This window comes from Pseudomonas sp. FW305-7 (assembly GCF_058786735.1).
The window spans coordinates 100,947-158,617 of sequence record NZ_JBYSZA010000005.1; the positions used below are offsets into that span (position 1 = coordinate 100,947).

Sequence of the window (57,671 nt, forward strand, 5' to 3'; positions counted from 1 at the left end):
GAATTTGTGCACACCACTGAAACCTGTGGGAGCTGGCTTGCCAGCGATGGCGTCAGGTCAGTCGATATCTTTGCTGCCTGCCCCCCGCTATCGCGAGCAGGCTCGCTCCTACAGAGATCTCGGTTGTACCCGGAATTTGTGTACACCACCGAAACCTGTGGGAGCTGGCTTGCCAGCGATGGCATCAGGTCAGTCGATATCTTTGCTGCCTGCCCCACCGCTATCGCGAGCAGGCTCACTCCTACAATGATCTCGGTTGTACCCGGAATTTGTGCACACCACTGAAACCTGTGGGAGCTGGCTTGCCAGCGATGGCGTCAGGTCAGTCGATATCTTTGCTGCCTGACCCACCGCTATCGCGAGCAGGCTCGCTCCCACAGGGGACTCTCGGTGCGGCATAGATCCAGTGTGGGAGCGAGCCTGCTCGCGATAGCGGGGCGACGCGGTATCAGCGCAATTGAAACCAAGTGGTTTTCAGTTGGGTGTATTTGTCGAATGAATGCAGCGACAAATCTCGGCCAAAACCCGATTGCTTGCCGCCGCCAAATGGCACCGTCACGTCCAGCGCATCCACCGTATTGACCGACACCGTACCGGCCCGCAACTGCCGCGCCACTCGGTGTGCGCGGTTGAGGTCATCTGTCCAGAGCGACGCCGCCAACCCATACACGCTGTCATTCGCCAGACGCACGGCCTCCTCTTCACTGTCGAACGGCACAACCGCCAGCACCGGGCCGAACACCTCTTCACGAAACAACGCCATATCGGCTTTCACGCCAGTGAAAATCGTCGGCTCGATGAAGTTGTCCGAGCCGTTGAAACGCCGTTGCTGACCGCCACACACCAGTGTCGCGCCCTGCTCTTGTGCCTGGCGAATGGCGCGCATGATGCTCGCCGTCTGCTGCTGATCGACGATGGCACCCGCGCGGCTTTGCGGATCCAGCGGATCGCCCGGCAACCAACGCTCGGCCTGCGCTTGCAGACGCTCGACAAACTCATCATGAATCGAACGTTCCACCAGCAATCGCGAGTTGGCCGAGCAGACTTCGCCCTGATTGAAGAAGATCCCGAACGCAGCTTTCTCCGCCGCCAGCTCCAGATCCCGGCAATCGGCGAAGACCAGATTGGCGCTCTTGCCGCCGCACTCCAGCCACACCTGCTTGAGGTTTGATTGCGCAGCGTACTGCATGAAATATTTGCCAACCTGCGTCGAACCGGTAAACACCAGACAATCGACATCCGCGTGCAAACCCAAGGCCTTGCCGGCCTGCTCGCCAAGCCCCGGCAGCACATTCAGCACACCCGGCGGCAGGCCCGCCTCCAGCGCAAGCTCGGCCAGACGCAAGGCCGAAAACGGGGACTGCTCGGCCGGTTTGAGAATCACCGAATTGCCCGCCGCCAGCGCTGGCGCGAGTTTCCACGCGGCCATGTCCAAAGGAAAATTCCACGGCACCACAGCGGCAACCACGCCCAGTGCTTCACGGGTGATGGTCGCCAGCACGTTGGTCGCGCTCGGCGCAACCTGGTCGTAGAGTTTGTCGATGCTTTCGGCGTACCAGCGGAACACGCCAGCGGCGCCCGGCACGTCGATGTTGTAGGCGTCCATCACCGGTTTGCCCATGTTCAGCGAGTCGAGCAGCGCCAGCTCTTCGCGATGGCTCATCAGCAAATCGGCCAGACGCAACAACACTTGCTTGCGCTCGGCCGGCGAACGTCGCGACCACACGCCCGCCTCAAATACCTGTCGGGCATTGCCCACCGCTGCGTCGACATCGGCCCCGCCGCACGTGGCAACGTTGGCCAGTAACTGGCCGGTAGCCGGGTTGATCGCGGCGAAGGTCTGCCCCGATTGCGCCGCGTAATGTTTGCCGTCGATCACGGCTTGATCGGGAAACTTCAATGCAACGGCGCGGCGCTGCCACTCTGCAAGCTCGAACACGGCGGATGCTCCTAGGGCTTTATTGTGCCGTCGATGGTCGCTCAGGCCCGCACGGGCTAAAAATAGTAAAAATGTCTTCGCAGGCAATAAAAACACTGGGCAGTGACTTCCCCCAAACGCCGCACAGGTGGCTATGGTTGAGGGATAAGAACAACGTCGCGCAGCGGACGCGGCGGCGCACAAATTGCTTGGAAGTCGAGTCCGCTCGTCCTGAGGTTTGCCGTGGCCGCCTACAATTTGCGTCAGTTGAAATACTTCATCACCACCGTCGAGTGCGGCAGCGTTGCCGAGGCTTCACGCAAGCTGTACATCGCTCAACCGGCGATCTCCACGGCGATCAAGGCGCTGGAAGACAGCTTCGCCGTGCAACTGCTGATCCGCCATCACGCGCAAGGAGTTTCTCTTACACCGAGCGGCGCGCGTTTCCTGCGCAAGGCCCAGGAACTGCTGCGCATGGCCAAGGAGTTCGAGCAGAACGCCCTCGCCGATAACGATGTGGTGGCCGGGCAGATCGACATCGGCTGTTTCGAAACCGTTGCGCCGTTGTACCTGCCGCAATTGATCGCCGGGTTTTCCGCCCTGTACCCGGGCGTGAAGATCCGCATCCGCGACGGCGAACAACAGGAACTGGTACAAGGCCTGACCTCAGGCGCGTTTGACCTGGTGATCCTCTATGAACACGAACTCGACGCGACGATTCAGACCGAACCGCTGATGCCGGCGCAACGACCCTATGCGCTACTGCCGGCCGATCATCGCTTTGCCGAGTACAAGCAAGTGTCGCTGCGCGATCTGTGCCTGGAACCGATGATTCTGCTGGATGTGCAACCGAGCCGGACCTACTTCGTCAGCCTGTTCGAAGAGCTGGGCCTGACGCCGCGCATCGAGTTCAGCTCACCGTCCATCGAGATGGTGCGCGGGATGGTCGGTCAGGGTTTCGGCTTTTCGATCCTGGTTACGCGGCCGCATTCGGAATGCACTTACGACGGCAAGAAGGTTGTGTGCGTGGACATCGTCGAGGACGTCACCGGCTCAGGATTGGTGGCGGCGTGGCTCAAGCGTGGGCAACTGACCAAACCGGCGCAGTTGTTCGCGGATTATTGCCGCGAACAATTGACCGCCAAGACCGCTTAGAACCCTGGCGGAATGTAACCGGGGACATACCTTACGTTGGTGCACTTGCCATGCAGGATCCGTCCATCTTCAATCAGAAACTGCGCGATCTTCTTTTGTTGGTTGATCTTCGCCTGCAACTTGCAATCGGAACTGTGCCCGACTTGTTGATAATGCTCGGTGTACACCATGCCGTTGCCGGTATGGGTCATCGAGGTCCCGGCCGCTTCGGTGGTTGACCAGCTCGACGACTTGTACCAGGTCAGCACCGCGTAGGGCTGGCCGTCCGGACCGGTTTCCTTTTGCATCGAATCGGGTTTGCCGAACAGGTCCAGCGCTTCCTGGGCATCGCGACCTTCCCAACGGTTCTGTGCGATGGTCGAACAACCATTCAAGAGCAACACCGCCAGAATTGTCGCCAGCGGTAAACGTGTTTTCGTCCACTGTTTCATCGTGAGTCCCCTGACAGATCGCTTATTTTTCCAGCTCGAGCATGGTGTCCATGTCGTCCATCATCTGGCTCTTTTCCTGAACCGGCGCGAGCTTGAAGAACATCTGCTGCAGGGTCTGGATCATCTGCATGTATTCCATCTTGCCCAACGTGACCATCTCGTTCTTATTACGACTGCCAGGCGTACAGGCAAACTTCAACGCTTGCTGGATCCAGAATTCTTTCGGAGCCTGCCATGTATCCGAGACTTTCAAATGGCGCATCGTATAGGCCAGACGCTCGATCGACTGGCCGTTGATAAAACGCACCTTGCCGGCGGAGCACTGAGCTTCAAGGTTGTAGACATCGATCATCGGTTTTCCCGGCTCTTCGTAAACCAGAGTCACCGCAACCATCGTCGCGCCTTTGGTTTTTTGCGATGGCACCACTGACGTGGCATCGGCGACATACATGATGTTTTTATGCGCAACACCGTTGCCGTAGATGATCCACCAGTCGCCAACAGGATTGGATTGTTCGGCGCTGACCGAAGTGGAGGCGGCCAGCAGCGCAGCCGACAAGAAGAACAACTTCTTGAACTTGAAGAGTGGTGACATGGGGCGATTCCGTTCCTTGGCGGCAGCTTGCAAGTTAGCAGGCCTGCTTATTGTTCAAGCCGCGACTTTAGGAGGGCAAACAAACAAGGGCAATTAGGGCGGATGTGCTAGTGGCGCACCGCCATGAGCTCTAAATCGCCAGGATCGCAAGTTGCGATCCTGCGCGCCTCAGGTGCCGCGTGGTTTCGCCCGTGCGGTCGCCTCGGCCACCAACGGATCATCCGGCCAGTAGTGCTTCGGATAGCGCCCTTTCAAATCCTTCTTCACCTCGGCATAGGTGCTGCGCCAGAAGTTGGCCAGATCCTGCGTCACCTGTACCGGACGCCGCGCAGGCGATAACAGGTGCAGCTTGACCACTTGCCGGCCGCCAGCGATTCGCGGGGTCTCGGCCAGGCCGAACAACTCCTGCAATCGCACCGCCAGAATCGGTGGAAACTCGCTGTAGTCCAGACGAATCGACGACCCCGACGGCACGCTCAGATGATGCGGCGCCAGCTCGTCCAGGCGTTGCGGCAGTGGCCACGGCAGCAGGTTGCGCACGATGCTCGACAGATCGAGGTTGGCAAAATGACTGAGTCGAGAGACCTTGCCCAGATACGGCATCAGCCAGTCTTCAAGGGTTTTCAGCAGCGTTGCGTCGCTGACATCCGGCCATTGGCTGTCATCCTGATTCGTCAGATCGAGCTGGCGCAACAACGCCACCCGCGCCTGCCACTGACGCAGTTCCGGTGTCCATGGCAGCAGCTCCAGACCTTTGCGCCGCACCAGATTGACCAGCGCCTGACTGCGTGCGGCTTCATCGAGACCGGTCAATGGTTCGCGACTCAAGATCAGCTCGCCGACCTTGCGCTGACGCTCGGCGCGCAGCACGCCTTCGCGCTCGTCCCAGTCCAGTTGATCGACGTTACGCACCTGCTCGGCGAGCACGGAATCGAACAGCGCCGGATCGAAATCCGCCGCCAGATAAATCCGTTCCTCGCGCTGGCCCTGACGGCTGCCGAGGTCGGCAATGACGATCCACGGCTCTTTCATCAGGCTGTCGGCCTCGGCGAACAGCGCGGCGCGACCGTTGGCCAATCGATATTCGGCACCACCGGCACGCCGCTGTTGCGCGACGCGATCCGGGTAAGCCAGCGCCAGCAACGCGCCGAGCCAGCGCGGATGATCGGGATCGCTGACCGGCTCGCTCGCCTTGCCGCGCAGGTAACCGCGATATTGCCGCGCCAGTTGCCGGGCGCGCTGCACACCACCCTGCGCGCCACGGGCAGCGCGCTCCTCGCCAGACAGCAGCACCAGGCGACTGTGCAAATCCGCCCCGGCACCGCGCAAGATATCGCGCTCGCCGAGCAATGCAGCAACGTCGCACGCCATGTTGGCCAGGCCCAACGCCTGACCGCGCAGCAACAAATGGCCGATGCGCGGGTGCGCCGGCAATTCAGCCATGGCCTGACCATGAGTTGTCAGCGCTTCGCCTTCCAGCGCGCCGAGCCGCTGCAGCAAATCCTGCGCCTGTGCATAAGCCGCTGCTGGCGGCACATCCAGCCAGACCAGTTCGCCCGGCGTCACGCCCCAGCGCCCGAGTTGCAGCGCCAGGCTGGCCAGATCCGCCGAAAGAATTTCCGCGCTGCCATACGCCGCCAGTTGTTCGTGCTGATCCTGCGACCACAGGCGATAGCAAACGCCCGGTTCCAGTCGCCCTGCCCGACCGGAACGCTGGGTGGCGCTGGCCTTGGAAATCCGCTGGGTATCCAGACGCGTCATGCCGCTGCCGGGATCGAAACGCGGGACCCGCGCCAACCCGGCATCGATGACCACGCGCACACCGTTGATGGTCAAACTGGTCTCGGCGATGTTGGTCGCCAGCACCACTTTGCGCTGACCTGCCGGTGCCGGATCGATCGCTGCGCGCTGGGCGTTGAGGTCGAGTTCACCGTGCAACGGGCAGAGCAAGACGTCTTTGCGCTCACCGATGGCGTCGGCCAGTTGTTGATGGACACGACGGATTTCCGCCTGCCCCGGCAGAAACACCAAGAGGCTGCCGGTCTCGTCGTGCAGGGCTTCGAGTACGGTTTGTGTCACGCGCTGATCGATGTATTCGCCGGGCTGGAACGGACGGCCCCAGCGCATCGTCACCGGATACATGCGCCCCTCGCTGCGCAGGATTGGCGCGTCATCAAGCAACCCGGCCAGGCGTTCGCCCTCGAGGGTGGCGGACATCAGCAAAATCTTCAGCGGCTGTTCAGCTCGAAACAGCTCGCGACCGTTCAGACTCAGGGCCAGCGCCAGATCGGCGTCGAGACTGCGTTCGTGAAATTCGTCGAAGATCAGCAGACCCACGCCTTCCAGCGCCGGATCATCCTGCAAGCGCCGGGTGAGAATGCCTTCGGTGACCACTTCGATGCGGGTGTTGGGGCCGACCTTGCTGTCGAGGCGGATGCGATAACCGACGGTTTCACCGACCTTCTCGCCGAGTTCACTGGCCAGTCGTTCCGCAGCAGCACGCGCAGCGAGACGGCGCGGTTCGAGCATCAGAATGGTCTGCCCGTTGAGCCACGCTTCATTGAGCAAAGCCAACGGCACGCGGGTGGTTTTACCGGCGCCGGGCGGTGCTTCGAGCACGGCTTCGTGGCGTGTCGCGAGGGCTTCACGCAGGGCGGGTAAAACTTCATCGATCGGCAGCGAATTCATACTGGCTCCAAAACAGAGCCGCGAGTATAACGGCGAACTGCTTGGCGTTCGTCAGGGTCTTAACTTCACTCGACGACGCTTCGTTATCAGATGACTCAGGAGATTTTCCATGCGCTTACCTTTTCGCCTGATCGGCGGTGTACTGGTCGCCACGCTGCTCACGCAAATCACTGCGTGCGGTTCGATTTTCTATCCGGACCGTCGTGGTCAGATCGACGGCAAGATCGACCCGGCGATTGCCGTGCTCGATGCCGTGGGCCTGCTGTTCTACGTTATCCCCGGCCTGATCGCGTTTGCCGTCGACTTCGCCACGGGGGCGATCTATTTCGAACCGGGCCACACCGCGCAGATCGATCCGGCCAAGCTCAAGCAAGCCATCGGCCCGGATGGTCAGGTCGATAACATGAAGTTGCAGGCTATTCTCGAATCTGAACTGGGCCGCAATCTGCCGCTGGATGATCCGCGCCTGATCCAGCACAAAGGCAGCACTCAACAACTGGCGATGTTCGGCCTGCAACCTGCCGCATAAGGAATCAAAAACTTCATGACCTCCAGCCCCGAACACGCCCGCCTGCTGCGGTTGGCGACACGCGCCTCGGTGGCGGTGGCCTGTACGCTGATCATCGCCAAAGCCATCGCCTGGTGGCTGAGCGGTTCGGTGAGCATGCTCGCCGGCCTCACCGACTCGGCGCTCGATGGCATTGCTTCGTTGCTCAATCTGCTGGCGGTGCATTACGCACTGCGCCCGGCGGATGACGATCACCGATACGGCCACGGCAAGGCGGAATCCCTGGCCGGCATGGCGCAGGCATTGTTCATCGGCGGCAGTGCGGTGCTGATTGCCTTGCAGGCCTATGAGCGGATCAAGCAACCTGAACCGCTCGGTGCGCCGTGGATCAGCATTGGTGTGATCATTTTCTCCCTGCTGCTGACAGTGGCTTTGCTGATCTTGCAGCACCGGGTAGTCAAGCAGACCGGCTCCAACGCTGTGCGTGCCGACTCGTTGCATTACCGATCAGACTTGCTGCTTAACGGCAGCATTCTGGTGGCGCTGGTGCTGGCCGGGTTCGGCTGGCAACAACTGGACGCGTGGTTCGGCCTGGGGATTGCCGCGTACATTTTGTGGAGCGCGGTCCAGATCGCCCGGGAGAGCTTTTCGGTGCTGATGGATGAAGAGCTGCCACCGGACGTCAGTCAGCACATGCTCGAACTGGCGTGCAGTGTGCCGGGAGTGTTGGGCGCGCACGACTTGCGCACGCGGATTTCCGGCAACCACTGGTTCGTGCAGTTGCATCTGGAGCTGCCGGGGGAATTGACCCTGTCAGTCGCGCACGGCATCAGCGATCAGGCGGCCGATGCCATTCACAAAGCCTACCCACGGGCCGAAGTGCTGGTGCACGCCGACCCGCAGGAAGTGGTCAAGGCTGAACGGACGCAAACCCGGCTTCAGTAACTGACCTGATAACCGCGACTGCTCAGGCAATTGCCCTGCGCCTGACGGTACGCTTGCACCACTTCGGGCGCCGGTTGATAAGTCGCGCTGCGCGGATCGAAACCGCTTTGCTGCACGGCGTACTGATAGCACTGATAACCGTCCTGCTGCACCTGCTCCGGCGACTGACCGTTGGCCGGGTAAGCCTCGACGTCATAGCCCTGTGATTGCGGCTGCGGCTGTTGCTGAACCGGCGGCTCGACCACCACGTAATCCTGCGTCGCTTCTTGATAGGCGTAGTAGGAACCGGCCGCTAGAAACAGCAGCGAACCACCGATCCACACTTCACGGGCGTAGTCCGGCAAGTACTGAGTGCGGATACCCCGTGGCGGCTGCACGACGATGTAACGCGGGCCTTGCGGACGGTACCAGTAACCACCGGAATAGAAGTAATCCTGGCCACGATACGGCACGCGATAGTCGCGATCCGGGAAACGGTCGATCACATGCCCCGGCCGATATTGCGGGCCTGGGCCCCAACCGTTGCCATGCCCGTCCGGACGCCCCGGCCAGCGATTGTCGTTGGGCCGGTTGTTGGTTTGCCAATGCTGGTTGTTGTAACCGTTCTGCGGACGTTCGTCGCGGTAGTAACCCTGACGTGGCTCCTGAGTCTGGCGCACGGCATCGGGTCGTGGCTGGATCGGCAGGCTATTGGCCGGCAATTGCGGCGGCGGTGGCGGCTGACGTACCGGATTCGGGTTGTAGGCCGGACGGTTCTGACCGTGGTTCTGCCATTGGCCGTTATTGTTGTGCTGCTGGCCGTTGTGCTCGAACTGACGACTGTTGTCGCCACGAATGATCTCGTTGTTCTGCGGACGAGGCTGATTTTGCGGCGGCGGATTATTCTGCGGGCGCGGCTGATTGTTGCCGCCATGACCCTGATTGTTGCCCTGATGGTCCTGACCGTGGCCACCGCCCTCCGGTCCACGACTTTGTGGATCATCGGCAAGTGCTTGCACACTGACACTCACACACAGCAAACCAACACTGGCCAGATGCCAGATGCGCGACTTCATGAAATTCCTCACTGTGGCTGGCGGCCTGTCATCAAGAGGGGCCTGTAGCTAAGACCGGGAATGTACAGGCCCGGTTCTGCAACAGGTTATCAGTCACGAAACTTATTTATTGAGGACGTCGGCGCATTGCGGCAAAAATCGCAGGCAAGAAAAAAGGGAGACCCGTCGGCCTCCCTTCTAGAGAACTTCGTCCTGGCTCGACGCTTTTGACGTCGGCTCACCTCACGCCGTCTTCTGGACAGTGTGCAGCTCGGGGGCCGGCACAACCCCGGTGGGGGTGGCGGCCGCGGCGGGCCTGATAGGCGGGCCGCAGTGGACTGTGTTACCGAGCAGTGATTCTGGTGATAAGAATAGGCCCGGGGCCACGACAGATGATTGCGAAGATTGCTGAAATAAACACCACTTGCGCAATTTTTAACCCTGGATAGATAATCCGCCGCAATAGTTACAACCAAGGATTGATTGATGAGCAAACTCGACCGTTACGACTTGAGCATTTTGGCGGAATTGCAGCGCGATGCCCGCATCTCCAACCAGGAGCTGGCCGAGCGCATCGGTCTGTCGCCGTCGCCATGCTCGCGCCGGGTCAAGCAACTGGAGGATGACGGCTATATCTCGCGTCAGGTGGCCTTGCTCGATCGCAAGATGCTCGGCCTGAGCCTGACCGCGTATGTGCTGATCGGCATGGACCGGCACACGCCGGAGCGCTTCGAGAATTTCGAGGCGGCTATCCGTACGTTGCCGCAGGTGCTGGAGTGCAGCCTGGTAACGGGCGTGGATGCTGACTATCAGTTGAAGGTGGTGGTGCCGGACATGGATCACTATCAGAAGCTGTTGCTGGGGCATTTGACCAGGATTGAGGGCGTGACCAGTGTGCGTTCGAGTTTTGTGCTGAATCAGGTGTTGAACAGCACTGAACTGCCCTTGACCCACCTGCGTAGCTGAAATCGTCTTCGCGAGCAGGCTCGCTCCCACAGGGGAATGCATTCCAAATGTGGGAGCGAGCCTGCTCGCGAAGAGGCCGGTACAGGCACCTTATAACTGCGGCACACCGACGCAGGTCAATGCGGCTATGCCACCCTCGGCGTATAATCCCCGCCGCCCTTCCTGCCCCGCCTACGCCGGAGATGACCGATGGATCCAGCAGTATTTGAAGAATGGATGATGACTGGCCTGGTCAGCATCCTGATCATTTTCATGGGTTTCATCGTCTGGGATCTGGCGAAGAAGTCCAAGGCCGGGCGCTTTGGCTCGTTCATTCTGTTTTTCGTGCTGGGCCTGGGCGTGGCCGCGTTCATCATTAAAAGCGTGGTGATCGGCCTGATCGAATCCGGCGCTCTATAAACGCGCCGGCACTTCTTTCCACTGGCCCTGATCGAGCCCTTCGATCGTCCAGTCCCCAATCCTGACCCGCACCAGTCGCAAGGTCGGCAGCCCGACCGCCGCTGTCATCCGGCGAACCTGACGGTTGCGCCCCTCGCGAATCACCAATTCCAGCCATGAGGTCGGCACGGTCATGCGAAAACGTACCGGCGGGTTGCGTGGCCACAACTCGGGTTCGTCCAATTGCCGCGCTTCAGCGGGCAAGGTCATGCCGTCATTCAGTTCGACACCGTCGCGCAGACGCTGCAACTGCTCGACCGTCGGCACGCCTTCAACCTGCACCCAATAGGTCTTGGCCAGTTTGTGTTTGGGGTCGGCAATCCGCGCCTGCAACTGCCCGTCATTGGTCAGCAGCAGCAAACCTTCGCTGTCGCGATCAAGGCGTCCGGCCGGATAGATGCCGGGCACATCAATGTAATCCTTGAGCGTCGCCCGCCCTTCACCGTCGCTGAATTGCGTCAGCACATCGAACGGTTTGTTGAACAGGATCAGCTTCGGCTCGGCCGGTGGCGCTTTGGCGACACGGCGCGGGGAAGAAGACTGAGGCTTCGCGCCAGGGCGGCGGGAAAGTGGACGCGGGGGACGGGACATGGCGAATAGAACATCTAACGATCGGGGCTGACAATGCTAGTGCCCCGACCGCCAAATGACCACGACTAACCGTTAACGGAACGGCGGCTCGTCGAAGCTGCGCAGTTTGCGCGAGTGCAGCGAGTTGAGTTCGGTACGCAGCAGGTCCACCGCCTCGATGCCGATCTTCAAGTGCTGACTGACCGCGCGCTCATAGAAGGCGTTGGCCGAACCCGGCAGCTTGATTTCACTGTGCAGCGGTTTATCCGAAACACACAGCAACGTGCCGTACGGCACCCGCAAGCGATAACCCTGGGCGGCAATGGTGCCGCTTTCCATGTCCACCGCGACAGCGCGCGACAGGTTGATCAGCGGACGTTCCTGCGCCCAGCGCAGTTCCCAGTTACGGTCGTCGTAAGTCAGCACGGTGCCGGTGCGCAGGCGTTTTTTCAGGTCATCGCCCTTCTCGCCGGTGATATTGGCTGCGGCTTGTTGCAGCGCCATCTGCACCTCGGCCAGCGCCGGGATCGGAATGTTCGGCGGCACCACCCGATCGAGAATCCCGTCGCGACGCATGTAGGCGTGCGCCAGCACGTAGTCGCCGATGGTTTGCGACTGACGCAGGCCGCCGCAGTGACCGATCATCAGCCAGCAATGCGGACGCAGTACCGCCAAATGGTCGGTGATGTTCTTGGCGTTGGACGGGCCGACACCGATGTTCACCAGGGTCACGCCGTGGCCATCGCTGGCGATCAGGTGATAGGCCGGCATCTGATAACGGTGCCAGACCACACCGGCGGCAATCGCCGAGGCCTCGCCGTGATCCATGCCCTTCTCGATGATCACGTTGCCCGGCAACACCATGCGCACGAAACGCGGGTCGTTGCGCAGTTGTTCCAGGCCATGGACGATGAACTGGTCGACGTAGCGGTGATAGTTGGTCAGCAGAATCCACGGCTGCACATGACGCCAGTCGCTGCCGGTGTAGTGCACCAGTCGGCGCAACGAGAAATCGACGCGCGCCGCATCGAACAGCGCTAGCGGCAGCGGATCGGTGTTTTCCCAGTCGTAGAGGCCGTCGGCGATGCCATCGGTGGCCGCCGACAGGTCGGTACTCGGGAACACCCGCGCCAGCACCGCAGCGGTGACGCCGGAGCCGGCCAGCTCATCGCCCTGCTCGACCACATACGGATACGGAATGTTTTGCTGACTGACGCCGACTTCCACGGTCACGGTGAAGTCGTGCATCAACGGCACCAGCTGTTCCAGCAGGTATTTGCGGAACGCTTTCGGGTGGGTGACGGTGACGCTGTAAGTGCCCGGCAATTGCACTTTGGCGTAGGCGCGAGTGGTCTGCGGGACTTCGCCCTGGCAATGGTAGGTCAGACGCAATTCGGGATAACGGAACAGAGCACGCTGCTCGGCGTCGGGCTCGACGCGATCCTTGAGGTAACGCTTGAGTGCGGAATTCAGTGCGGTGGTGGCCTGCTCATGCAGCTCGGCCAGACGATCCACGGCTTGTTCGGCGGTTTGAACGACAATAAACGCTTCGGTCACGATCAGCTTCCTGTGTTCTGACTTGCAGAGCTTCATCTTGCCTGCATCGTGGCGTCACGGGAACAGTGGCGTAATGGGTGTACCCAAATCTTTCAGGCAACTCGAATACCTGTGGGAGCTGGCTTGCCAGCGATGAGGCCGTCACATTCATTATCAATGTTGATTGACAGGCCGCCATCGCTGGCAAGCCAGCTCCCACAGGGTTTTGTGGTGTTGGGGGGATTGAGGTCAGAAGCCTTGCGGGGTCGAGCGGGCGACGATGGCTTCGACGTCAAGGCCGCGCGGCAAGGTGCCGTAGACGCGACCGCTGCCGTTCAGGCGACTGGCAATAAAGGCATCACTCACCGCCGAATTCCCCGCCTCCAGCAACAATTTGGCTTGAAGGCCCAGCGCAATGTCCTCGGTCAACTGCCGCGCCCGATACTGAATGTCGCTGGTGTCCTTGAAGGCCGCCTGCAACTGCTGGATATGCGCGGCAAGCCGTTTGTCGCCATGCCCGTCACCGAGTTCGCTGAACAGTACATCCAGCACGCCCGGTTCTTTCGACAGTGCGCGCAACACGTCCAGGCACTGCACGTTACCCGAACCTTCCCACGTCGAGTTGACCGGCGCCTCGCGGTACAGCCGCGGCAGGATGCTCTCTTCAACATACCCCGCGCCGCCCATGCATTCGGCCGCTTCGTTGATCATTCCCGGCGCACGTTTGCAGATCCAGTATTTGCCCACCGCCGTTACCAGCCGGGCGAATTGTGCTTCGTGGCGATCATCCAGATGATCCAGCGCCTTGCCCATACGCAGGCTCAGCGCCAGCGCCGCTTCACTTTCCAGCGCCAGATCGGCCAGCACGTTTTGCATCAGCGGCTGCTCGCTGAGCAGTTTGCCGCCAACCTTGCGGTGTGCGCAGTGATGGCTGGCCTGGGTCAGCGCCTGGCGCATCAACGAACTGGAGCCGACCATGCAATCGAAACGGGTCATCGCGACCATTTCGATAATCGTCGGTACGCCGCGCCCTTCTTCGCCGACCATCCACGCCAGCGCGCCACGGAATTCCACTTCGCTGGACGCGTTGGACTGGTTGCCGAGTTTGTTTTTCAGGCGTTGGATGTAGAACTGATTGCGCGTGTCATCGGGACGATGGCGTGGCAGCAGGAAACAGGTCAGGCCCTTGTCGGTCTGCGCCAGCGTCAGGAACGCATCGCACATCGGCGCCGAGCAGAACCACTTGTGCCCGACCAGTTCATAGGCCTGACCCGGACCGCTGGCGCCCACCGGATAAGCCTTGGTGGTATTGGCGCGCACGTCGGTGCCGCCCTGTTTCTCGGTCATCGCCATGCCGATAGTGACGCCAGCCTTGTGCGCCATGCCGACATTACGCGGGTCGTATTCGCTGGCGAGGACTTTCGGCAGCCACTGCTCGGCCAGATCCGCCTGCAAACGCAGGGCCGGGACACTGGCGAAGGTCATGGTCAACGGGCAACCGCTGCCAGCCTCAGCCTGACTGTGCAGATAACTCATGGACGCGCGGGCGACATGCGCGCCGTCCTGCGGATGGGTCCAGGGCAATGAGGTCAGGCCATGCTCGATCGCCGTGCGCATCAACTCGTGGTAGGCAGGATGAAACTCCACCAGATCGATGCGATGGCCAAAACGATCGTGGCTGGCGAACACCGGTTTGTTCTGATTGGCGAGGAACCCGGCGTCCATCAGCGGCCCGCCGGCCAGCGCGCCGTAAGCATCGATCCGCGACTCGGCCCAACCGGCGCCAAACCTGCGCGACCACTCCTGCAAGGGCAGGTCGATGCGATAGAGGTTGGTGCCGTCCAGCGACGGCGGCTGGTTGGTGACTTCGTGGGTTTCGGCGAACTGATGCAGGTTCATGACGGGTTCCTTCTTCAGCGAGAAGGCCAGTTAAGCACCGCCCTCACACTGAACAAAGTGTCATATCCGCCGAATTTGCGGCGCTTTTACCCTATCAACCGCACAAAACCCGCCGCTCCAGCGCGGACTGCAAATCCTCGAATTTCACCGGTTTGTTCAGGTAATCGATCACCGTGCCTGTGGCGCAGACTTCGCGATCCGCGCCCAGTGCGAGCATGAACACCGGGAGGTGAGCGCAGCCCGGCAAAGCGTGAATCTGGCAGCACAACGACGCGCCGTCGGGGGCCGGCAACTGACAATCGATCAGTACCGCATCAACGATTTCGCGTTGCAGGCAATCGAGCGCCGCCGCGCCGTTGTCAGCGGTGCGCACGCGGAAACCGAGCTTGAGCAACATGCCGCGCATCACCAGTTGGTTGACGCTGCTGTCATCCACCAGCAACACCGTGCAGTCCTGCGGGGCGCGCAGGCAATCACGCGAAGGCGCGGGTATTGGTGCGGGTTCGACCACCGGCAGGTCGAACTCGACGTCCAGCTGGAAGCGACTGCCACGCCCCGGCTCGGAGCGGTGAGTCAGTTTGCCGCCAAGCAGTTCGACCAATTGTCGGCAGATCGCCAGACCGACACCCAGGCCGCCGTACTCGCGAGTCATCGAACCGTCGAGCTGGAAGAAACGCTGGTACATGGTTGCCTCGCCGAGATCGGTAAAACCAATGCCGGTGTCGATCACCGCAAACGACAGCGCCAGACGATTATCCGTCGACGGCTTGCCCGTCACTCGCAGCGCCAGACCACCGACGCGGGTGAATTTGATCGCGTTGTCGAGCAGGCACTCCAGGCATTGCGCGAGTTTCGCGCTGTCGCCGTGCAAACGGTCCGGGAGGGTCGGCAACACGTCGACCTTGAAGTCCAGCGACTTGCTGCTGGCGTTGCCATCGAACTGCACGCGCAAGGCTTCGACCACACCGCGCAAACTGAAACTGCCCGGCGATGCCTTGAGCTTGCCAGCCTGCAATTCGGTGAGGGTGAGGATGCCGTTGACCATGCGCATCATGTCGCGAGCGGAACCTGCGGCGGTCTGTTGATATTGCTCAAGCTCGGGATCCAGTTCGACGGTCTGCATCAGTTCCAGCGAACCGATCACACCGTTCATCGGCGTACGCAGTTCGTGGGTCAGGGTCGCGAGGAATTCGTCCTTGAGCTTGTTGCTGTGGGCCAGTTGCTGGTTGAGCACTTCAAGTTTCTGCCCGGCGTCGTACAGCGTCTGCGCCTGCTGTTCGCGCATGGCGTTAATGCGGTCGGCCAGTGCCAGCGACAGCAGCGCCACTTCGATGGCCGAGCCGATCTGGCTGGCGTACATGGTCAGGAACACGTTCGGCAGCAACCCGAGCACCATCAGCGTATTGATCACACCACCGAGCAGGAACGCCGACCAGGCGATGATGAAATAGCGCGCCACGCGCAGGCCGCGCCACCAGGCGAGAATCCCGGCGGCGAAGATCACCACGGTGAAGGCCAACGCCAATGTCGTCGCCAGGCGCAGGGCCAGGGCGTAACTGGTCATCAGCGACAGGCCAATGACCAGAGCGCCAAATGCAATCAGGCCGATCAGTAAACGGTCGAGCCAGGGGCTGTGGGTCTTGGTCTGCAAAAAGCTGCGGGCGAACTGGCTGCCGAACAGGCCGGCGCAACCGATGAAGAATGGCGTTGCGGCGTTGGCCCACCAGGGGTTGTTCGGCCAGAAATACTCGACCGCCGCACCGTTTACCGACAATTGATAGAGGCCGAACGAGGCGATATAGAAGATGTAATAGAGGTAACTGGTGTCGCGCACACTCAGATAGATGAAGAGGTTGTAGACCAGCATCCCCAGCAGCACACCATAAATGATGCCCAGCACGTACAGGCGCACCGGCTGGTCTTCGAGATAGGCGATGCTGGACCACAACGTTACCGGCGCCTGGATCGAGCCTTCACTTGCCAGTCGCAGGTAGACGGTCTGTTTTTGATCGGGTTCGAAGGCCAGGTCGAACAGGTAATTGTTCTGGCTGATCTCGCGACTGGCGAACGGCAAGGCGTCACCGGTTTGCCGAATCAGACGATAGTCGCCATTGGCATCGGGCAGATACAGATCGAGGTGATCGAGCGGTGGATAAGCCAGTTCCAGCAGCCAGCTGCGCTGGGCGGCCGGGTTGCTCGGGCGGTAATGCAGGTCGATTTTCAGCCAGAACGCCGAACGCGAGTACCCGGCATTGAGCGTGGCTTTATCGTGGGCTTTGAAATTGCCGGCAGCAGCCTGCGCACGGACATCGGCAATGCTCGCCTGACCGCTCGGGTCTTCGAACACTTGCAGCGACCGGCCCAGAGGGAGGCTCTGGGTGAATTCGTCGAATTCGACGGCGCTCGCCATGAGGGGCAAGCAGAACAACAACATCAGCAAATAGCGCATTGAAGCCCCAGCGTGGCTCGTCCGGTTGTGTCAGGAAGCCCCCCATTCCCTTTGAGTAGACGTAAAACCGGTATTACCTGTTATTGGTTTGGATCCAGACTAGCATAGCCGTTGATGGCCATTGAGCACCATCGAAATTTTTCCTACAAAGGCTCTAGAACGGGCGTTTCAGAGCAAAGCAGCGGGCTAGAGCTGTTGAGTTGGTCAACTCACTACAACGGCGGATGTTGTGAATACCTTTGTGGTGAGGGGATTTATCCCCGATGGGTCGCAAAGCGGCCCCAAACCATGCAACCAGATTCTTTCAGACACGCTTCCTGGAATGGATTTGCGACTGCTTCGCAGCGCATCGGGGATAAATGCCCTCGCCACAATTGCTACCCGACTAATGGCCGCAATGTGTCAGACAATCTCTAGCCAAACGCTTTCAGGACTGAACCCGAAAATCAGCTTTGGTGGTAAGCTCGCGCACCATGAATATCTACAGCTCCCGCCCCGTTGTCCTCTGTCTCTCCGGCCACGACCCCAGTGGTGGCGCCGGCTTGCAGGCAGATATCGAAGCCCTGCTCGCGCAGGGTTGTCATGCGGCTCCGGCCGTCACCGCCCTGACCGTGCAAGACACCGTCAACGTCACTGACTTTCGCGTCCTCGACCGTGAGTGGGTGTTGGCCCAGGCCAATGCCGTGCTCAACGACTCCGAAGTCGCGGCGGTCAAACTGGGCATGCTCGGTTCCCTGGAAATGGTCGACACCGTTGTCGAACTGCTCTCGGCGCACCCGCACCTGCCGGTGGTCTGTGACCCGGTGCTGCGCGCCGGCGGCGGCGGACGCCTGGGCAAGGACGAAGTCGGTTATGCGATGCGCGAGCGTCTGCTGCCACTGTCGATCATTGCCACCCCTAACCTTCCCGAAGCCCGCATCCTCGCCGAACTGCCCGAAGGCACCGCAGACGAGTGCGCTGAAAAACTCCTGCCGTTCGTCAAAAATCTGCTGATCACTGGCGGCCACGGCGACGAAACTGAAATCCACAACCGTCTGTACAGCCGCGATGGCTTGCGTGAAACCTTCTATTGCCAGCGTTTGCCGGGCAGCTACCACGGTTCCGGCTGCACGTTGGCCAGCGCTTTGGCTGGTCGTCTGGCACAAGGTGAGAATCTCGCCAGCGCCGTCCGCAGTGCGCTGGATTACACCTGGCGCACCTTGCGCGATGCCGAACAACTGGGCAAAGGCCAGTTCGTACCGCGTCGCCTGCCGCTGGATTTCTGCTCGTAACGCCGTGAGGTCTGCCCGATGAAGCTACGTGGCCTGTATGCCATTACCGACAGCCAATTGCTGGCCGGCAAGTTTCTGTCTTATGTGGAGGCGGCGCTGGAAGGCGGCGTCACCCTGCTGCAATACCGCGACAAGAGCAGCGATGAGGCCCGGCGTTTGCGTGAGGCTGAAGCGTTGCGCGATCTGTGCGAGCGCTACAAGACCCAGTTGATCATCAACGATGACGCTGAGCTGGCCGCACGCCTCAACGTCGGCGTGCATCTGGGCCAGACTGACGGCCCGCTGTCGCCGACCCGCGCCCTCCTCGGTTCGAAAGCAATTATCGGTTCGACCTGTCACGCGCAAATCGCGCTGGCCGAACAAGCGGCCAAAGAAGGTGCGAGTTACGTCGCTTTCGGCCGCTTCTTCAATTCCAACACCAAGCCCGGCGCGCCGACCTGCAGCCTCGATCTGCTCGACGAAGCCAAGCGCTCGCTGCACCTGCCGATCTGCGCGATCGGCGGCATCACCCTCGACAACGCAGCGCCATTAGTCGCGCACGGCGTTGATCTGCTGGCCGTCGTCCATGGCCTGTTCGGCGCTGAAAGCACCGCCGAAGTGACCCGCCGCGCCCGCGCATTCAACGAATTACTGAAAGTCTGATTTGAGAGCCCGATCATGTCTCGTTCCGAAACCCTGTTTGCCAATGCCCAGAAACACATTCCCGGTGGCGTGAACTCGCCGGTCCGCGCGTTCAAGAGCGTTGGCGGCACGCCGCTGTTCTTCAAACACGCCGAAGGCGCCTACGTCACTGACGAAGACGACAAGCGTTATGTCGATTACGTTGGCTCGTGGGGCCCGATGATCCTCGGCCACAGCCACCCGGACGTGCTGGACGCCGTGCGCAATCAGCTGCAACACGGTTTGTCCTACGGCGCGCCGACCGCGATGGAAACCGAGATGGCCGATCTGGTCTGCTCGCTGGTGCCGTCGATGGACATGGTGCGCATGGTCAGCTCCGGTACCGAAGCGACCATGAGCGCGATCCGCCTGGCCCGTGGCTACACCGGCCGCGACAGCATCATCAAGTTCGAAGGCTGCTACCACGGTCATTCCGACAGCCTGCTGGTCAAGGCCGGCTCCGGCGCACTGACCCAAGGCGTGCCAAGTTCGGCCGGCGTGCCGGCGGCATTCGCCAAGCACACCCTGACCCTGCCGTTCAACGACATCGACGCCGTTGAAAAAATGCTCGCGGAAGTTGGCCAGGATGTGGCGTGCATCATCGTCGAGCCAGTGGCCGGCAACATGAACTGCGTGCCGCCGGCGCCGGGCTTCCTCGAAGGCCTGCGCTCGCTGTGCGACAAGCACGGCGTGGTGTTGATTTTCGACGAAGTGATGACCGGTTTCCGCGTCGCCCTCGGCGGCGCCCAGGCTTACTACGGCGTGAATCCTGACCTGACCACCTTCGGCAAGATCATCGGCGGCGGCATGCCGGTCGGCTGCTTCGGCGGCAAACGCGAAATCATGGAGCGCATCGCACCGCTGGGCCCGGTTTATCAAGCCGGCACCCTGTCCGGTAACCCGTTGGCCATGGCAGCCGGTTTGACCACTCTGCGCCTTATCAGCCGTCCGGGTTTCCACGACGAACTGACCGACTACACCACACGCCTGCTCGACGGCCTGCAACAACGTGCTGATGCTGCGGGTATCCCGTTCGTGACCACTCAGGCGGGCGGTATGTTCGGTCTGTACTTCAGCGGTGCCGACGATATCGTCACTTTTGAAGACGTGATGGCCAGCGACGCCGCGCTGTTCGGGCGTTTCTTCCACCTGATGCTGGAAGGCGGCGTGTACCTGGCGCCAAGTGCATTCGAAGCCGGTTTCACCTCGATCGCTCACGGCGATACCGAGTTGAAAATCACGCTGGATGCGGCCGAGCGCGCCTTCGCTGCCCTGAAGTAATCGCTGCAACGCTGACGTTGGCCATTGCCAGCGTCAGCTTTCACCTACATCGACAGCCGTTTTCCGATGCCCCTGCTAAAAATCCCCCATAAAGTGGGCGATATATTCCCCGCGCAGCAGAAAAACGAGTAAAGACTTTGTAAGGTTGGCCCTGCTTATTTCATAATGCGCGCTTATTGGATCCCTCGACGGGTCCGCGTGCCCTTCAGAGGTAAGTCGATTCCCATGAACCGCACCGGCCGCACCCTTGCCTTGGGCTGCCTGTTGCTCCTTCAGCCCCTGCTCGCGCATGCACAAGCAGGCGGCAACTCGTTGTTGATCCCGGCGATGGGTCGTTGCACCCTCAATACTCAGCCGCAAGACGTCACGCAGGCACTGGCCGCCTGCCAGAAAGCGGCGGACGAAGGGGATGCGCAAGCGCAATACGAGTTGGGTGAGTTCTACTACGACGGCAAAAATGCGCCGCGCGACCTCAATCAAGCCCTGAGCTATTTCGAAAAAGCCTCGCTGCAAGGCCACGCTCAGGCGCAATTCAAGCTCGGCACCATGTTCTTCCACGGCGAAGGCGTGCAGGCCAACAATATTCAGGCGTACATCGTGCTGAAGATGGCCGCGGTCAACGGCGCCGAAGATGCGCTGGACACCGCCGACGAAGTCTCCGAAAAAATGTCCCGCGAAGACCTCGAAACCGCTACCCAGGTGCTTGGGCAAATTTTCCGTAAATACCTGATGGAATTGCAGAGCGCCGATGGGCGTACGCCGTTTTCGCCTCTTCCCTGAATGTAAGCGGAATGAGTTCTGTGGTGATTGCTCATTGTGGCCAGGGGATTTATCCCCGATCGGCTGCGCAGCAGTCGCAAATCCATTCAGCGCGGTAATTCAAGAAGATCAAAGTTGCAGGTTTTGGGGCCGCTGTGCAGCCCATCGGGGATAAATCCCCTCGCCACAAGAGCCCCTCACTCAATTCAGGTTTTACTTCTCAGGCATCGGCACCGGAAACGGCATAACGTTGCCGACCGCGCCGCGGGCTTCGCTGATTTTCGGGGTACCCAGACGTTCCACCTCGTCGATACGCACAATCGAATGCATCGGTACAAAGCTGCGCACCACGCCTTCAAACTGCGCCTTGAGCTTTTCTTCGCTCGGATCGACGACCACTTGCGTGCGCTCGCCAAAGACGAATTCTTCCACTTCCAGAAAACCCCACAGATCACTTTGATAGATCTGCTTGGCGTACATTTCGAACACCTGGCCCTGGTTGAGGAAAATCACCTTATAGATTGGAGCTTCGCGTTTGGTCATGGCGGGGGATAACATCGGGGATAAAAATGAGGGCGCAAACTATAGCATAGCCACCGGACGCACAGCGGTAGGAACCTGCGGGCTTGTTCCCTATAATGCGCGGTTCTTTGAATCACGTGATGACCCTAATCCATGGCCAAGAAGCTTTACATCGAAACCCACGGTTGCCAGATGAACGAGTACGACAGCTCGCGCATGGTCGATCTGCTGGGTGAACATCAGGCCCTGGAAGTCACCGCTCGCGCGGAAGACGCCGACGTGATTCTGCTCAACACTTGCTCGATCCGCGAGCGCGCCCAGGATCGGGTGTACTCGCAGCTCGGCCGCTGGCGCGAACTGAAACTGGCCAATCCTGAAATGGTGATTGCCGTCGGCGGTTGCGTGGCCAGCCAGGAAGGCGCGGCCATCCGCGACCGCGCTCCGTACGTCGATGTGGTATTCGGCCCGCAGACCCTGCACCGCCTGCCGGAAATGATCGACGCTGCGCGCAGCACCAAACTGCCGCAAGTCGACGTATCGTTCCCGGAAATCGAAAAATTCGACCATTTGCCCGAGCCTCGTATCGACGGCCCGAGCGCCTACGTGTCGGTGATGGAAGGCTGCAGCAAGTACTGTACGTTCTGCGTGGTGCCTTACACCCGTGGCGAAGAAGTCAGCCGGCCGTTCGACGACGTGATCGCCGAGATCATTCACCTCGCCGAAAACGGCGTGCGTGAAGTGACCCTGCTCGGGCAGAACGTCAACGGCTACCGTGGTACCACCCATGACGGGCGCCTGGCCGATCTCGCCGAGCTGATCCGCGTGGTCGCCGCCATCGATGGCATCGACCGCATCCGCTACACCACGTCGCACCCGCTGGAGTTCTCCGACAGCCTCATCCAGGCCCACGCCGACGTGCCGGAACTGGTGAAGCACCTGCACTTGCCGGTGCAGTCGGGTTCAGACCGGATTCTGGCGGCGATGAAGCGCAACCACACCGCGCTGGAGTACAAATCCAAGTTACGCAAACTGCGCGCGGCGGTGCCGGGCATCTGCATCAGTTCGGACTTCATCGTCGGTTTCCCCGGCGAGACCGAGAAAGATTTCGAACAGACCATGAAGCTGATTGCCGACGTCGGTTTCGACTTTTCCTACTCGTTCGTTTACAGCCAGCGCCCGGGCACCCCGGCTGCCGATCTGGCGGACGACACCCCGGAAGAACTGAAGAAAGAACGCCTCAACGCGCTGCAACATCGCTTGAATCAGCAAGGTTTCGAGATCAGCCGACAAATGGTCGGTTCGATCCAGCGCATTCTGGTGACCGATTACTCGAAGAAAGACCCGGGCGAGTTGCAAGGGCGCACCGAGAATAATCGAATCGTCAACTTCCGCTGCGACAATCCAACCCTGATCGGCCAGTTCGCCGACGTGCACATCGACGCGGCGCAACCGCACTCGCTGCGCGGCTCGCTGGTCCAGTAACAAATATCAGAAGCACAGAGAAACCTGTGGGAGCTGGCTTGCCAGCGATAAGGCCATCAGCCCCGACAAATATGTCGCCTGCTGCACCGCTATCGCTGGCAAGCCAGCTCCCACAGTGGACAGCATTGTTCTTCAGAATGTACTCATCCATTTAAGAGCTTTCGCACCCAAGCCTCTGGCGTTATCCTTGATTTCATCTCAATTGCCCCAGGGCGGCTAAATACGACCTTGAACGCACCCATAGAACCACATCGTTTTATCCTCGAGCCCTTTGAGGCTCGCCGCTTCGCCAATCTGTGCGGGCAATTCGACGAGCATTTGCGCTTGATCGAACAGCGCCTGACCATCGAGATCCGCAACCGCGGAAACCAGTTCGAGCTGATCGGCGACCCCAAGCACACCACGTCTGCGGAAAATCTGATTCGTCGCCTGTACCGGGAAACCAAAGGTTCAGAGCTGTCGCCAGATACGGTTCACCTGTTCCTGCAGGAATCGGCCGTGGTCGAGCTGGACAACCACGCCCCCGCCGAAGCTTCCGTCGCCCTGCGTACCAAGAAAGGCATGATTCGCCCACGCGGCTTGAATCAATTGCGCTACGTGAAGGAAATCCTCGGCAACGATATCAACTTCGGCATCGGCCCGGCCGGTACCGGCAAGACCTATCTGGCCGTGGCTTGCGCTGTCGATGCACTGGAGCGCGAGCAGATCCGCCGCATCCTGCTGGTGCGTCCGGCGGTTGAAGCGGGTGAAAAGCTCGGCTTCCTGCCCGGCGACCTGTCGCAGAAAATCGACCCGTACCTGCGCCCGCTCTACGACGCACTCTATGAAATGCTCGGCTTCGAATACGTGGCCAAGCTGATCGAACGTCAGGTGATCGAAGTTGCGCCGCTGGCCTACATGCGCGGTCGCACGCTGAACAACAGTTTCATCATTCTCGACGAAAGTCAGAACACCACCGTCGAACAAATGAAGATGTTCCTGACCCGGATCGGCTTTGGCTCTACGGCGGTCATCACCGGTGACATCACCCAGGTCGACCTGCCCAAAGGCACCAAATCGGGTCTGCACCATGTGATCGAAGTGCTCAAGGACGTGCCGGGCATCAGCTTCACGCACTTCCAGCCCAAAGACGTAGTGCGTCACCCGCTGGTGCAGCGCATTGTCGAAGCCTACGAGCGTTTCGAGAACCGTGACGATGCGCCCAAGGACACTTCGCGAAATGCTTGAGCTAGACCTGCAAATCGCTACCGAAGCGAGCGCCCCGAGTGAAGCCGACTTCCGCCAATGGTGCGAACTGGCCCTGCGCCAACGCACCGCCGACTCGGAAATGACCATTCGTCTGGTCGACGAGGAAGAAGGCCGCGAACTCAATCACACCTGGCGTCACAAGGATTACGCGACCAACGTCCTGTCGTTCCCGGCCGAAGTACCCGACGAGTTTCTCGATATCCCGCTGCTGGGCGATCTGGTGATCTGCGTGGCGGTGGTCGAGCGCGAAGCCGCCGAACAAGGCAAGGAACTAAAGGCCCACTGGGCACATCTGGTCATTCACGGCTGCTTGCATCTGCTTGGTTACGACCATATAGATGACGAGGAAGCCGAAGAAATGGAAGCACTGGAACGCGAGTTGCTTGCTGAACTTGGGTATCCCGATCCGTACGCGGACGACGAACCCGAACCATCCCCTATCGTTACAACAAAGGATTCAGAGTAATCGCTATGAGCGAAGATCGATCGAGCAACGGGCAGAAGTCATGGCTGGGTAAATTGACCCAGGCTTTTGCCCACGAGCCGAAGAACCGTCAGGAGCTGCTTGAGCTGCTGCGCGATGCACATCAGAACAAACTGCTGGACAGCGAAGCGCTGGCCATCGTCGAAGGCGCCATTCAGGTGGCTGACCTGCAAGTACGCGACATCATGGTGCCGCGTTCGCAGATGATCAGCATCAAGGCGACCCAGACTCCCCGTGAATTCCTCCCCGCTGTGGTCGATTCGGCCCACTCGCGCTACCCGGTCATCGGCGAAAGCCACGATGACGTGATGGGCGTGCTGCTGGCCAAGGATCTGCTGCCGCTGATCCTCAAGGAGAACGGCGACAGCTTCAACATCAAGGACCTGCTGCGCCCGGCCACTTTCGTGCCGGAGTCCAAGCGTCTGAACGTGTTGCTGCGTGAATTCCGCGCCAACCACAACCACATGGCCATCGTCATCGACGAATACGGCGGCGTGGCCGGTCTGGTGACCATCGAAGACGTGCTCGAACAGATCGTCGGCGACATCGAAGACGAGCACGACGTCGAAGAAGACAGCTACATCAAGCCGCTGCCAAGTGGTGACTTCCTGATCAAGGCCCTGACGCCGATCGAGAACTTCAACGAGTTCTTCGACAGCGAGTTTTCCGACGATGAGTTCGACACCGTCGGCGGCCTGGTGATGAGTGCGTTCGGGCACTTGCCAAAACGCAATGAAATCACTGAAATCGGCGCCTATCGTTTCCGCATCCTGAACGCCGACAGCCGTCGGATTCACTTGCTGCGACTGACGCCAATCGCTCGTTAATTCTAAGGATTGGGGTATGTCATCAGCTATTTCCTGCATCGCGTTGCGCCTGAAAGCGGGCCAGGCAAGGCGTAGTCCGCAGGGAATGGCATTCCCTTTCCAAGGACTGCAACGCAGCATGGCCCGCTTTCAGGCGTAACCCGGAGGGCCGGGCCTGCTGTTACGCAGGGCTGCGTTACTCGTCGTTCATTTGAAAAACCAAACTTCACTCCTCGCGCCTTGCCCTGCGTAACAGCAGACCCGGCGCGATACAGGAAATAGCTGATGACATACCCCCTGCGCTGGACAACCCGCCCCGGCTGGCCCGGTAACCTGCTGGCCGTGGCGGCCGGTGCAATCACCACCTTCGCTCTGGCACCGTTCGATATCTGGCCGCTGGCTTTGCTGGCGGTCGGTTTGTTCTATGCCGGTTTGCGCGAGCTGAGCCCGCGCCAGGCGCTGGGCCGTGGCTGGTGCTTCGGTTTCGGCCTGTTTGGCGCCGGGACCAGCTGGATCTACTACAGCATCCACCACTTCGGCGGCGCTTCGGTGCTGCTGGCCGGGTTTCTGATGCTGCTGTTTACCGCAGCGATTGCATTTTTCTTCGCCCTGCCCGCCTGGCTCTGGGCACGCTGGTTGCGTCGCAACGAGGCGCCACTGGCCGACGCTTTGGCGTTTGCTGCTTTGTGGGTCGGCCAGGAAGCGTTTCGCGGCTGGTTTCTCACCGGTTTCCCGTGGCTATATTCCGGTTACAGTCAGCTCGACGGCCCGCTGTCCGGCCTCGCACCAGTCGGCGGCATGTGGCTGGTGTCGTTCGTTCTGGCACTGACCGCTGCACTGATCTACAACACGCCACGCCTGCTGCAAACCGGCCGCAAAGCGTTTGTTGCCGTTGGTCTATTGTTGCTGGCCGGGCCGTGGGTGGCAGGCATTGCCCTCAAGAACCACGCTTGGACCAGCCCGTCCGGCGCACCATTAACGGTCGCGGCGATCCAGGGCAATGTCGAACAAAGCATGAAGTGGGACCCGGCGCAGCTCAACGCGCAACTGGCGCTGTACCGCGACCTGAGCTTCCGCTCGAAACCGGTGGACCTGCTGATCTGGCCGGAAACTGCGGTGCCGGTGCTCAAGGAGTCCGCCGAGGGCTACCTGAGCATGATGGGCAACTTCGCCGCCGAGCGTAAATCGGCGCTGATCACTGGCGTGCCGATTCGCGAAACGGTGCGTCACGAAAAACGCTTCTTCAACGGCATCACTGTCGTGGGCGAAGGCGATGGTACTTATCTGAAACAAAAATTGGTGCCGTTCGGCGAATATGTGCCGTTGCAGGACATCTTGCGCGGGCTGATCGCGTTCTTCGACCTGCCGATGTCCGACTTTGCCCGTGGCCCGGCCGATCAGGCGCTGTTGCAAGCCAAGGGTTATCAGATTGCACCGTTCATCTGTTACGAAGTGGTGTACCCGGAGTTCGCCGCCAGCCTGTCGGCGCGCAGCGATCTGTTGCTGACGATCAGTAACGACACCTGGTTCGGCACCTCGATCGGTCCGCTGCAACATTTGCAAATGGCACAGATGCGCGCACTCGAGGCCGGACGCTGGATGATCCGCGCCACCAACAACGGCGTGACCGGACTGATCAATCCGTTCGGGCAGATCACCGAACAGATTCCGCAATTCGAGCAGGGTATTTTGTACGGCGAAGTGGTGCCGATGCATAACCTGACGCCGTATCTGCAATGGCGTTCGTGGCCGCTGATCATTGTGTGCTTGCTGCTGTTTGGCTGGGCGCTGATGGCGAGCCGGATGTCGAAAACCCTTTAAAGCCGCCCGACAATGATCGTTCCCACGCTCCGCGTGGGAACGCCGCCGGGGACGCTCCGCGTTCCGCTTCGAATGTGGCGCAGAGCGCCACGGGATGCATTCCGTGGGAACGATCAATCACCGCGGTAGAACAACGAATACCCCACCTGCCCCACCGCTTCATTCAGCAACTGCCCGCTCTGCCAGATCGACTTGAACTCCGGCAGCCAGCCACCAAACGGTCTTGCGTTATCGGTGCCTAAAAATCCGACCGGCGCGGGCACCACTTCGAATCCTGCCTGCTCGAAACACCACACCGCTCGGGGCATGTGCCAAGCCTGCGTCACCACGACCACACGCTTGATCCCCTGAGGCAACAGCATGTCGGCGCTGAACTTCGCGTTTTCCCATGTGGTGCGGCTTTCGCCTTCCTGCCAACGCACGGTCACGCCGAAATCATCCAGCAACGAATCCGCCATCAACTTCGCTTCGGTCGGCGGCGTACCATAATGCAGGCCGCCACTGGTCAGAATCGGCAATCCTGAGGCCTTGGCCAACCGCGCCGCGTAGCGCTGACGCTCAAGCCCCACGCCGGTCGGCTGATCCTCGCCCCAGGCCAGATCACCCCGCTCGCGCCCGGACCCCAGCACCACAATGGCATCGGCCTTTTGTGCCAGCAGCGCCCACTCTTCACGGGCCAGCGGCGGCTCGCGCTCCAGCGCTTTTGCGCCCCACTGCACCACCACCGGCAGGCTCATCAGCCAGAACCCGCCCAAACCGATTGCAAAACACAGTCCAGCCAGTCGCGGCCGCGAGCGTCGCAGCCACCAGGCAAGCAGCAACAGCAGTAAAAGAATGCCGGGCGGCAATAGAAGTTGTTTGATGAAATAACGAAAAGGCATCGGGCATCTCCAAAGATGCCCGAAGCCTAAGTGGGTTAATACAACGCGACAACCGATAGGGTGGGATCCTGTTGAAAAAGATCCGTTTCTTGACCTGCCATGCGCTTACTTGGCCTGCAAAGCCCGCACCTTGACGGTGTCTTTGCGGGGCGCCTTGTCCTTGAGCCAGATGACCTTGGCCGAATGTGCTGCATCGAGCTGCTTCACTGCTTGCGACAAGCATCCATGCGTTTCACGTTCACTACGATCCAGATAGGCCTTGACCAGTTTGAACTCGGCGGGGCTCAAGCCACGCAATTCCAGTTCCAGGGGGCGCTCATCGCGCAGCCGGTCAGCGGTTTTTGCAGCATCCAGGGCCATGCCCAGACGGTTCATCAACCGTTCGTACAACTCAGGTTTCGTGACGTTTTTCTGCTGTTGCTCCACCATCCCTCACCTCATTGAAGATAATACTCACTCCCCAGTTAGAGCTTAGCTTCGCTGCACAAACCGGCTGCACGCCGCGACCAACGGCCCTCGCCACGGATTGACCGGGCCAAACAGCTGTAATCAGGGTTTCCCTAGGCCAAGCGCGGTCATGTATGCTACGGCGCTTCCTGTAATTCCACTTCCAGCTCGTCCGGGCCATCCCGGAACCTGCGTTGAAGAGGATTAGGCCACCCCTATCCAGTACAAAAGTAGCCATGCACGAACAATATCAGCCCCGTGAAATCGAAGCCGCCGCCCAGTCATTCTGGGACGAGCAAAAGTCCTTTGAAGTCAGTGAACAGCCAGGCAAGGAGACTTACTACTGCCTGTCGATGTTCCCTTACCCCAGCGGCAAGCTACACATGGGGCACGTGCGCAACTACACCATCGGCGACGTGATCTCCCGCTACCAGCGCATGCAAGGCAAGAACGTTCTGCAACCGATGGGTTGGGACGCCTTCGGCATGCCGGCGGAAAACGCCGCGATGAAGAACAACGTCGCACCGGCCAAGTGGACCTACGAAAACATCGCCTACATGAAAACCCAGCTGCGTAGCCTGGGTCTGGCGGTCGACTGGTCGCGTGAAGTCACCACCTGCAAACCGGATTACTACCGCTGGGAACAATGGCTGTTCACTCGCCTGTTCGAAAAAGGCGTGATCTACCGTAAAAACGGCACCGTGAACTGGGACCCGATCGATCAGACCGTTCTGGCCAACGAACAGGTGATCGACGGTCGCGGCTGGCGTTCCGGCGCGCTGATCGAAAAGCGCGAAATCCCGATGTACTACTTCAAGATCACCGCCTACGCGGATGAGCTGCTGGAAAGCCTCGACGATCTGCCGGGCTGGCCTGAACAGGTCAAGACCATGCAGCGCAACTGGATAGGCAAATCCCGTGGCATGGAAGTGCAGTTCCCGTACAACGTCGATTCCATCGGCGAAGCCGGCACCCTGAAAGTCTTCACCACCCGTCCGGACACCCTGATGGGCGCAACTTATGTTGCCGTTGCTGCCGAGCACCCGCTGGCCACACAAGCCGCGCAAAACAATCCTGAGCTGCAAGCGTTCATCGCTGAATGCAAGGGCGGCAGCGTTGCCGAAGCCGACGTCGCCACGCAAGAAAAGAAAGGCCTGCCAACCGGCCTCTTCGTCGAGCACCCGCTGACCGGTGAAAAACTGCCTGTCTGGGTCGCCAACTACGTACTGATGCACTACGGCGACGGCGCTGTCATGGCGGTCCCGGCTCACGACGAGCGCGATTTCGAATTCGCCCACAAGTACAACCTGCCGGTGAAATCGGTGGTGCGTACCAGCTCCGGCGAGACCAACCCGGCCCCGTGGCAAGACGCCTACGGCGAGCATGGCACGCTGATCAACTCCGGTGAGTTCGACGGTCTGGACTTCGCTGGCGCGTTCGACGCCATGGAAGTCGCCCTGATCAAAAAACAACTGGGCGCCTCGCGCACCCAGTTCCGCCTGCGCGACTGGGGCATCAGCCGTCAGCGCTACTGGGGCTGCCCGATCCCGATCATCCACTGCGATGCCTGCGGTGACGTGCCGGTGCCGGAAGACCAACTGCCAGTCGTGCTGCCGGAAGACGTCGTGCCTGACGGCGCCGGTTCGCCACTGGCGCGCATGCCTGAGTTTTACGAGTGCAACTGCCCGAAATGCGGTCAGCCTGCCAAGCGTGAAACCGACACCATGGACACCTTCGTAGAGTCGTCGTGGTACTACGCCCGTTACGCCTCGCCGCACTTTGAAGGTGGTCTGGTCGAGAAATCCGCAGCCGACCACTGGTTGCCGGTGGATCAGTACATCGGCGGTATCGAACACGCCATTCTGCACCTGCTCTACGCGCGCTTCTTCCACAAGCTGATGCGCGACGAAGGCCTGGTGAGCTCCAACGAACCGTTCAAAAACCTGCTGACCCAAGGCATGGTGATCGCCGAAACGTACTATCGCCGCGAAGCCAACGGTGCCTACACCTGGTTCAATCCGGCAGACGTAGAACTTGAGCGTGATAGCAAAGCCAAAGTCATCAGTGCCAAGCTGAAGTCTGACGGCTTGCCGGTAGAAATCGGCGGCACCGAGAAGATGGCCAAGTCGAAGAACAACGGTGTCGACCCTCAGTCGATGATCGACCAGTTCGGCGCCGACACCTGCCGCCTGTTCATGATGTTCGCATCGCCACCGGACATGAGCGCCGAATGGTCCGACTCCGGCGTTGAAGGTTCGCACCGTTTCCTCAAACGCGTCTGGCGACTGGCGCAAGCCCACGTCACTCAGGGCCTGCCGGGCAAGCTCGACATCGCCGGCCTGAACGACGAGCAGAAAGCCGTTCGCCGTGCGATCCACCTGGCCATCAAACAGGCCAGCCATGACGTCGGTCAGAACCACAAATTCAACACCGCCATCGCTCAGGTGATGACGCTGATGAACGTGCTGGAAAAAGCGCCGCAAGGCACCGAGCAGGATCGCGCGCTGATTCACGAAGGTCTGGAAGCCGTGACATTGCTGCTGGCTCCAATCACGCCGCACATCAGCCACGAGCTGTGGAATCAACTGGGCCATGCTGACGCGGTCATCGATGCCGACTGGCCTGCTGTAGACGAAAGCGCGCTGGTACAAGACAGCCTGACGCTGGTTATTCAAGTGAATGGCAAACTGCGCGGCCAGATCGAAATGCCGGCCAGCGCGACCCGTGAAGAAGTCGAAGCCGCCGCGCGTACCAACGAAAACGTGCTGCGCTTCGTCGATGGCCTGACTATTCGTAAAGTGATTGTAGTGCCCGGGAAACTGGTCAATATCGTCGCCAGCTAATTGGATCGGGCGCCGGGTTTGCCCGGCGCCAAGTAAAACCTTTCGGGCCGCATGAACGGCCCACATGGTTTCAAGGGGAGCAACACAATGATCAAACGCAATCTGCTGGTGATGGGCCTCGCTGTGCTGCTGAGCGCCTGCGGTTTCCAGCTGCGTGGTACCGGTACCAATGAACTGTCGATCAAGGAACTGGATCTGAGCGCACGTAACGCCTATGGCGAGACCGTCACTCAACTGCGTCAGGTACTGGAATCCAGCGGCGTCAAGGTTTACAGCGGCGCGCCGTACAAGCTGTTCCTGGCTGACGAACAGGAAAGCCAGCGCATTCTCAGCTACGCCGGTGCCGGCCGTACGGGCGAATATCAGGTCAGCACTGTTCTGAGCTATGACATTCGTGGCGACAAGAACCTTTCCCTGCTGAGCGACAAGCTTGAAGTGCAGAAAGTGTTTATCCACGACGGCAACAACCTCGTCGGCTCTGACCAGGAAGCCAACGACGCCCGTCGCGATATTCGTCGCGAGCTGGTTCAGCGCATGATGCTGCGCCTGCAACAGCTGACCCCGGGTCAACTGGAGCAACTGCAGCAAGCCGCCAACAACCGCGCCAAGGCTGAAGCCGACGCGCTCGAGGCGGCGCAAAAGGCTGAAGCGGAAACCCCGCGTCAGTCGCCGCTTGAAATTCCGCAGCAGTAAGACGTTCGGGGCGCTCAGGCGCCCCGTTCGATTGTTCTTATGAAGCTCGCTCCCGCTCAACTCGGCAAACACCTGCAAGGCACCCTCGCGCCGGTCTACATCATCAGTGGCGATGACCCGCTGCTGTGCCAGGAAGCCGCCGACGCCATCCGCAGTGCTGCGCGCCAGCAAGGTTTCGACGAACGTCAGGTCTTCGCCGCCGACGCCAATTTCGATTGGGGTACGTTGCTGCAGGCCGGCGCGAGCATGTCGTTGTTCGCCGAGAAACGCCTTCTTGAGCTGCGTCTGCCTTCGGGCAAACCTGGTGACAAGGGCGCTGCCGCCTTCATCGAGTACTGCTCGCGCCCTGCGGAAGACACTGTGCTGCTGATCAGCCTGCCCAAGCTCGATGGCAGTGCGCAGAAGACCAAGTGGGGCAAGGCGCTGGTCGAAGGTCAGCAGACCCAGTTCATCCAGATCTGGCCGGTGGATGCCAATCAGCTGCCAAGCTGGATTCGTCAGCGTTTGTCGCAGGCCGGCTTGTCGGCCAGTCAGGACGCCGTCGAACTGATTGCCGCGCGCGTCGAGGGCAACCTGCTCGCCGCTGCGCAGGAAATCGAAAAGCTCAAGCTGATGGCCGAGGGTGGCCAGATTACCGTCGAAACGGTGCAGGCGGCTGTGGCCGACAGTGCACGATTCGACGTGTTTGGCCTGACCGATGCGGTGCTCAACGGTGAACCGGCCCACGCCCTGCGCATGCTCGAAGGCCTGCGTGGCGAGGGTGTCGAACCGCCAGTGATTCTCTGGGCGCTGGCGCGGGAGTTGCGCCTGCTGGCCAATATCTCGCTGCAATACAGCCAGGGCACGCCGCTGGACAAGTGTTTCAGTCAGGCGAAGCCACCGGTCTGGGACAAGCGCAAACCGTTGATGAGCAAAGCCCTGCAACGCTATACGGCGCAACGTTGGGCGCAGTTGCTGCTCGAAGCGCAGCGCATCGATGCGCAGATCAAGGGCCAGGCGGCCGGATCGCCATGGATGAGCCTGAGTCGTTTGGCGTTATTGATGGCCGGCCAGCGACTGTCTTTGCCTGCTGAATAAGACGCTCAACCGCATAACGGCCATTCGCGAGCCGGCTCGCGAAAGCGCCAGAACATTCCTACACAACAGGCACTGGACAGACGCCCGACATCGGCAGATTATTTGCCGCGCAAAACCCACTCGATCGAGAGAACCCTCATGAGCAAAAAGCCAGCGAAACATCGCCCCAACAAGGCCAAATCCATCGTCGCCCAACCCTTGTTCCGCAGTCGCCAGGAACGACCAACCAAGGGCAAAGGCAGCTACCGCCGCGAAGCCTTCCAGTCTGACAGCTGGGAGGCTTCTTACTTTCTGGCCGCCTGAAGCGCAGTACCCCCCGGTCATGTTAAGGTCTGCACCTGATTCGTTTCCCCTGGAACTGTGCATGCCCCTAAGTCTTTCCCGTCGCTGGCCTGTTCGCCAGATGATCGCTGCCTCCAGCTTCATTCTGCTTGTCGCCTGCGCGGAAAAACCGACCGCCGCCGACGCGCAACCTCTCCAAGCCGCTCCTGTCGCCACGGCCCCAGCGATCATCCCGCCGGTAGTGCCGTCCGCCGACCCTCTCGATCTTCAGCCGACCCAGACCTTTGCCGAATGGCAAGCAGGTTTCCGCAAGGATGCCCTGGCCGCCGGGATCCGCGCCGACCTGTTTGATCGCGCATTTGCCAATGTCAGCTTCGACGCCAGCGTGATTCGCGCCGACCGCAGTCAGCCGGAATTCTCCCGCCCGGTGTGGGAATACCTCGATGGCGCCCTTTCGCCATTGCGCGTGCGCAAAGGTCAGGCATTGATCAACCAGTACGCCGACATTCTGCAAAGCATCGAACAGCGTTATGGTGTTGACCGTCAGGCCTTGGTGTCGGTGTGGGGCATGGAGAGTAACTTCGGTCAGTTCCAGGGCAGCAAGTCGGTAATCAACTCGCTGGCCACCCTCGCCTACGAAGGCCGCCGCCCGGGCTTTGCCCACGCGCAATTGATCGCAGCCCTGCAGATCCTGCAACAGGGCGATATCACGCCGGAGAAGATGCTTGGCTCTTGGGCTGGCGCGATGGGTCAGACTCAATTCATCCCGACCACCTACAACACCCACGCCGTGGATTTCGATGGTGACGGTCGCCGCGACATCTGGGGCAGCCCTGCCGATGCGCTGGCCTCTACGGCCCACTACCTGCAAAGCTCCGGCTGGCAGCGCGGGCAGCCGTGGGGTTTTGAAGTGCAATTGCCGAGCAGCTTCAACTACACGCTGGCCGACGGCGCCATTCGTAAAAGCGTCGCCGAATGGCGGCAACTGGGCGTGATCCTGCCGAATGGCGGTCAAGTACCTGCAGGCTCCGAGCAACTGTCGGCCGCCCTGTTGCTGCCGGCCGGTTATCGAGGCCCCGCGTTCCTGATCCTCGACAACTTCCGAGCGATCCTCAAGTACAACAACTCTTCGTCGTACGCCCTGGCGGTGAGCCTGTTGTCCGAGCGCTTCAATGGCGGTGGTCTGATCAACGGCACCTGGCCGAAAGATGATCTGCCGCTGAGCCGTACCGAGCGCATCGAGTTGCAGACCCTGCTGAGTGCACGCAACTATGATGCGGGCACAGCGGACGGGATTATCGGCGCCAATACGCGCAAGGCGATCCGCAGTGCACAGCAGTCGTTTGGCTGGCCGGCGGATGGCTATCCGACGCATAAGCTGCTTGAGAGCCTGCGTAGCCAGTAAAAGCATCGCGGGCAAGCCCGCCCACACAGGTTCAGCGGTGATCACAATATCTGTGTACACCACGAACCTTGTGGGAGCGGGCTTGCCCGCGAAGACTGACGAATTGACGATAACTCTCTACCGTCGAACCACCACATCCTGCTCCAGCATCAACTCCTTCTTCCCCGCATCCAGTCGAACCAGCGCGCCCAACGGCAAAGTCAGATTCGGATCGCAATGGCCGCTTCGCCACCCCGATAGCACCGGAATCCGCAACGGTTCGAAAGTCTGCTTGAGCAAGCTGTTGAGCGCCTCGACTTCTACCCCCGCGATATCCCCGACCAGCACACCGCGCAGTTTTGCCAACTTGCCGGCCAGACGCATCTGGGTCAGCAATCGGTCGATGCGATACAGCGGTTCGTTGACATCTTCGATGAGCAAAATCACCCCCTCGACATCGATTTCATAAGGCGTACCGAGGGTCGAGGCGATCATTGCCAGATTGCCGCCTAGCAAGCGTCCATGGGCGATCCCGGGCTCGACCGTGGTCAATGGGTGAGCCACCGGGTGACTCAACACACTCCCCGCCTTCACCTGGCCACGGAGCATGGCGAAAAACGAGGCGACGGTCGGCGGTTCCTTGTCACCCAACAAGTCCGCATTGAGCAGCGGCCCGTGAAAGGTTACGAAGCCTGCGTAACGGCTGATGGCCAGGTGCAGGGCGGTGATGTCGCTGTAGCCGACAAACGGCTTGGCGTTGCGGCTCAGCAGATCGAAGTCGATACGGTCCAGCAGCCGTGGCGTACCGTAGCCACCGCGCAGGCAGATAATGGCGTCGACCTCAGGATCCGCGAACGCAGCGTGCAGATCGTTGAGTCGCACGTCATCGCTGCCGGCCAGGTAGCCGTCCTTCTCATAAACCCCCGGGAACACCCGTAATTCGTAACCACGGGCACGCATCCACTGCACAGCCTTGTCCGTGTCCAGCGCGCCGGGGCCGGCAGGGGCAATGACACCGATCAGCCCCTCTGACGGCAAGGCCGGTACAGGTTTATGCGGGAACAGGGTGTGGGTCGGTCGAACGGTCATCCGTGGGGCTCCGTGTGTGAAGTCGTGCAGACACAGTAGTCAGGAACACATATAAACAAAAGAGGCATTGTGGCCCAGTAACTTGCTCCCGCTGGAGTCCGCAGCAGTCCCAAGCATACTGGGGTCGCTGCGCAACCCAGCGGGAGCAAGCTCCCTCGCCACAGGTTAAGTGGTCAAACTTCCCATACAAAAATACCCGCCGAGGCGGGTATTTTGTGAAGCCTTCAGCGCTGGATCAGGAACCCAGCAGCTCAGCCTTGACCAGCTTCGCCTGCTCGTCAGCGTGGTACGAAGAACGTACCAGCGGACCCGAAGCAACGTTCTTGAAGCCCATCTTGTAACCTTCCTCGGCGAACCAGGCGAAGGTGTCCGGGTGCACGAAACGCTGCACCGGCAAGTGGCTGCGCGACGGTTGCAGGTACTGGCCCAAGGTCAGCATGTCGATGTCGTGTTCGCGCATGCGCTTCATGACTTCGATGACCTCTTCGTCGGTCTCGCCCAGACCCAGCATCAGGCCGGATTTGGTCGGAATGTGCGGCATCATCTGCTTGAAGCGTTGCAGCAGGGTCAACGACCACTGGTAATCCGAACCCGGACGCGCAGCCTTGTACAGGCGCGGTACGGTTTCCAGGTTGTGGTTGAACACATCCGGCGGCTCGGCGGCAGTGATTTCCAGGGCGATGTCCATGCGACCACGGTAGTCCGGAACCAGGGTTTCCAACTGCACGTTCGGCGACAGTTTGCGAATTTCGCGGATGCAGTCGGCAAAGTGCTGAGCACCGCCATCACGCAGGTCGTCGCGGTCAACGGAGGTGATCACCACATACTTGAGCTTGAGGTCAGCGATGGCGATGGCCAGGCTTTCCGGCTCGTTGACGTCCAGTGGCTTCGGACGACCGTGGCCAACATCGCAGAACGGGCAGCGACGGGTGCAGATGTCGCCCATGATCATGAACGTCGCGGTGCCGCCGGAGAAGCATTCGCCCAGGTTCGGGCAGGACGCTTCTTCGCAAACGCTGTGCAGCTTGTGTTTGCGCAGCAGGCTCTTGATCCGGTCGACTTCCGGCGAAACCGGAATACGTACACGAATCCAGTCAGGTTTTTTCGGCAGTTCGGTGGTCGGAATGATCTTTACCGGGATGCGTGCAACCTTCTCGGCGCCGCGCAGCTTGACGCCGGCTTCAACCTTGGGACGCGGGGCCGGGCGCTCGGTCACGTCGAGCGTCGGGATCATGGTTTGCACTGCATCAGTAGTCATATCAGTCGATTCCGCCCGTCAGGGTCGTCTGCTCAGCATAGTCGAGGTGTTTGACGAGCTGCGCACGCAGCCGGGCACTTACCTCGGCAAATTCAATCGATCCTGCGTGATCGCTCAGCTGGGTCATCGCCAGCCCGGCATAGCCGCAGGGATTAATCCGTCGAAACGGTTCCAGGTTCATATCCACGTTCAGGGCCAGGCCATGAAAGGAACAACCGTGGCGAATCCGCAAACCCAGTGAAGCGATTTTCGCTCCATCGACGTAGACGCCGGGAGCATCGGGCTTGGCCGCTGCGGTCACGCCGTAGCTGGCCAGCAATTCGATCAGGCAAAGCTCCATGCGACTGACCAGATCACGCACGCCGAAACCCAGCTTGCGCACATCCAGCAACAGGTAAGCCACCAATTGGCCGGGGCCATGATAAGTCACCTGCCCGCCGCGATCGACCTGCACCACCGGGATATCTCCCGGCAGCAACAGATGTTCGGCCTTGCCGGCCTGGCCCTGAGTGAACACCGGCGGGTGTTCGACGAGCCAGATTTCGTCGGCGGCATCGCTGCCGCGTTCGTTGGTGAAGCGTTGCATGGCATGCCAGACCGGCTCGTAAGCCATCTGGCCGAGCTCACGAAAGCCCAGCGTGCCAGACATCACAACACCATGTGCACGAAGCCGGTCGCCCGCAGTTCGCTGTTGATGTTGTACAGCTGATCCTGGTCGGTCGCGACGATGTGCAACTGGATAGTGGTGTATTTGCCGTTGGTGCTTTGACGCTCGTCGATGCGCTCGTCATTGATGGTCGCGTGTTTCAGGACGATCTCGATGATCCTGTCCTTGTTGCCAACGCCCGTATCGCTGATCACCTTAATCGGATAATCAGTCTGAGGGAATTCGATCTTTGGCGCCTTTACTTCGGTATCGGTCATGGCGTAACGGCCTCGTAAGCCGTGGTAACGCACATGGCCCCGCACCGGATCGGGGCGGGGCCATGCAGGTCAACACAAATCAGTTGAACAAGCCGTAGAAGAATAGACGGATGCTATCCCACATGCGGCGGAAGATACCACCCTCCTCGACGCCATCCAGAGCAATCAGGTCAGCGCTGTGCACGACCTTGTCTTCCAGTTTGACTTCGACTTTACCGATCACGTCGCCCTTGGCGATTGGCGCGGTCAGTTGCGGGTTCATGGTCATGCTGGCAGCGAGCTTCTTCAGCTGGCCTTTCGGCAGAGTCATGGTCAGGTCTTCAGCCAGGCCGGCCTTGACTTGATTGGTGGTGCCTTTCCACACCGGGGCCTGAGCCAGTTCGGTGCCCTTCTGATAGAAGGTCTGGGTTTCGAAGAAGCGGAAACCGTAGGTCAGCAGCTTCTGGGTTTCAGCGGCGCGAGCCACTTCGCTGTTGGTGCCGAACACTACAGCGATCAGGCGCTGGCCGTCACGTACAGCCGAGGACACCATGCAGTAGCCGGCTTCGTCGGTGTGACCGGTTTTCAGGCCGTCAACAGTCTTGTCGCGCCACAGCAGCAGGTTGCGGTTAGGTTGCTTGATACCGTTCCAGAAGAACTCTTTCTGCGAGTAGATCGCGTAGTGAGCCGGGTCTTCGTGGATGATCGCGCGGGCCAGGATCGCCATGTCGTGAGCCGACGAGTAGTGCTCAGGGTTTGGCAGACCGGTCGGGTTCATGAAGTGGGAGTTGGTCATGCCCAGATCGGTGACAGTCTTGTTCATCAGGTCGGCGAAGGCGTCTTCGCTGCCGGCGATGTGCTCGGACAGCGCCACGCTGGCGTCGTTGCCGGACTGAATGATGATGCCGTGCAGCAGGTCGCTGACCGTCACCTGCGAGCCGACCTTGATGAACATCCGCGAACCACCGGTGCGCCAGGCGTTTTCGCTGACGGTCACCGGGTCGTTTTCACCGATCTGGCCGCGACGGATTTCCAGCGTAGCGATGTACGCGGTCATCAGTTTGGTCAGGCTGGCCGGAGGCAGGCGCTGGTCGCCATTGTTTTCGACCAGCACGTTGCCGCTGCTGGCGTCCATCAGAACGTAAGCTTTTGCGGCCAGTTGAGGTGGCGACGGCATCATCTCGGCCGCGAAGGCGGCTGGCGAGAGGAGCAGCGGGACTAGCAGACACAGGCGTTTGGCAAAGGTGGTGATGTTCATCCGTCTCTCGAAATCGCTAATGGAAACTGTCCTTGCGGACAAAATTTAATCAGATGACTTTCTAACGAGCCATCGCGTGTTCAGTTGCTCACTCCAGTCACCCTTGCCGGGCTTTTGTTCTTCGACGAGCCAACAACCTGGTTCACCCCCCTATACCGCAAGTGAACCGTCAATCAAGTTCTACGTATTACTCGGTGACCACACTTGGCGAACCAAGGTTGGCCAGGCGCACGCTGTTCTGCACCTGGGCAATTTCACCCGGCGAGCCGATCGGCCCCAGGCGAACCCGGTGCAGGGTCTGCTGATTGCGCACGATCGAGCTGATGAACACCGGAGCGCTCACCATCCCGCTGAGCTTCGACCTCAGCAGTTCTGCAGCGTCCGGGTTGGCGAACGCGCCCACCTGCAGATACTGGCCAGTTGCTGTTGCAGAAGCGTTTTTTTTTGCACTCATCGGCACAGGGACGGTGTCAGAGGCATGTTGTTGCGGCGGCGGCGTCCACTGCTCGACAGTGCCGGCCGAGGCCGTGATCACCGGAGCGCTGTTCTGCGCGACTTGTGGCTCGTTGAGCATCAAAGGCGCCGGACGGCCCTTGGCGGCCCACCACTGCTGGGGATCGATGCCCTCGACCTTGACCCGCGCCGTACCGATTTCGGCGTAACCGAGTTTCTTCGCGGCCGCGTAAGACAAGTCGATGATGCGATCAGAGTAGAACGGCCCACGGTCGTTGACTCGCAGGATCACACTCTTGTTGTTGTCCAGATTGGTCACCCGAACGTAACTTGGCAGTGGCAAAGTCTTGTGGGCGGCGCTCATGCCGTACAGGTCATAAACCTCGCCGTTGGCGGTGTTCTGACCGTGAAACTTGGTGCCGTACCAGGACGCCGTGCCGGAGGCGACGTAGGTCTTGGATTCCTGCAACGGGAAGTAGGTTTTGCCCAGTACGGTGTACGGGTTGGCCTTGTACGGACCGGTGTGCAGGGTCGGCGTGGCATCCGGGATGCGCGACACATCGACGTCCCACCACGGCGCGCCATCTTTGTGCGCGCGGTTGATATCCAGACCCGGCTGCGCTCGCACAACGGTATTGGCGGTTTTCGGCGTCGGGGAACGGCTGGTCGTGCAACTGGCGACCAATACCGCCAACGCAGCGAATGCCACCAGCTTCAGGGGTTTATTGTTAGGCAATGCCCGCATTACTTGACGCCCCGTGCTTGTACCAGCTGTTCAGACAGTTGATGTACGGCCATGGCGTACATCACGCTGCGGTTATAACGCGTGATCGCGTAGAAATTCTTCAGGCCCATCCAGTATTCAGGGCCGTTGTCGCCTTCGAGGCGAAATGCAGTAACCGGCATATCATCGCGCAGCGCATCATGACTTGACCAGCCCAGCGCTCGCAACTCTCCAACCGTCTTTGTCGGCTCGATGCCGGTGGTCAGACCTTCATCGACCTGCTCGCCGCGCACATCCGCCCGGCTGACCACCGGCTCACCGGCGACCCAGCCGTGACGCTTGAAATAACTCGCGACGCTGCCGATCGCATCATCCGGGTTGTTCCAGATATTGATGTGGCCGTCACCGTCGAAGTCCACCGCATAGGCGCGAAAGCTGCTCGGCATGAACTGCGGCAGGCCCATGGCCCCGGCGTACGAGCCTTTGAGCGTCAATGGATCGACCTGCTCTTCACGGGCCAGCAGCAGGAACTCACGCAGTTCCTTGCGGAAAAATTCGGCACGGGGAGGATAGTCGAATCCGAGCGTGGACAAGGCATCGATCACCCGGTAATTACCGGTATTACGTCCGAAAAAGGTCTCAACGCCGATAATCGACACGATGACTTGTGCCGGCACGCCGTATTCCTGCTCGGCACGCGCCAGAGTGGCCTCGTGCTGGCGCCAGAAGTCCACACCTCGCGCAATGCGCGCGTCAGTGATGAACATCGGGCGATATTCTTTCCACTGTTTGACCCGCTCGGCGGGTCTGGAGATGGCGTCGAGAATCGCCTGTTTGCGCTGAGCCTCGCGGAAAACACCCATCAATTGCTCACCGGCGAAACCGTAGTCGCGGGTCATTTCACCGACGAATTCGGCCACCTGAGGTGAGCCTTCGTATTCGCCGGCCAGCGCTTCCTGGACGCTGCCCAGCAGGCCCATCAGGCCAACCAGCGGCGCGCATCGAGTCGCCCAGCCACGCATTACTTGCATTGAACTCTTCACCTTATTCAAACCTGTGCGATCCACTTGCGATGGGTATGGATCGACATCAAAACCCCAAACGCTGACAGCAGCGTCACCAGCGAAGTTCCTCCGTAGCTAATGAATGGCAACGGCACCCCTACGACCGGCAACAGGCCACTGACCATACCGATGTTGACGAAAACGTAAACAAAAAACGTCATGGTCAACGCGCCAGCGAGCAATTTGCCGAACAGCGTCTGTGCCTGAGCGGTGATCACCAGCCCCCGGCCGATCAGTAAAAGGTAAATCAGCAGCAGCGCGCAGATGCCCACCAGACCGAACTCTTCGCCCAGTACGGCAATGATGAAGTCGGTGTGGCTTTCTGGCAGGAAGTCCAGGTGCGACTGGGTGCCGAGCAGCCAGCCCTTGCCGAAGACGCCGCCGGAACCGATCGCGGCTTTCGACTGAATGATGTTCCAGCCCGTGCCGAGCGGATCGCTTTCCGGGTCGAGGAACGTCAGGATTCGTTGCTTCTGGTAGTCGTGCATGATGAAGAACCACATGGCCACGGCCACGGGTACGGCAGCCGCCAGCACGCTGAGAATCCAGCGCCAGCGCAAGCCGCCCATGAACAGCACGAACGCGCCACCAGCGAGAATCAGCAGCGAGGTGCCGAGGTCGGGCTGACGCACGATCAGAATGAAGGGCACACCGATCAGCATCAGGCTGATGCCGACATGCTTGAGTTGCGGCGGCAAGGTGCGTTTGGACAGATACCAGGCAATGGTTGCCGGCATCAGGATCTTCATGAACTCCGAGGGCTGGAAGCGGATCACCCCGGGGATGTTGATCCAGCGCGTGGCACCCATGGCGTTGTGGCCCATGATGTCCACCACCATCAGCAGCACCACGCCGATCACATAACCGAGTGGCACCCAGCGCGCCATGAAACGCGGCTCGAACTGGGCGATGACGATCATCGACACCAGACCGATGCCGAACGAAGTGGCCTGTTTGGCCAGCAGGTCCCAGCTCTTGCCGCTGGCCGAATACAGCACGAACAGGCTGCCGGCGGCGAGGATCAGCAGCAGGATCAGCAACGGGCCATCGATATGCAGTCTTTGCAGCAGCGTCGCGCGGCGACGCATCACATCCTCACTGGAGAGCATGCGATCAAAATTATTCATCACGGGCCGTAGCCTCCGCACTGATTGGGCTGGCGTATTCGGCCTTCAAACGTCCGTCCTGATCGAGCAGCCAGGCGTCCATGACCTGACGCACCACTGGCGCGGCAACGCCGGAGCCGGATTCACCGTTCTCGACCATCACCGACACGACGATTCGCGGGTCATCGGCCGGGGCGAAGCCGACGAACAAGGCGTGGTCACGATGGCGCTCCTGAACCTTGGAGCGGTCGTACTTCTCGCCCTGCTTGATCGCCACCACCTGCGCCGTACCTGATTTACCGGCGATACGGTATTGCGCGCCAATGGCCGCTTTGCGCGCGGTGCCGCGGGCACCGTGCATCACTTGCTGCATGCCGTGGTTGACCTTGGTCCAGTCCGACGGATCACGCAGGATAATGTCCGGCATCGGGTTTTCGTCCACCGGCTTCACCCCTTCGAGGGATTTGGCCAGGTGCGGGCGGTTCCACACGCCTTTGTTGGCGACCAGCGCCGTGGCCTGGGCCAGTTGCAGCGGGGTTGATTGCATGTAGCCCTGGCCGATCCCGAGAATCAGGGTTTCGCCCGGGAACCAGGCCTGCTTGCGGGTCGCACGTTTCCATTCGCGAGACGGCATCAGGCCAGGAGATTCTTCGAACATGTCCAGCGAGACCTTCTGGCCGATGCCGAACTTGTTCATGTAAGCCGACAGCCGATCGATGCCCAGCTTGTGCGCGAGGTCGTAGAAATAGGTGTCGTTGGAACGCATGATCGCCGTATCGAGGTCGACGAAGCCGTCACCGGTGCGGTTCCAGTTACGGTACTTGTGATCGTAGTTCGGCAGCATGTAGTAGCCCGGGTCGAACACCCGGCTCGACGCCGTCACCACACCCGAATCGAGACCGGCAATCGCCACCGCCGGCTTGATCGTCGAACCCGGCGGGTACAGACCGCGCAGCACGCGGTTGAACAGTGGCCGGTCGATGGAATCGCGCAGCTCGGCGTAGGCCTTGAAGCTGATCCCGGTGACGAACAGGTTCGGGTCGAAGCTCGGCTGACTGACCATGGCCAGCACTTCGCCGGTCTTCGGATCCAGCGCAACCACCGCACCACGACGCCCGCCGAGCGCAGCTTCGGCCGCTTCCTGCAATTTGATGTCGAGGCTGAGGACAATATCCTTGCCGGGAATCGGATCGGTACGCTTGAGCACGCGCAAGACGCGGCCACGGGCGTTGGTCTCGACTTCTTCGTAACCGACTTGACCGTGCAACTCCGGCTCGTAGAAACGCTCGATACCGGTCTTGCCGATGTGGTGGGTGCCGCTGTAGTTGACCGGATCGAGGCTTTTCAGCTCTTTCTCGTTGATCCGCCCCATGTAACCCACCGAGTGCGCGAAGTGCGCGCCCTGTGGATAGTGACGAACCAGTTGCGCGACCACTTCAACGCCGGGCAGACGGAACTGATTCACCGCGATGCGGGCGATCTGCTCTTCGGTCAGCTCGAACAGGACCGGCACCGGCTCGAATGGCCGGCGCCCCTGACGCATGCGTTTCTCGAAGATCACCCGGTCCTCGGGCGTCAGTTCCAGCACTTCGACGATCACATCGAGCACTTGCTGCCAGTCGCCGGAGCGCTCGCGGGTCATGCTCAGGCTGAAACTCGGCCGGTTGTCCGCCACCACCACACCGTTGCGGTCGAAAATCAGCCCGCGCGTCGGCGGGATCGGCTGAACGTGGACGCGGTTGTTTTCCGACAGCGTCGAGTGGTACTCGTACTGGATCACCTGCAAGTAATACAGCCGCGCAATAAGCACACAAATCAGCGCCACCACCACAACGGCCCCGAACACGACGCGGCTACGCACCAGGCGTGCGTCCTTTTCGTGGTCCTTGATGCGGATCGGCTGAGACATGAGGGCAGGCTTACTTGTGGTAAGGGTGACCGGACAGCACGGTCCAGGCACGGTACAACTGTTCGCCGATCAGGATCCGCACCAGCGGGTGCGGCAGCGTCAACGGTGACAACGACCATCGCTGATCAGCGCGGGCGCAGACTTCCGGCGCCAGACCTTCCGGTCCACCGACCATGAAATTGACCGTGCGCGAATCCAGCCGCCAACGGTCGAGTTCGACCGCAAGCTGCTCGGTGCTCCAGGGTTTGCCGTGGACTTCCAGCGTGACGATCCGCTCGTTCGGCCCGACCTTGGCCAGCATGGCTTCGCCTTCCTGGCGGATGAAACGGGCCACGTCGGCATTCTTGCCACGGGTGTTGAGCGGTATTTCCACCAGTTCCAGCGCCAGCTCGGACGGAAGACGCTTGGCATATTCATGCCAGCCTTCTTCCACCCATTTGGGCATGCGTGAACCGACGGCGATCAGTCGCAGTCGCACAGCAATCCCTTACAGCTGGTCTTTATTGAGCTTGGTGAAATGCTCGTGGGTGTTTTCCGGGCTGTGGTGCTTGGCGTCGGCCGCACGGCTTTGCTCGGCACCGGCCCACAGGCGCTCCAGGTCGTAGAACTGACGCGCCGAGGCAGTCATCATGTGCACGATCACCAGATCGAGGTCGAGCAGTACCCAGTCGCTGTCGCCCTTGCCTTCTTCGCCCAGCGGCTTGGCGCCCTGCTTTTTCACTTCTTCGCGAACCTTGTCGAGCATCGCGTTGATCTGGCGATTGGACGTACCGGTGGCGATGATCATGTAGTCAGTGATGCTTTGCTTGTCGCGAACATCAATGATTTGAATGTCCTGCGCCTTGACGTCTTCCAGGGCTGCAACAGCGAGCTTGACCAGTTCGTCACCTTTCAGCGGCTCGTTGGTGTTGACCGGCTCTGGCAGCGGAGCGCTCTTGAATGTGCCTTTGCGCTTAACTTTGGTTTGGTCTTTGTCAGTCATATAAAACTCGTTTTGCTCATATTTTCGGCGGCTTGGCGACACGTGGATTCGTATCAGTGAAGCACGCCTTGTTCAGTTCGACGCACGATACAGACCGTGCGCATCGATGTAGGCCAGGACCGCGTCGGGCACCAGGAAACGTACCGACTTACCGCTGGCCAGCAGTTGACGGATCTGGGTGGCGGAGACCGCGAGCGGAGTCTGCCAGACGAATGCAATCTGTCCGCTCGGCCCTTTCAGGGCCAGCGGGTCGCTCACCGAACGCGCTGCCAGCAGGTTGCGCAAGGCATCCGGCGGTTCGCTGTCGGCGTCCGGGCGCTGTAGCACCAGGATATGGCAATGCTGGAGCAACTCTTCCCAGCGGTGCCAAGTGGGCAGGCCGCAAAATGCGTCCCAGCCCAAAAGCAGAAAAACCTGGGTCTCGGCGGGCATTTCGGCACGCATCAACTCCAGGGTATCAATGGTGTAGGACGGTTTGTCCCGCTGCAATTCGCGGGCGTCCACCACCAGCGGCGGCACTCCGGCCACCGCGCACTCGACCATCGCCAGCCGGTCCTGCGCCGACACCTGCGGCGTATCGCGATGCGGCGGCCGCGCGCTCGGCGTCAGGCGCAACTCATCAAGCGCCAGCGCCTCGGCGACTTCCAGCGCACCGCGCAAATGGCCGATGTGCACCGGATCGAACGTTCCGCCCAGCACGCCGATGCGTCGGGGGCGAGACTCGCTGCCGGTTTGCGGCGCTGTCAGGTCGAGGTCGGTCAAGTCAGACCGGCGCCTGGCCGCGCAACTGGCCATCTCCGACCACGATGTACTTCTCGCAGGTCAGTCCTTCGAGGCCCACCGGGCCGCGGGCGTGCAGCTTATCAGTAGAAATGCCGATCTCGGCACCCAATCCGTATTCAAATCCATCGGCGAAGCAGGTCGGGGTGTTGATCATCACCGACGCCGAGTCGACTTCGGCCACGAACCGGCGGGTGTCGGCGAGGTTTTCGCTGGCGATCGAGTCGGTGTGGTGCGAGCCGTAGTGGTTGATGTGTTCGATGGCCTGGTCCAGACCGTCGACCACGCGGATCGACAGGATTGGCGCCAGGTACTCGGTGCTCCAGTCGTCTTCGCTGGCCGCTACGGCCTCGATAATCGCCCGGGTGCGCTCGCAACCACGCAGCTCAACGCCTTTTTCGCGGAACTGGGCAGCCATCGACGGCAGGAAATCCTTGGCAACAGTTTGATCGACCAGCAATGTCTCCATCGCACCGCAGATGCCGTAGCGATAGGTCTTGGCGTTGAAGGCGATACGCTGGGCTTTCGCCAGATCGGCGTGAGCACTGACGTAAACGTGGCAGATGCCATCCAGATGCTTGATCACCGGCACACGGGCATCGCGGCTGATGCGCTCGATCAGGCCACGGCCACCGCGCGGCACGATCACATCGACGTACTCGGGCATGGTGATCATCGCGCCGACGGCGGCACGGTCGGTGGTTTCGACCACTTGCACCACGGCGGCGGGCAATTCTGCCTCGGCCAGACCGCGTTGAATGCAGGCAGCAATGGCACGGTTGGAGTGAATCGCTTCCGAGCCACCGCGCAGGATGGTTGCGTTGCCAGACTTCAGGCACAGGCTGGCGGCATCGATGGTCACGTTGGGACGGGACTCGTAAATGATCCCGATCACCCCCAGTGGCACGCGCATCTTGCCAACCTGAATCCCCGACGGGCGGAAGCTCATGTCACGGATTGCCCCGACCGGATCCGGCAATGCCGCCACCTGGCGCAAACCAACGATCATGCCGTCGATGCGTGCAGGGGTCAGCTCCAGACGCTCCAGCAGTGCCGGCTCCAGACCATTGGCGCGACCAGCGGCCAGATCCCGTTCATTGGCTGCGGCCAGCTCCGCGCGAGCAGCGTCCAACGCATTGGCAGCGGCCTGCAAGGCGCGGTTTTTCTGCGCAGTGCTGGCACGGCCGATGACCCGGGAGGCTTCGCGGGCGGCGCGACCCAATCGGGTCATGTAGTCAAGAACGGACTCAGTCATGGTCTGCTGGGGTCTTGGCAAAGAGGAAAGCGGCAGATTATAGCTGTCGCGTCCCGGGACTAACAGCGGTGACGGGCGGATGGTCGAAATGGATTGCGAATTGCCAATGTTCAGCCGTAATTAAGCCTCGGATTGTTATCATTCCGACCTTCTCAGCCTGGATAAACCCTGCCTGCCATGTCCAACCTGACCATTCGCAACAGCGCCGAGCGCCTGCCATTGGGCCTTCCGGACGCTTTTTTCGACCGTGACGCGCAACTGCTGGCCCGGGATCTGCTGGGTAAAGTCATCCGCCACCGGGTCGGCAATCTGTGGCTGAGCGCGCGAATCATCGAAACCGAAGCCTATTACTGCGAAGAAAAAGGCAGTCACGCCTCCCTCGGATACACAGAAAAACGTAAAGCTTTGTTTCTGGATGGTGGCCACATCTATATGTATTACGCCCGCGGCGGCGATTCGCTGAACTTCAGTGCGCAAGGGCCCGGCAATGCAGTACTGATCAAATCGGCTTATCCGTGGGTCGATGAAATCAGCGGCCCGGCGAGTCTGGCGCAGATGCTGCTGAACAATCCTGATGCACAGGGTCGTCCGCGCCCGTCGCAGAAACTCTGCGCCGGCCAGACATTGCTGTGCAAGGCGCTCGGCTTGAAGGTGCCGGTATGGGACGCCAAGCGTTTCGACCATGAGGTGCTATTGGTGGAAGATACCGGGCCGGCGCCCTCGCACATCATTCAAACCACGCGCCTGGGCATCCCTCACGGTCGTGACGAGCACTTGATGTATCGCTTCGTCGACGCTGCTTACGCTCAATGGTGCACGCGGAACCCGCTGCGCCGGGGTCAGGTCGAAGGTCGCGATTATTTTGTATTGCCCACGTCGGAAGCAGATTTGAAGTAGAAGGAATTCCCTGTGGGAGCGAGCCTGCTCGCGAAAGCGCTCGGTCAGCCATGGTTATTTCGCCTGACACTCCCTTTTCGCGAGCAGGCTCGCTCCCACAAGGGCCAATTGAAGATTTGATGGAGTTGTTTGTATGGGCCCATGGCTCGATAGCGTGACCGGATGGCTGGCCGCCAATCCACAATGGCTGGCCGCAGCGGTGTTCATTGTGGCCTTTGTCGAATGCCTGGCGATTGCCGGGTTGATCGTACCCGGCACCGTGATGCTGTTTGCCGTGGCAGTGATGGCCGGCAGCGGCGCCTTGTCGTTGAGCGAAACCCTGTTGCTGGGTTTTCTCGGCGGCATCCTCGGCGATCTGGTTTCGTACTTCCTCGGCCGCCACTTCCACCAGAACATCCGCAGACTGCCCGGCCTGCGCCATCATCCGGAATGGATGGCGGGCGCCGAGACCTATTTCCAGCGCTACGGGATCGCCAGTCTGCTGGTCGGACGCTTCATCGGCCCGCTAAGACCGATGCTGCCGATGGTCGCGGGGATGTGCGACATGCCTTTCCCGCGCTTCGCCGCCGTCAGCCTGCTGGCCGCCGCCGGCTGGAGCCTCGCCTATCTGCTGCCCGGCTGGGCCACCGGCGCGGCTTTCCGTCTGCCATTGCCGGAAGGTTTCTGGCTTGAGGCGGGCATCGTTGCCGCCAGTATTGCCGTCATGGTCGGCCTCAGCGTGAACAGCAGCCTGCGCCGCCACCGCCGCGCGACGATCTGGATCAGCAGCATGAGCCTGCTGATTCTGATCGGTCTGTTCATCGGTTATCCGTACCTGACCGCCCTCGATCAAGGCGTGATGACCCTGGTCCAGGAACATCGCCAACCGGTGCTGGATGAAATCGCGGTCACCCTGACGTTGATCGGCGAGTTCCGCAACATGTTGCTGTTCAGCATCTTGCTGACTGGCCTGTTGCTGGTGTGCCGCCAGTGGCGTCAGGCCGTTTTCGCGGGCGGCACCCTCCTCGTCACCGCACTCGCCAACACCGTCACCAAACAGTTTTTCGCCCGGGTACGCCCGGAAGTGCTGACCGATCCGATCACCAGTTACAGCATGCCCAGTGGCCATGCCTCCGGCTCGTTCGCGCTGTTCCTGACCCTGGCCGTCCTTGCCGGACGCGGGCAACCGCCACGCATGCGCCTGACGTGGCTGCTGATCGGCTGCATACCGGCAATGGCGATTGCGCTGTCGCGCGTCTATCTCGGCGCCCACTGGCCGACGGACATTCTCGCCGGCGCCATGCTCGCCGCCTGCATGTGTGCGGCAAGCCTGTGGCTGAACCAGCGCCAATCGCCGCTCAATGCCATGCCGTTCAAGGTGTGGTGGCTGATCCTGCCGGCAATGGTGGCGTTGTTCGGCTTTTTCGTGCTGCGTCATTTGCCCCATACGCTGTTGCGCTACGCCTACTGATCGCACGCTTCTTTACGCATCTCCCCTGCCCACTCTCCGAGGATTTTTCCGACGAGAGTGAGGCCAACTTCTTATTCCCATCTCTGATTCTTCCCAGCCAACTTCCTACAAGCCTCAGTTTTATCGAAAATAAAAAACTGAAGTTACACATTCAAGATAAAAGCATTGCAACTCCCCCCTCACGCTCAGTACAAAATCAATTAGATTAAGCCCACGCGCTCACCCCGCATCCGACAAAGCAAATCACTCTCGCGAATTTGGCTTTGTACTTGAGCGCACGTCAAATAAATACTCTGCCAATACGTACCCAGCAACAGCCAACTTTATACAAGTTCAATGGCAACGGAGTTTCAATGAGCCCGAAGATACCCAGAAAGCCACCCACTACATCTCCGAACAAGACAGAAAACAATTCGCCCACTACTCGACAACCCGACAACAACCCGTTGTCTTCATCGCCTTTCGCCAGGCCGGTCGATACCTGGCCGCACAATACGGCGACTGAAATTTCTCTGTCCCGCTCCAGCAGGGATCCGGTGCGCAAGCCTGCCGTGGTCATCAGCGAATTGCCGGGCAGCCGCATTACCGCACAGGCAGCAGACAATCCGTTTAACCAGTACTGGCTGAGACCCGACTTCCTGCGGGGTCTGCAACAGGCCGATGCAGCGGGCTTTCGATTTATTGTCGGACGCCGCTTCGTCGACGTGGAACATGAAGGCGCACTGCATACGGCACATGTCGAATTCGATGCAACACTCGGCACCTGTCAGGTCAAGTTGCTGACGGAGCGCGATGCGTCCGGCCCACTTTTGGTAAAAAATCCCGGACGCCCGACCTGGCGACTCGCGACCCAGACCGGTGCAAACCCCGTCGTCAACCGAGCGCCACAAGCGGCAAACAATACACCGGCAAAAAGACCGGGTCCGGCCGGGGACGTGCAAAGCGAAAGCGCGGCCAAACAGCCGCGCGCTTCCAAACCCGCCACCATACTCAAGCAGAGCCAATACACGGCATCGGTGCACTCTCCCGATGGGCAAGGTTATTACCACCTCAAACCGGCACTGGGCTCACTGGAAACCGGCACGCGCTTCGCCTTCAAGGATCGCCACGGCAACTGGATTGAGGTCGATCCGCCAAGCGCTGGTTTCAGTGCGCAGCCCACGCATTTGAAACACTGGACCGACCAGGAAATCTGGGAGGTGTACGCCATTCAAGGGGCTGACATCGCGCGGTTCAGGGTAGAAGCGCAAACACTCGGCAAGCCCCCGCAATGGGCTGAAGCCAATGTCACGGCAAACCCGGCCGCTGACCTGCTGCACAACAGCCTGCGCTGGCTGCACCCGACGCTCAGCCCGGATGCACGCGAAGCATTGTTGCAGTCCTACAACCTGCTACCGAGCCAATTGCTGCGTTTGCGCCTGGAGATGAAGACCGAACTGAAGATTGCGCCGTGGGCCCAAGCACACAAGCAACTGACGGCAGACTTGAGTAATCCGCAGACTCTCACCCGGCTGAGTCAGGACCTGAGCAACGAACTCAATCTCAAACACGGCGCCCGGCACGACTGGTATCACCCCGAAACCAGCCTGACCACGCCGTTACGTGAGGCACTGCTGGCCACGTTGGGTTATCGGCGCAACAAGAATGACTGCCTGTATCGAACTGACGTACCGGCCTTGTTCAGGGGCGATGATCGCACCCCGTTCGAACTGGCGAATGACAATGCAATGCTCCCCCGTTATGCGCACAAACCGGGCGCGGCGACGCACAAACCGATCAGCGCCACCTTCAGTCTGAAGGAAGGCCTGATGTATGGCAGCGCACCGGACCCCGAGTATCTCCAGTACAACTCCCAGACCAACAAATATCCCGGCAAAAGCGCCGGTGGGGCCACTTCGGATAGCAGTTCGGGTGACTCCAGTGACAGCGACAGCAGCTCGTCATCCGGTTGGTCGGACGCCGACGATCCAGTCTTTCTGGATAACGAACGCAACTACGTGACGATCCGCGAACGTCAGACCGAAATGTTCATTTACGTGCTGGACACCCGCACCCTGGAAGTCGTGCCGCATGAAGAGAACCACTTGTTCAATTCAAAGGCCCGCGAGCAGCCGCAGACCTGGTTTCCCGACGACGACTATGAAGGCCTGATTTCGGTCACCCAGGCAGGACTCGAAGCCGAGCGCATCTGGCTGTTGAACTCGACCCTGACCAAGGGCGCAAAAGTCCAGGACATTACCGAGCAGGCCGGGGACCGCGCCGAACATATTGAAGCGGCCACCCATGCCGGACGAGCCAATAAACATGAATATGACCAGTTGATTGATCAAGTCGAGGCGAGTGGCAAACCGATATTGATATTGTCCGGCGATAAAAAAGAATATGGCGATGACATTGTCTGGCCTTGAATAACAAACGCCCGACACACCTAGCCAGTCAATCCGCAACAAGTTACCGACTGCTAATAAACAGCAACTCCAACAAACATGATTACAACTCCCGCATGACGCTACGGGAGCACTTCCGTTCGCCCACCGGTATGGAAACCGGGGCCGCATCGCGGTTATTTATAAAGGATTGAAACAATGGCAAAACTTATTCAACCCGCTGTCGAACTGGTAACTTTTCGCACACTTGAGGTTTCGGAAATCGACGCTTCGGCCAACACCCACGCACCACCGGCCGGGCATCTGCAAGTACCTGCCGCGCTGCCTGAGCCGACAGCCAAACCCGACAAGTCCTCGGCACCGACACTCAAGTCTCTCGACAAACGTCATGGCCCGTTGCGCATCGGCGAATTCACCGTGTCCCGGGTCGAGCTTGAGGTTCTCGGGGCGAAAATCAGCGGAATGCCCCTCAGTCCGGACAACGTCAATCTGAAAGTGGCCGATCCGGACTTTCTCGACTCCATGAGTTTCGACCCGGCCAAAGTCGTGGCCCGTATCGTTGCCACGGACGTGGCCGCAAGTGAGACCGTAGCGACGCTGATGTTCGAGATTTCCACACTACGCTCGGTCGATGCGCCCGCTCTCATGGTCAGCGCCGAACCGGTCACGCCCGGCAGCCAGATAGATCGTCTGGACAAGCTGACCAATGCCGCGCAGAAAATCGATATCCGCCGCGTCGACGCTCTCGACTACCTGCCATCCTGGGTCCACAAGGGCAAAACCTACCTTACTAGCGGTGCTGGCGTGGGTTTGCAGGCTTATGGCATCTACAGCGGTTATATGGGGCTGGTAGAAGCCATCAAGGTCGGTGACTGGGGCGAGGCGGCGTTCAACGGTGGCGCCATCAGCGCTGAACTCGGATCCTTGATCATCGAGCGGGGCTTGACCAAAACCGGTGAAGCGATGCTTCAGAATGGTTCGAAGATGTTCGGGCGGTTCCCCGCCACCACCGTAGGAAAATACCTTTCTCGGGGCGCCGGGCTGATCGCGAGCATCATCACTTTGCCGTTTGACATAGTCAGTGCGATCAAATCGTTCAATGCCGCCGCCGCAACTTCCGGCAAGGAAAGCCAGGATCATTACGTTGCGGGCGGTTTGGCGGTGGCAGGCGCAGTCATCAGCATCGCGCTCGGCATCGCGGCAATGCTCGGCTTTGGTGCCATCGCCGGCCCACTGGGCATCCTCGCGGCTGTTGTGCTCATCCTCACGGCAGAAATCTACCGGGCGGTCAGGGTTGTCGACGACATCGATGATTACATCGAGTTGACCGTCCACGAACGCTTGCGCTCCGGCTGGTTCGCCTTCACCCGGCAGGAGCTGGATGAAGACGTCATGGATCGCTTCAAAATCGCGCAGTTCTCCGCTCACTATCAAAAACAACTGCAGGGCGCGACCGAGCAACTGCTTGAAGGCGCCTACAAGAATTATGTGGAACATGTCGTCAATGGCAACTACCGGGTGGTGCTCGAACCGGTGAAAGTCTGGCGCTACCAGTGGGACGAAACGCTGGGCGAACAACCCTATAAAGCAGACAAGCTGCCCACCGTAATCAGCGCCGATGACCGCATCGACGCCCGCGACGGGCTGCCGGCCGACCTCAAAGGCGTGATCACCGGCACACCCGGGGACGACAAGGCCATTTTGTGGCGACTGGGTGGCGGCAATGATCAGGTTGTCGGCGTACAGGCCAGGCCCAATATTTTCAGTTATGCCGAAGGCGAGAAAATACTGACCGGGGGTGACAAGAATGATGTGTTCTATTTCGAGAGCACCCACCAGGAATTCGCGCGGGTCGAAAAACCGGCAAAAAGCAGCGTCCTTGATGCAGGTGAAGGCAATGACACGCTGACCTTCGAAGGCTCGCGCCCGACCCGCGATACTCGCCATGTGGGTTACGACGTGAACCTGCAGACCGGCAAGATCGCGTTGCGAAGTCACGATGCTACGGTCGCTGACCTGGAAGTGGCGCAACTCCAATCCATCGAAAATGTTTCGACACTGCGCAATGGCTCAAATCGAATCACCGGCAGCGACGAGGCCAACCAGATTTCGGCCAACGGCAACGACCACGTCACGGCCGGTGCCGGTGACGATACGATCATCATCCGCGGGACGGACTGTCGGGTCGGTGGCGGCGTCGGCATCGATCGCTATTACATCGCCGACACCGCAGCACGCCCCGTGATCATCGAAGACGGCAAGGAAACGAGCATCATCGAGTTCGGCTGGCCGTTGGCGCGGATTCAACGCTGGCAGGTCATTGGCACCTCGCTGGTCGTCACCTCCCTCAAAGGCGTGGATGGCGAGGAGCCCGATCATGTGTTGACGATTGAAGGGGTTTATCAACAGATCGACGACAAACGCGTGATAAAAAACAGCCGGCTGCTGCTCAAGACCCAGGACCGTTACGAACTGGAACCGATACTGGCGCTGGAACTGGCGGATAACCTGGATCATGACGTCGAGTGCCGGGTGCTGGTCATTGGCGACCGCCCACCTGCGCCGCACATCGCCAACAGCGGCACGGTTGATATCTTTACGCACCCGGCCGCGCATCATTTTGTCTCGCGCAATGGAAAGCGCCTGAATATTTTCGCCCCCGCCAGCACTGCCAAAGCCGCCCGAACCCTTCATCTGGACTACGACGCCGACGAAATCCTCGATGTCAGGGTCAGTTACGACGTCAGTGTCAGCAGTAATGCGTCAGGCGTTCGCTATTTGCAGTACGAACAGTTCAACCTTTGGCTGCGTCTTCCGTCGAAGCTGCTTAATTTCACAGGTGTGATCAAGGCCAGAAAAGAACGCGATAGTCAGACCGGCTTCAACAATATCAGGACCACCCTCGTGCAGGTCAGACACCCGATCGTACTGATCATGCGCGATGGCACCTCGTATAACGTTGCCGCTCCGCGCGTGCCCTACCGGGAAGACGCCGATGCACCAGGCAGCAAAACCCTGACGACCCGGGAATGCCTGAAACTCAGGCAAGGCAAGTACCCGTTCGTCAGACCTGGGCCCATCAAACCCGTGCAACTGGGCGCCAAACCCCAGGAAATCAACTTTCCGCCACCGCCACACAATGGCACTTACGTATTGCACGGCCAGGCGTCTACCTACGATGTCTATCCGGTCAGCAACAGCACGTTCAGCCTGTCCACTCCCGGGGCCATTGCGCAAACGTCCGACGCGTCGGCATGGACCATTTTCACTACAAAAATGACTGAAAAGATTACCCGCGACGATATCCGGCTGGATGCACACCATCTGCAAATCGGTAGCGTCGTCATTCAACTTCCCAGTCTGGACCACGCCGGCCCGGTGGAGTCGATCAGCGTTGCGACGTCGACCGGCAATATCTACCAGGTCGAGCTGCTGTTTGAAGTGATGCAACTTTACGTAATCGACGCGCAGGGCTACGCAGACCTCGACAGTTTGATGGCCGATATTCGTTTGCATCAGGAAAAGAAAGAGCTGGCGACGAAAATCACCGTCAAGAACATCGGCTTTACACCGCCCATGTCCGGGAGGGTTTACTACAACTCAGTGGACAACTATTGGAGCATCGATAGCGATCCAGCCCTGCGCATCAAGGAACAGGACCTGTTTATCAAGGCGAGCCAAACCGCCTGACGCTTTACCTGCTGGTTTGTGCCCTGTTCGTCCTCTGCGTCGAACCGGGTTTACCAGAGCCAGCCGACGGATCGGCTGGCTCATTGAACATGGAGTGTAATTTTTATGCGGCAAAAACCTCGACCACGCTCGCCTGTGGCGCCTGAACTGCCAGGCAGTTCCACCAAACGACCACGTTTCGATGAGACGGGCTCTGATCCATTCAGGGATTTCTCTCAATGGAAGCAGGGATTGGACTCCACATCTCCAAGGGACACGCCGTCCACCGAGCCGTCCCCTGCTGATCTGCAAACATCACCTGCCGTGACCGTGCACGATTTGCCGACAACCAGTAACCCGACCACCCACACGCCCGGTCCAGGATCATTGATGGATTACACATTCGACCCGTCTTTGTTGAATAGGAAGACGATAGAAACTGACGCGTTCGGGGTAAAAGACTTCGGCGCCGCTAAGTTCGTGGACCTGGAAATCAACGGTAAAACACATCATGCCTTCGTCATGTTTGACCCAAGCATCAATATGTGGCGAGTAAAGAAGTGGTCGGAACTAGAGCCGGGCCCGGTGATTTACCGATCCATCAAAAACAACCTGTGGCAGGAAAGCCGCCATCTGACCTTTCTGAACAGCCATCAGATCTTTCTGGACGGCGAAAGCCATATAGTTGCCGAATCCGCGAGTGCCAACGGATTCCACGAAGTACGCAATCTCGGCTCCGACAGCGACGCGCCCATTGTCGCCCATGCCTACAGGGACCATAACCATCGCTGGGTGGAAGTTGACCTGTCCCAACCCCGAGATACCATCCCGCCACCGGTAAAACTGGCGAATTGGACGGATGGCGATCTGCGGCAAACGTACAACCTGACCGACGCCCAACTGTCGGACTTCCGTGCCGAGGCGGATGCATCCGGCAAACCGCCATCCTGGGCCACGCGCATCCAGCACGACCAGGATCTCGTGCAGGTGACAGATTCGTTGAGGTGGATCCACCCGACAATGTCCCGCAAAGAGCGTCGCCATCTATTGCGCAGCTACAACTTGACGGCGTCGCAATTGAAGCACCTGCGCACGGACCTCGAAAGCTACCAGATGCCCGCATGGGCCGAAGAACATAAACGCATGACCATGAACAAGGACGATGATCAGCGCTTCAAACTGATCGCCGAAGAACTTGAACATCACGTGCAGATGCTGAGGACCCGAGGTAGCAAATTCGACCACGGTGACCCGACTTCTCGCTATAGCAAGGAGTTCCTTGCCGACTACACGGCCCGCCTCGGCTACCTGCGCAACAAATACGACGTGATTTACCGTACCGATATTCCGGCCATGTTCAGAGGCGAGACGCGAACGCCATTCGAGCTGTCCAGGGACAGGCGCATGATCCATC

At 60.1% G+C, this 57,671-nt stretch carries 49 protein-coding genes (1 of these 49 only partly in view); 24 read left to right on the forward strand and 25 right to left on the reverse strand.

From position 1 onward, the window contains the following. Window positions 1-448: 448 nt before the first annotated feature. Entirely contained in the window at window positions 449-1,939 is a 1,491-nt protein-coding gene (locus AC3WMT_RS09005) for an aldehyde dehydrogenase (RefSeq protein ID WP_103303660.1), read from the reverse strand. A gap of 222 nt (window positions 1,940-2,161) precedes the next feature. Here AC3WMT_RS09005 and AC3WMT_RS09010 point away from each other — a divergent pair, with 222 nt between their 5' ends. After that, complete coding sequence (locus AC3WMT_RS09010; protein WP_103303661.1) at window positions 2,162-3,073, forward strand: LysR family transcriptional regulator; 912 nt, start codon at window positions 2,162-2,164, stop codon at window positions 3,071-3,073. Here AC3WMT_RS09010 and AC3WMT_RS09015 read toward each other — a convergent pair. The 3 genes from AC3WMT_RS09015 to hrpB form a co-directional block, all read right to left on the reverse strand. Next, window positions 3,070-3,504 (reverse strand): hypothetical protein, encoded by a 435-nt coding sequence (locus tag AC3WMT_RS09015; protein ID WP_103303662.1) that lies wholly within the window; start codon window positions 3,502-3,504, stop codon window positions 3,070-3,072. The genes AC3WMT_RS09010 and AC3WMT_RS09015 overlap by 4 nt on opposite strands. Window positions 3,505-3,526: 22 nt before the next feature. After that, window positions 3,527-4,099 carry a hypothetical protein gene (locus tag AC3WMT_RS09020; RefSeq protein ID WP_103303663.1) on the reverse strand — a complete coding sequence of 191 codons (573 nt, stop codon included), beginning with the start codon at window positions 4,097-4,099 and terminating at the stop codon, window positions 3,527-3,529. A gap of 168 nt (window positions 4,100-4,267) precedes the next feature. Next, window positions 4,268-6,787 carry an ATP-dependent helicase HrpB gene (hrpB, locus tag AC3WMT_RS09025; protein WP_103303664.1) on the reverse strand — a complete coding sequence of 840 codons (2,520 nt, stop codon included), beginning with the start codon at window positions 6,785-6,787 and terminating at the stop codon, window positions 4,268-4,270. Window positions 6,788-6,896: 109 nt separating this feature from the next. Between hrpB and AC3WMT_RS09030 the strand changes: the two genes are divergently transcribed. Together AC3WMT_RS09030 and AC3WMT_RS09035 are read left to right on the forward strand one after the other, a co-directional pair. Then, window positions 6,897-7,316 (forward strand): polyribonucleotide nucleotidyltransferase, encoded by a 420-nt coding sequence (locus tag AC3WMT_RS09030; RefSeq protein WP_103303665.1) that lies wholly within the window; start codon window positions 6,897-6,899, stop codon window positions 7,314-7,316. A gap of 15 nt (window positions 7,317-7,331) precedes the next feature. After that, window positions 7,332-8,240, forward strand: a complete 909-nt coding sequence (locus AC3WMT_RS09035) for a cation diffusion facilitator family transporter (RefSeq protein WP_103303666.1) — start codon at window positions 7,332-7,334, stop codon at window positions 8,238-8,240. Here the strand turns inward: AC3WMT_RS09035 and AC3WMT_RS09040 are convergent. Beyond that, window positions 8,234-9,295 (reverse strand): DUF6515 family protein, encoded by a 1,062-nt coding sequence (locus AC3WMT_RS09040; protein ID WP_103303667.1) that lies wholly within the window; start codon window positions 9,293-9,295, stop codon window positions 8,234-8,236. The two genes, AC3WMT_RS09035 and AC3WMT_RS09040, sit on opposite strands and share 7 nt — an antisense overlap. Window positions 9,296-9,760: 465 nt before the next feature. On the opposite strand from AC3WMT_RS09040, the gene AC3WMT_RS09045 reads away from it, so the two are divergent. After that, window positions 9,761-10,240, forward strand: coding sequence for an Lrp/AsnC family transcriptional regulator (locus AC3WMT_RS09045; RefSeq protein ID WP_007909658.1), 480 nt, complete (start codon window positions 9,761-9,763; stop codon window positions 10,238-10,240). A 189-nt stretch (window positions 10,241-10,429) separates the two neighbouring features. After that, window positions 10,430-10,639 (forward strand): DUF2788 domain-containing protein, encoded by a 210-nt coding sequence (locus tag AC3WMT_RS09050; protein WP_003228500.1) that lies wholly within the window; start codon window positions 10,430-10,432, stop codon window positions 10,637-10,639. Here the strand turns inward: AC3WMT_RS09050 and AC3WMT_RS09055 are convergent. The 4 genes from AC3WMT_RS09055 to AC3WMT_RS09070 all read right to left on the reverse strand — a co-directional run bounded on the left by AC3WMT_RS09055 (window position 10,634) and on the right by AC3WMT_RS09070 (window position 17,132). Continuing rightward, window positions 10,634-11,269: a pseudouridine synthase gene (locus AC3WMT_RS09055; RefSeq protein ID WP_103303668.1), complete on the reverse strand. Its 636-nt coding sequence runs from the start codon at window positions 11,267-11,269 to the stop codon at window positions 10,634-10,636. The two genes, AC3WMT_RS09050 and AC3WMT_RS09055, sit on opposite strands and share 6 nt — an antisense overlap. A gap of 72 nt (window positions 11,270-11,341) precedes the next feature. Next, window positions 11,342-12,841: an AMP nucleosidase gene (gene amn, locus AC3WMT_RS09060; protein WP_177431387.1), complete on the reverse strand. Its 1,500-nt coding sequence runs from the start codon at window positions 12,839-12,841 to the stop codon at window positions 11,342-11,344. Window positions 12,842-13,033: 192 nt separating this feature from the next. Beyond that, the gene (locus tag AC3WMT_RS09065; protein ID WP_103303669.1) at window positions 13,034-14,683 is read right to left on the reverse strand and encodes an acyl-CoA dehydrogenase family protein; all 1,650 of its coding nucleotides are present in this window, start codon (window positions 14,681-14,683) and stop codon (window positions 13,034-13,036) included. A 94-nt stretch (window positions 14,684-14,777) separates the two neighbouring features. Then, window positions 14,778-17,132 (reverse strand): hybrid sensor histidine kinase/response regulator, encoded by a 2,355-nt coding sequence (locus AC3WMT_RS09070; protein ID WP_103303670.1) that lies wholly within the window; start codon window positions 17,130-17,132, stop codon window positions 14,778-14,780. Between the two features lie 473 nt (window positions 17,133-17,605). On the opposite strand from AC3WMT_RS09070, the gene AC3WMT_RS09075 reads away from it, so the two are divergent. From AC3WMT_RS09075 to AC3WMT_RS09090, 4 genes are all read left to right on the forward strand, one after another. Next, complete coding sequence (locus AC3WMT_RS09075) at window positions 17,606-18,403, forward strand: hydroxymethylpyrimidine/phosphomethylpyrimidine kinase (RefSeq protein ID WP_047303578.1); 798 nt, start codon at window positions 17,606-17,608, stop codon at window positions 18,401-18,403. A gap of 18 nt (window positions 18,404-18,421) precedes the next feature. Next, entirely contained in the window at window positions 18,422-19,045 is a 624-nt protein-coding gene (thiE, locus tag AC3WMT_RS09080; RefSeq protein ID WP_103303671.1) for a thiamine phosphate synthase, read from the forward strand. A gap of 15 nt (window positions 19,046-19,060) precedes the next feature. Further along, window positions 19,061-20,344 carry a glutamate-1-semialdehyde 2,1-aminomutase gene (gene hemL, locus AC3WMT_RS09085; RefSeq protein ID WP_103303672.1) on the forward strand — a complete coding sequence of 428 codons (1,284 nt, stop codon included), beginning with the start codon at window positions 19,061-19,063 and terminating at the stop codon, window positions 20,342-20,344. 225 nt (window positions 20,345-20,569) lie between these two features. Continuing rightward, window positions 20,570-21,124: a tetratricopeptide repeat protein gene (locus AC3WMT_RS09090; RefSeq protein WP_003228518.1), complete on the forward strand. Its 555-nt coding sequence runs from the start codon at window positions 20,570-20,572 to the stop codon at window positions 21,122-21,124. A gap of 192 nt (window positions 21,125-21,316) precedes the next feature. Here the strand turns inward: AC3WMT_RS09090 and AC3WMT_RS09095 are convergent, their stop codons facing one another. Next, on the reverse strand, window positions 21,317-21,646 hold the full coding sequence (locus tag AC3WMT_RS09095) for a DUF1820 family protein (RefSeq protein ID WP_077045543.1): 330 nt from the start codon (window positions 21,644-21,646) through the stop codon (window positions 21,317-21,319). 132 nt (window positions 21,647-21,778) lie between these two features. Between AC3WMT_RS09095 and miaB the strand changes: the two genes are divergently transcribed. From miaB to lnt, 5 genes are all read left to right on the forward strand, one after another. Then, window positions 21,779-23,107, forward strand: coding sequence for a tRNA (N6-isopentenyl adenosine(37)-C2)-methylthiotransferase MiaB (gene miaB / locus AC3WMT_RS09100; protein WP_103303673.1), 1,329 nt, complete (start codon window positions 21,779-21,781; stop codon window positions 23,105-23,107). 228 nt (window positions 23,108-23,335) lie between these two features. Next, on the forward strand, window positions 23,336-24,334 hold the full coding sequence (locus AC3WMT_RS09105; RefSeq protein WP_042704951.1) for a PhoH family protein: 999 nt from the start codon (window positions 23,336-23,338) through the stop codon (window positions 24,332-24,334). After that, entirely contained in the window at window positions 24,327-24,821 is a 495-nt protein-coding gene (ybeY, locus tag AC3WMT_RS09110) for an rRNA maturation RNase YbeY (RefSeq protein ID WP_103303674.1), read from the forward strand. The genes AC3WMT_RS09105 and ybeY overlap by 8 nt, the downstream gene beginning before the upstream one ends. Window positions 24,822-24,826: 5 nt before the next feature. After that, entirely contained in the window at window positions 24,827-25,666 is an 840-nt protein-coding gene (locus AC3WMT_RS09115; RefSeq protein ID WP_007909641.1) for a CorC family transporter, read from the forward strand. Window positions 25,667-25,942: 276 nt separating this feature from the next. Then, on the forward strand, window positions 25,943-27,466 hold the full coding sequence (lnt, locus tag AC3WMT_RS09120; RefSeq protein ID WP_103303775.1) for an apolipoprotein N-acyltransferase: 1,524 nt from the start codon (window positions 25,943-25,945) through the stop codon (window positions 27,464-27,466). Between the two features lie 113 nt (window positions 27,467-27,579). Here the strand turns inward: lnt and AC3WMT_RS09125 are convergent, their stop codons facing one another. Together AC3WMT_RS09125 and AC3WMT_RS09130 are read right to left on the reverse strand one after the other, a co-directional pair. Then, on the reverse strand, window positions 27,580-28,347 hold the full coding sequence (locus tag AC3WMT_RS09125) for a YdcF family protein (RefSeq protein ID WP_103303675.1): 768 nt from the start codon (window positions 28,345-28,347) through the stop codon (window positions 27,580-27,582). A gap of 105 nt (window positions 28,348-28,452) precedes the next feature. Next, the gene (locus AC3WMT_RS09130) at window positions 28,453-28,776 is read right to left on the reverse strand and encodes a hypothetical protein (RefSeq protein WP_103303676.1); all 324 of its coding nucleotides are present in this window, start codon (window positions 28,774-28,776) and stop codon (window positions 28,453-28,455) included. 254 nt (window positions 28,777-29,030) lie between these two features. On the opposite strand from AC3WMT_RS09130, the gene leuS reads away from it, so the two are divergent. The 5 genes from leuS to AC3WMT_RS09155 all read left to right on the forward strand — a co-directional run bounded on the left by leuS (window position 29,031) and on the right by AC3WMT_RS09155 (window position 35,094). Beyond that, window positions 29,031-31,637, forward strand: coding sequence for a leucine--tRNA ligase (gene leuS, locus AC3WMT_RS09135; RefSeq protein ID WP_103303677.1), 2,607 nt, complete (start codon window positions 29,031-29,033; stop codon window positions 31,635-31,637). A gap of 87 nt (window positions 31,638-31,724) precedes the next feature. Next, window positions 31,725-32,330 (forward strand): LPS-assembly lipoprotein LptE, encoded by a 606-nt coding sequence (locus tag AC3WMT_RS09140; protein ID WP_103303678.1) that lies wholly within the window; start codon window positions 31,725-31,727, stop codon window positions 32,328-32,330. A gap of 39 nt (window positions 32,331-32,369) precedes the next feature. Further along, window positions 32,370-33,407 carry a DNA polymerase III subunit delta gene (gene holA, locus AC3WMT_RS09145; protein WP_103303679.1) on the forward strand — a complete coding sequence of 346 codons (1,038 nt, stop codon included), beginning with the start codon at window positions 32,370-32,372 and terminating at the stop codon, window positions 33,405-33,407. Between the two features lie 138 nt (window positions 33,408-33,545). Continuing rightward, on the forward strand, window positions 33,546-33,710 hold the full coding sequence (arfA, locus tag AC3WMT_RS09150) for an alternative ribosome rescue factor ArfA (RefSeq protein WP_103303680.1): 165 nt from the start codon (window positions 33,546-33,548) through the stop codon (window positions 33,708-33,710). A gap of 61 nt (window positions 33,711-33,771) precedes the next feature. Then, a complete protein-coding gene (locus AC3WMT_RS09155; RefSeq protein WP_103303681.1) occupies window positions 33,772-35,094 on the forward strand; it encodes a lytic murein transglycosylase in 1,323 nt (440 codons plus the stop codon). A 117-nt stretch (window positions 35,095-35,211) separates the two neighbouring features. Here the strand turns inward: AC3WMT_RS09155 and AC3WMT_RS09160 are convergent, their stop codons facing one another. From AC3WMT_RS09160 to AC3WMT_RS09220, 13 genes are all read right to left on the reverse strand, one after another. Then, window positions 35,212-36,162: a S66 peptidase family protein gene (locus AC3WMT_RS09160; RefSeq protein WP_103303682.1), complete on the reverse strand. Its 951-nt coding sequence runs from the start codon at window positions 36,160-36,162 to the stop codon at window positions 35,212-35,214. 235 nt (window positions 36,163-36,397) lie between these two features. Beyond that, the gene (lipA, locus tag AC3WMT_RS09165; protein WP_160768663.1) at window positions 36,398-37,396 is read right to left on the reverse strand and encodes a lipoyl synthase; all 999 of its coding nucleotides are present in this window, start codon (window positions 37,394-37,396) and stop codon (window positions 36,398-36,400) included. A 25-nt stretch (window positions 37,397-37,421) separates the two neighbouring features. Further along, on the reverse strand, window positions 37,422-38,069 hold the full coding sequence (gene lipB, locus AC3WMT_RS09170; protein WP_038361904.1) for a lipoyl(octanoyl) transferase LipB: 648 nt from the start codon (window positions 38,067-38,069) through the stop codon (window positions 37,422-37,424). Further along, window positions 38,069-38,344, reverse strand: coding sequence for a DUF493 domain-containing protein (locus AC3WMT_RS09175; RefSeq protein WP_103303683.1), 276 nt, complete (start codon window positions 38,342-38,344; stop codon window positions 38,069-38,071). Before AC3WMT_RS09175 ends, lipB begins: the two co-directional genes overlap by 1 nt. Before the next feature lie 79 nt (window positions 38,345-38,423). Then, the gene (locus tag AC3WMT_RS09180) at window positions 38,424-39,581 is read right to left on the reverse strand and encodes a D-alanyl-D-alanine carboxypeptidase family protein (protein WP_038361911.1); all 1,158 of its coding nucleotides are present in this window, start codon (window positions 39,579-39,581) and stop codon (window positions 38,424-38,426) included. Window positions 39,582-39,768: 187 nt separating this feature from the next. Then, window positions 39,769-40,779, reverse strand: coding sequence for a septal ring lytic transglycosylase RlpA family protein (locus AC3WMT_RS09185; protein WP_103303684.1), 1,011 nt, complete (start codon window positions 40,777-40,779; stop codon window positions 39,769-39,771). After that, on the reverse strand, window positions 40,779-41,789 hold the full coding sequence (gene mltB / locus AC3WMT_RS09190) for a lytic murein transglycosylase B (protein ID WP_103303685.1): 1,011 nt from the start codon (window positions 41,787-41,789) through the stop codon (window positions 40,779-40,781). The genes AC3WMT_RS09185 and mltB overlap by 1 nt, the downstream gene beginning before the upstream one ends. A gap of 17 nt (window positions 41,790-41,806) precedes the next feature. Continuing rightward, entirely contained in the window at window positions 41,807-42,910 is a 1,104-nt protein-coding gene (rodA, locus tag AC3WMT_RS09195) for a rod shape-determining protein RodA (protein WP_177431391.1), read from the reverse strand. Between the two features lie 31 nt (window positions 42,911-42,941). Continuing rightward, a complete protein-coding gene (gene mrdA, locus AC3WMT_RS09200) occupies window positions 42,942-44,837 on the reverse strand; it encodes a penicillin-binding protein 2 (RefSeq protein ID WP_103303687.1) in 1,896 nt (631 codons plus the stop codon). Window positions 44,838-44,847: 10 nt separating this feature from the next. Beyond that, a complete protein-coding gene (rlmH, locus tag AC3WMT_RS09205) occupies window positions 44,848-45,315 on the reverse strand; it encodes a 23S rRNA (pseudouridine(1915)-N(3))-methyltransferase RlmH (RefSeq protein WP_003185785.1) in 468 nt (155 codons plus the stop codon). Between the two features lie 9 nt (window positions 45,316-45,324). Further along, entirely contained in the window at window positions 45,325-45,819 is a 495-nt protein-coding gene (rsfS, locus tag AC3WMT_RS09210) for a ribosome silencing factor (RefSeq protein WP_016986117.1), read from the reverse strand. Between the two features lie 72 nt (window positions 45,820-45,891). Then, a complete protein-coding gene (gene nadD, locus AC3WMT_RS09215) occupies window positions 45,892-46,614 on the reverse strand; it encodes a nicotinate-nucleotide adenylyltransferase (protein WP_103303688.1) in 723 nt (240 codons plus the stop codon). Next, complete coding sequence (locus tag AC3WMT_RS09220; RefSeq protein WP_103303689.1) at window positions 46,583-47,854, reverse strand: glutamate-5-semialdehyde dehydrogenase; 1,272 nt, start codon at window positions 47,852-47,854, stop codon at window positions 46,583-46,585. The genes nadD and AC3WMT_RS09220 overlap by 32 nt, the downstream gene beginning before the upstream one ends. Before the next feature lie 177 nt (window positions 47,855-48,031). Here AC3WMT_RS09220 and AC3WMT_RS09225 point away from each other — a divergent pair, with 177 nt between their 5' ends. The 5 genes from AC3WMT_RS09225 to AC3WMT_RS09245 form a co-directional block, all read left to right on the forward strand. Further along, the gene (locus AC3WMT_RS09225) at window positions 48,032-48,751 is read left to right on the forward strand and encodes a DNA-3-methyladenine glycosylase (RefSeq protein WP_103303690.1); all 720 of its coding nucleotides are present in this window, start codon (window positions 48,032-48,034) and stop codon (window positions 48,749-48,751) included. Between the two features lie 133 nt (window positions 48,752-48,884). Beyond that, window positions 48,885-50,201: a bifunctional DedA family/phosphatase PAP2 family protein gene (locus AC3WMT_RS09230; RefSeq protein ID WP_103303692.1), complete on the forward strand. Its 1,317-nt coding sequence runs from the start codon at window positions 48,885-48,887 to the stop codon at window positions 50,199-50,201. Window positions 50,202-50,737: 536 nt separating this feature from the next. Next, window positions 50,738-52,609, forward strand: a complete 1,872-nt coding sequence (locus AC3WMT_RS09235; RefSeq protein ID WP_256583524.1) for a hypothetical protein — start codon at window positions 50,738-50,740, stop codon at window positions 52,607-52,609. 177 nt (window positions 52,610-52,786) lie between these two features. Continuing rightward, a complete protein-coding gene (locus tag AC3WMT_RS09240; protein WP_103303694.1) occupies window positions 52,787-56,278 on the forward strand; it encodes a calcium-binding protein in 3,492 nt (1,163 codons plus the stop codon). 369 nt (window positions 56,279-56,647) lie between these two features. Continuing rightward, window positions 56,648-57,671 carry the 5' portion of a hypothetical protein gene (locus AC3WMT_RS09245; RefSeq protein ID WP_103303695.1) on the forward strand. 755 nt of this gene lie beyond the right edge of the window, so only the first 1,024 of its 1,779 coding nucleotides appear in the window; the start codon lies at window positions 56,648-56,650; its stop codon lies off the right edge, out of view.

Bases quoted from the DNA above. Each gene is read 5' to 3' on its own strand.
- AC3WMT_RS09070 (WP_103303670.1), bottom strand. From the start codon at position 17,132: ATGCGCTATTTGCTGATGTTGTTGTTCTGCTTGCCCCTCATGGCGAGC.
- AC3WMT_RS09045 (WP_007909658.1), top strand. From the start codon at position 9,761: ATGAGCAAACTCGACCGTTACGACTTGAGCATTTTGGCGGAATTGCAG.
- AC3WMT_RS09130 (WP_103303676.1), bottom strand. From the start codon at position 28,776: ATGGTGGAGCAACAGCAGAAAAACGTCACGAAACCTGAGTTGTACGAA.
- hrpB (WP_103303664.1), bottom strand. From the start codon at position 6,787: ATGAATTCGCTGCCGATCGATGAAGTTTTACCCGCCCTGCGTGAAGCC.
- holA (WP_103303679.1), top strand. From the start codon at position 32,370: ATGAAGCTCGCTCCCGCTCAACTCGGCAAACACCTGCAAGGCACCCTC.
- AC3WMT_RS09075 (WP_047303578.1), top strand. From the start codon at position 17,606: ATGAATATCTACAGCTCCCGCCCCGTTGTCCTCTGTCTCTCCGGCCAC.
- AC3WMT_RS09230 (WP_103303692.1), top strand. From the start codon at position 48,885: ATGGGCCCATGGCTCGATAGCGTGACCGGATGGCTGGCCGCCAATCCA.
- AC3WMT_RS09050 (WP_003228500.1), top strand. From the start codon at position 10,430: ATGGATCCAGCAGTATTTGAAGAATGGATGATGACTGGCCTGGTCAGC.
- AC3WMT_RS09015 (WP_103303662.1), bottom strand. From the start codon at position 3,504: ATGAAACAGTGGACGAAAACACGTTTACCGCTGGCGACAATTCTGGCG.
- lipA (WP_160768663.1), bottom strand. From the start codon at position 37,396: ATGATCCCGACGCTCGACGTGACCGAGCGCCCGGCCCCGCGTCCCAAG.
- AC3WMT_RS09095 (WP_077045543.1), bottom strand. From the start codon at position 21,646: ATGACCAAACGCGAAGCTCCAATCTATAAGGTGATTTTCCTCAACCAG.
- nadD (WP_103303688.1), bottom strand. From the start codon at position 46,614: ATGGCCAGTTGCGCGGCCAGGCGCCGGTCTGACTTGACCGACCTCGAC.
- leuS (WP_103303677.1), top strand. From the start codon at position 29,031: ATGCACGAACAATATCAGCCCCGTGAAATCGAAGCCGCCGCCCAGTCA.
- amn (WP_177431387.1), bottom strand. From the start codon at position 12,841: ATGAAGCTCTGCAAGTCAGAACACAGGAAGCTGATCGTGACCGAAGCG.
- AC3WMT_RS09030 (WP_103303665.1), top strand. From the start codon at position 6,897: ATGCGCTTACCTTTTCGCCTGATCGGCGGTGTACTGGTCGCCACGCTG.
- AC3WMT_RS09090 (WP_003228518.1), top strand. From the start codon at position 20,570: ATGAACCGCACCGGCCGCACCCTTGCCTTGGGCTGCCTGTTGCTCCTT.
- lipB (WP_038361904.1), bottom strand. From the start codon at position 38,069: ATGTCTGGCACGCTGGGCTTTCGTGAGCTCGGCCAGATGGCTTACGAG.
- AC3WMT_RS09040 (WP_103303667.1), bottom strand. From the start codon at position 9,295: ATGAAGTCGCGCATCTGGCATCTGGCCAGTGTTGGTTTGCTGTGTGTG.
- hemL (WP_103303672.1), top strand. From the start codon at position 19,061: ATGTCTCGTTCCGAAACCCTGTTTGCCAATGCCCAGAAACACATTCCC.
- AC3WMT_RS09160 (WP_103303682.1), bottom strand. From the start codon at position 36,162: ATGACCGTTCGACCGACCCACACCCTGTTCCCGCATAAACCTGTACCG.
- AC3WMT_RS09140 (WP_103303678.1), top strand. From the start codon at position 31,725: ATGATCAAACGCAATCTGCTGGTGATGGGCCTCGCTGTGCTGCTGAGC.
- arfA (WP_103303680.1), top strand. From the start codon at position 33,546: ATGAGCAAAAAGCCAGCGAAACATCGCCCCAACAAGGCCAAATCCATC.
- ybeY (WP_103303674.1), top strand. From the start codon at position 24,327: ATGCTTGAGCTAGACCTGCAAATCGCTACCGAAGCGAGCGCCCCGAGT.
- AC3WMT_RS09065 (WP_103303669.1), bottom strand. From the start codon at position 14,683: ATGAACCTGCATCAGTTCGCCGAAACCCACGAAGTCACCAACCAGCCG.
- rodA (WP_177431391.1), bottom strand. From the start codon at position 42,910: ATGCGTCGCCGCGCGACGCTGCTGCAAAGACTGCATATCGATGGCCCG.
- miaB (WP_103303673.1), top strand. From the start codon at position 21,779: ATGGCCAAGAAGCTTTACATCGAAACCCACGGTTGCCAGATGAACGAG.
- AC3WMT_RS09125 (WP_103303675.1), bottom strand. From the start codon at position 28,347: ATGCCTTTTCGTTATTTCATCAAACAACTTCTATTGCCGCCCGGCATT.
- AC3WMT_RS09240 (WP_103303694.1), top strand. From the start codon at position 52,787: ATGGCAAAACTTATTCAACCCGCTGTCGAACTGGTAACTTTTCGCACA.
- AC3WMT_RS09020 (WP_103303663.1), bottom strand. From the start codon at position 4,099: ATGTCACCACTCTTCAAGTTCAAGAAGTTGTTCTTCTTGTCGGCTGCG.
- AC3WMT_RS09180 (WP_038361911.1), bottom strand. From the start codon at position 39,581: ATGAACATCACCACCTTTGCCAAACGCCTGTGTCTGCTAGTCCCGCTG.
- AC3WMT_RS09155 (WP_103303681.1), top strand. From the start codon at position 33,772: ATGCCCCTAAGTCTTTCCCGTCGCTGGCCTGTTCGCCAGATGATCGCT.
- AC3WMT_RS09175 (WP_103303683.1), bottom strand. From the start codon at position 38,344: ATGACCGATACCGAAGTAAAGGCGCCAAAGATCGAATTCCCTCAGACT.
- AC3WMT_RS09115 (WP_007909641.1), top strand. From the start codon at position 24,827: ATGAGCGAAGATCGATCGAGCAACGGGCAGAAGTCATGGCTGGGTAAA.
- AC3WMT_RS09185 (WP_103303684.1), bottom strand. From the start codon at position 40,779: ATGCGGGCATTGCCTAACAATAAACCCCTGAAGCTGGTGGCATTCGCT.
- AC3WMT_RS09035 (WP_103303666.1), top strand. From the start codon at position 7,332: ATGACCTCCAGCCCCGAACACGCCCGCCTGCTGCGGTTGGCGACACGC.
- mltB (WP_103303685.1), bottom strand. From the start codon at position 41,789: ATGCAAGTAATGCGTGGCTGGGCGACTCGATGCGCGCCGCTGGTTGGC.
- rsfS (WP_016986117.1), bottom strand. From the start codon at position 45,819: ATGACTGACAAAGACCAAACCAAAGTTAAGCGCAAAGGCACATTCAAG.
- AC3WMT_RS09220 (WP_103303689.1), bottom strand. From the start codon at position 47,854: ATGACTGAGTCCGTTCTTGACTACATGACCCGATTGGGTCGCGCCGCC.
- AC3WMT_RS09055 (WP_103303668.1), bottom strand. From the start codon at position 11,269: ATGTCCCGTCCCCCGCGTCCACTTTCCCGCCGCCCTGGCGCGAAGCCT.
- mrdA (WP_103303687.1), bottom strand. From the start codon at position 44,837: ATGTCTCAGCCGATCCGCATCAAGGACCACGAAAAGGACGCACGCCTG.
- AC3WMT_RS09225 (WP_103303690.1), top strand. From the start codon at position 48,032: ATGTCCAACCTGACCATTCGCAACAGCGCCGAGCGCCTGCCATTGGGC.
- thiE (WP_103303671.1), top strand. From the start codon at position 18,422: ATGAAGCTACGTGGCCTGTATGCCATTACCGACAGCCAATTGCTGGCC.